The organism is Streptomyces sp. HNM0645 (assembly GCF_030056615.1).
Taxonomy (GTDB): domain Bacteria; phylum Actinomycetota; class Actinomycetes; order Streptomycetales; family Streptomycetaceae; genus Streptomyces; species Streptomyces marianii.
The window spans coordinates 1-54753 of record NZ_JASHLT010000035.1; the positions used below are offsets into that span (position 1 = coordinate 1).

A 54753-nucleotide genomic window follows, 5' to 3' on the forward strand; every position below is an offset into this window, starting at 1 on the left:
CGCGATCAACCAGCTCAACCAGCTCGGCTACACCGTCACCCTCAACCCGAGGGAGCAGCCAGCCTGACCGACGACCCCGGACACCCGGCGACCCCACGGCCACCGGGCGTCCAATGCTGCCCACACCGACCCTGACCTGCTGCTATTTACGCGTCAGATCCATGAGTGACGCGGATGACGCAGGTGACGCAGAAATCCGCACCTCGGACACACGCGGAGTCCGAGAAACCCCCGAAGCCAACGCGACTCAATCTCTGAGGACTCCATGAGCCGAACCAGTTCCGCTCAACCTGACCCCCGCGACACCCTCCGCAGCGGCTTGCCTGATCGGTACCTCACTCCCGACGACATCGCCGAGATGTTCGGCGTCCCCCTCGAAACCGTCTACCAGTGGCGCAGGAAGCGCACCGGCCCTCCCGGCTTCCGCGTTGGCAAGCACGTACGTTACGACCCCGCCGAAGTGGGGGCTTACGTCGCTCAGCTCAAGAACGTCGACCGCGTCGCGGCCTGACGCAACCTCGCACACCGTCAGGGGTGGCCGTTGAACGGCCACCCCTGATCCATGCTGAGAAGGGACTCCGCCTCCGATGGCAGGCAGCATCCAAGACCGCTGGTTCAAGAGCACGACCGACGCCAACGGCAAGACCGTCCGCGTCAAGACCGAACGCCACGGCAAAGGCATGCGCTACCGGGCCCGCTACTTCACCCCCGACGGGAAGCGGAAGGGCAAGTCCTTCCCCGACGGTCAGAAGCGCCTCGCCGAGCAGTGGCTGAGCAGTATCACGGCAGACGTGGCCCGCGGCGACTTCATCGACCCGAGCGCGTCGCGTACGACGTTCCAGGAGTACGCCGAGAAGTGGCTTGCGAGCCAGAGCGGCGACCCGAACACCCGGGCGTCGATGGACTCTCAACTCAGGCTGCACGCCTTCCCGCGCATTGGAGCGCGTCAGCTCGGGTCGTTCCAGCCGAGTCACATCCGGGAGTTCGTGACGCAGCTCGAAGCGTCCGGCATGTCCGGCGCGTACGCCCGCGTGATCTTCTCCAACGTTCGCGCCGTGCTCTCCGCAGCAGTCGAAGACGGGTGCCTGCGCCGCAATCCCTGCAACTCGCGCACGGTGACGCCTCCTGAGCTGGGGACGCGTCGTGTCGTCCCCTGGCCGCCAGAGCGCGTCTTCGCGATGCGGACCGCCATGGTTGAGCGCTTCCGGCCCATGGTCGACGTGGGTGCCGGCTGCGGCCTGCGGCAAGGCGAGATCCTGGGTCTGTCCGTGGATGACCTGGACTTCGAGAGCGGCACCCTGAACGTCGTGCAGCAACTGAAGCTGAGCCTCAGCAAGCCCGTGTTCGCGCCCCCGAAGGGCGGAAAGCTCCGTGACGTACCTCTGCCGGACCCCGTGGCGGAAGCTCTCAAAGAGCACATGGAGCGCTTCCCGCCGGTCGAGGTCACGTTGCCGTGGATGCGCGCGAACGGCCAGCCCGTAACCAAGCGGCTCATCTTCAGCGGGCCCAACGGGGGCCACGTCTGGCGCACGTCGCTGAATGAGGACCACTGGAAGCCCGCACTGGCGAAGGTCGGCGTCATCCCACAGGCCAAGAGCCGCGAGCACGCCGCCGCTCGCGAGCACGGCATGCACGCCCTGCGGCACTTCTACGCGTCCGTTCTGCTGGACGCAGGGGAGAGCATCAAGGCTCTTGCCGAGTACCTCGGTCACTCCGATCCGGGCCTGACCCTGAAGGTGTACGCGCACCTCATGCCCAGCAGTCGGGAGCGTGCCCGGAGGGCCCTCGGCCAGGCACTCCGACCGCAGGGCGCGGAGGACTGAGGGCCCAGAGTGGTCCCAGGCCGTGAAAATGCCTCCCATCCGCGCCGTATGCGCAGGTGGGAGGCATGATCATTGGGTCTACTTCTTCTTGCCCTGGTTCTTGACCGCCTCGATCGCCGCGGCTGCGGCCTCCGGGTCGAGGTACGTCCCGCCCGGGTTCACCGGCTTGAAGTCGGCGTCCAGGTCGTAGGCCAGCGGGATGCCCGTCGGGATGTTCAGGCCCGCGATATCGGCGTCGGAGACACCGTCCAGGTGCTTGACCAGGGCGCGCAGGCTGTTGCCGTGGGCGGCGACGAGGACCGTGCGGCCGGTCAACAGGTCCGGGACGATGGCGTCGTACCAGTACGGGAGCATGCGGACGACGACGTCCTTGAGGCACTCCGTACGCGGGCGCAGCTCCGGCGGGATCGTCGCGTAGCGTGCGTCGTGCGCCTGGGAGAACTCGTTGTCGTCGTCGATCGGCGGCGGCGGGACGTCGTAGGAGCGGCGCCACAGCATGAACTGCTCCTCGCCGAACTCCGCCAGGGTCTGCGCCTTGTCCTTGCCCTGCAGGGCGCCGTAGTGGCGCTCGTTCAGACGCCAGGAGCGGTGCACCGGGATCCAGTGGCGGTCCGCGGCCTCCAGCGCGAGCTGGGCGGTGCGGATGGCGCGCTTCTGGAGCGAGGTGTGCACCACGTCGGGGAGCAGACCGGCGTCCTTGACCAGCTCGCCGCCGCGGACAGCCTCCTTCTCGCCCTTCTCGGTGAGGTTGACGTCCACCCAGCCGGTGAACAGGTTCTTCGCGTTCCACTCGCTCTCGCCGTGGCGGAGGAGGATCAGCTTGTACGTCGCGTCGGCCATGGGGCCGAGCCTAATCGACGCCCGTCACGGCCGACGATTGACGTCCGGCGACAATTCGTTCGCCTTCCGAAGCGGCCCACTTGTAAGTTGCTGAATGCCACAGGGATGCTTACATCGCTCCGGGGGGACGCCCGTATGTACACAGCCGCGCTCAGACGGGCCGCGAAGGAGAGCGTCTCGGGTCTGCCCCGGGCGTTCTGGTGGCTGTGGACCAGCACCCTGGTCAACCGGCTCGGCGCCTTCGTCGCCACCTATACGGCCCTGTACCTCACGCTGGAGCGCGGCCACTCCGCCTCGTACGCCGGACTCGTCGCCGCCCTGCACGGGCTCGGCGGCGTCGTCTCGTCGCTCGGCGCCGGAGTCATGGCCGACCGGCTCGGGCGCCGGCCCACCCTGCTGATCGCCCAGACCTCGACCGCCGCCTCCGTGGCCCTGCTCGGGTTCATGGAGCACCCGGTGGCGATCGCCGCCGTCGCCGGTCTCGTCGGCATGACGAGCAACGCCTCCCGGCCTGCCGTGCAGGCGATGATGGCGGACATCGTCCGGCCCGAGGACCGGGTGCGGGCCTTCTCCCTCAACTACTGGGCGATCAACCTCGGGTTCGCCATCTCCTCCGCGGGCGCCGGACTCGTCGCCGAGTACAGCTATCTCGCCGGCTTCCTCGGCGAGGCCGCGCTCACCCTCGTCTGCGCGGTCGTCGTGTTCGTCAAGCTGCCGGAGTCCCGGCCGGAGCGCATCACCACGGCCGGGAAGGCGGAGCCCGGCACCAGCCTCGGCTCCGTGCTGCGCGACGGGCGCTACATGGGCGTCGTCGGGCTGTCCTTCCTCCTCGCCCTCATCTTCATGCAGAGCTCGGTCGCCCTGCCGGTCGCGATGGGCATGGACGGCTGGTCGCCCTCGGACTACGGCTTCGTCATCGCGCTGAACGGCGTGCTCATCGTCGCCCTCCAGATCCCGGTCACCCGGCTGATCGAGCACCGCGACCCCCGGCGCCTGCTCGTCGTCTCCGCCCTGCTCGCCGGATACGGCTTCGGCCTCACCGCGTTCGCCGGCTCGCTCGGTGTCTACGCGCTGACGGTCGTCGTGTGGACGCTCGCCGAGATCGTCAACTCCCCCACGCAGATGGGCCTGGTGGTCCGGCTCTCACCGGTGCACGGCCGCGGCCGCTACCAGGGTGTCCACACCCTCTCCTGGTCGGCGGCGGCGCTGATCGCCCCGCTGATGGCGGGTTACGTCATCGACCACTGGGGCGCCGCCTGGCTGTGGGCGTCCTGCGCGGTCATCGGCACCGTGGCGGCGCTGGGCTACTGGCTGCTGATGCGCGGACTGCCGGACGGACCCGGGACGACCGGGGAGCGGGCACCCTCCGCGGTGCCGGTACGGCCGGCCGCACCGGCACCGGCCGGACACGCGCCGACGGACTCCGCGCCGCCGACGGCCCTGGCACCGCCGACGGAACACGTGGGGGCACGGCCCTCCGGGGGAGCGGGCGGCGGGGCCGGGACCGGAACCGGGGCCGGCGGACACACGAGCACACGCTCGGGCGGGGACGCGGATGAGGGCAAGGACATGGGCAAGGAGACGGGCGGCATGACCGCGGCAGCCGCCGGGGAGGCCGGCGCCTGACGGACACGTCGGGCGGGTAGGCGATCGTGAGCAGGTCATCGCACGTGGTGCGGGGAACGGCCCGAGGCGGAGCGGTTGGGAGCGTGCAGCAGCACGGAACAGAGGGCGGATCGGCCGGGGGCCGGCCGGACTCCAGGGCCCGCCGGCCACGGCGCCACCGGCCGGCCTCGGTCCGGTGGCGCAGCAGGGGCTCACCGGGGCAGCCGTGCCTCCGGGCCCGGCCCGCGCCCGTTGGATCAGTCCGTGGCCCGTTGGGTCAGATGCGTGAACGCCTCGAGGTTCCGGGTGGATTCGCCGCGGGCCACCCGCCAGGCGTACTCCTTGCGGATGGCTCCGGCGAACCCGAGCTCCAGGAGGGAGTTGAACGCGCCGTCCGCCGCCTCCAGGACCGACCCGAGCAGCCGGTCGAGCTCGTCGGGGCCGACCGCCGACAGCGGCAGCCTGCCGACGAGGTAGACGTCACCGAGCCGGTCGACCGCATAGCTCACCCCGAACAGCTTGAGGTTGCGCTCCAGCAGCCAGCGGTGGACGCCGGCCTCGTTCTCGTCGGGGTGGCGGATGACGAAGGCGTTGACGGACAGCGTGTGCCGGCCGACACGCAGGGAGCAGGTCGTGGCGAGCTTGCGCGTGCCGGGGAGGGTGACGACGTAGGAGCCGGGCTCCGGGCACTCCCACTCAAGTTCCGCGTCCTTGAGGTACGCCTCGATGATCTGCCGAGCGTCAGCCATGGTGGGAGCGTACGCGACGGCGGTGCTCGTGCATCGCGGCCGTGTAGACCTCGGCGGTGGCCGAGGCCGCCGAGTCCCAGCCGAAGCAGCGGGCGTGCGCGGCCGCTGCCGCGCCCATCCGTTCCGTCAGACAGTGGTCGTCGACGAAGCGGCGCAGCACGCGTGCGTAGTCCGCAGGGTCGTGACCGGCCACGAGGAAGCCGGTCCTGCCGTCCCGCACGGCCACCGGAAGCCCGCCCACCGCGGCGGCGACGACGGGGGTGCCGGCCGCCTGAGCCTCTATGGCGACCAGCCCGAACGACTCGCTGTGCGAGGGCATGACCAGGACCGACGCCGCCCTGAACCAGTCCGCGAGCCGGTCCTGGGCGACCGGCGGCCGGAACTGCACCACGTCGGCGATGCCCAGCCGGGCCGCCAGCTTCTGCAGGCCCTCCGGCTTGGCCAGCCCGCTGCCGCTCGGGCCGCCCACTATCGGCACGACCATGCGGGACCGCAGCGAGGGGTCCTCGGCCAGCAGCAGCGCGACGGCCCTCAGCAGCACGTCGGGCGCCTTGAGCGGCTGGATGCGACCCGCGAACAGCGGGATCACCGCGTCCTGAGGCAGCCCCAGGCGGGCCCGCGCGGCCGAACGGCCGTCGGCCACCCGGAATCGGTCGAGGTTCACGCCGGGGTGGACGACGGCGACCTTCGCGGGGACGGCGCCGTAGTGGCGGACCAGTTCGCCGGCCTCCTCCGCGGTGTTGGCGATCAGCCGGTCGGCGGCGTCCACGATCTGCGTCTCGCCGATCACGCGGGCAGCGGGTTCGGGGGTGTCACCGTCGGCGAGCGACGCGTTCTTGACCTTGGCCATGGTGTGCATGGCGTGGACGAGAGGGACGCCCCAGCGTTCGGCGGCCAGCCAGCCGACGTGGCCGGACAGCCAGTAGTGGGAGTGGACGAGGTCGTAGTGGCCTGGCCGGTGGCCCGCCCACGCCCGCATCACACCGTGCGTGAACGCGCACAGCTGCGCCGGCAGGTCCTCCTTCGCCAGGCCCTCGTACGGACCGGCGTCCACGTGCCGGACCAGGACGCCCGGCGCCAGCTCGACGGTCCCCGGCAGGCCTCCCGTGGTGGCGCGGGTGAAGATCTCGACCTCCACGCCGATGGCCGCCAGCCGCCTGGCCAGCTCCACGATGTAGACGTTCATTCCGCCCGCGTCGCCGGTGCCCGGCTGATGCAGGGGCGAGGTGTGCACGCTGAGCATGGCCACCCGGCGCGGCCTGCGGTGGTGGCCGGGCAGCCGCAGCCGGGACGGCGCCGCCAGGGTGCCGGCGAGCCGGGACACGTACTGGCTCACGGGGACGGTCCTCTCGGCTCTGGTGCTCGGGCATGGCGAACAGAGGACAACCCGGGCCCTCCGAAGCCGGTCAACACTGGAACCGTCTCCTTCATTTCCTGCACTCCTCCCGCTTTGCCCAATCGTTGCCAAGTGCGTGCGACGGCCGAAGGCGGACGGGCGGCCCTCGGCCACACGGGAACCGGCGCTCCGAAGGGCCGCGAAGGGGACGAGCGGCGCACCGGCGCCCGGGAGAGCGGGCGAAGCGGCGCGCCGACACCCGGCCCAGGAGGGGGCGCCGCACCGACGCCCAGGAGGGGGCGAGGTACCGGCCGGCCTCGGCAGCCACACGCCCCGATCACGGGTACCCACCACCCGCGACCGGCACCGCCGTCCGCACGGAAGCCAGGAGGGGCGACGACACCTGCCGGCATCGGCGCCACTTTTCCTCCGGTTTACCCTCGTGTGCATGTCCCCGCGCTCCGTCACGCCCTCCTCCCGCCCCGTGGGCGCGGTGACGCGCGGCACCACCAATCCGAACCGGCTGCGCCGCATGGACCGCTGGATCGCCGCCGTGCACGGCCCGGCGCTGCGCCGTTCGGCGGCCGCGCCCGTCGCGGTGGACCTCGGCTACGGGGCGGCCCCCTGGACCGCGGTGGAACTGCTGCAGCGGCTTCGCGCCGCGGAACCACGTACCCGTGTCGTGGGCGTCGAGATCGAGCCTGCCCGGGTGGAGGCGGCCCGTCCGTACACGCGGGACGGGCTGAGCTTCGTGCACGGCGGCTTCGAGGTCCCGCTGCCCGGCCCCGTCCGCCCGCTGGTCATCAGGGCAGCGAACGTGCTCCGCCAGTACGGCGAGGAGCAGGTCGCCGAGGTGTGGCAGCGGCTGTGCGCCCGCCTCGCCCCCGGCGGCCTGCTGGTCGAGGGGACCTGTGACGAGATCGGCCGCCGGCACGTGTGGGTGGCGCTCGGCCCGGAGGGCCCCCGGACGGTCACCTTCGCCACCCGCCTCGGCTCGCTGGAACGCCCTTCCGACCTCGCCGAACGACTTCCCAAGGCGTTGATCCACCGCAATGTGCCGGGCGAGCCGGTCCACGCGTTCCTGCGGGACTTCGACCGGGCGTGGGCGGCCGCCGCGCCGTACGCCTCGCTCGGCGCGCGGCAGCGCTGGATCGGTGCGGTGCGTCTGCTGGCCGCGGACTGGCCGCTGACGGACGTCCGGACGGACGGGAGGCGGCGGTGGCGGCAGGGCGAAGTGACCGTCAAGTGGTCGGCACTGGCGCCCGGTTCCGTCTGAACGGGGCTCGTCTGCGTACGGGGCACTGAGGGAACGGAACTCCGGCGACGCAAGGAGCCCGGTTGACGAACAGGGCACCGCCGGAGCGGACCGTGAACCGTGAGCGGGGCATTGGCGACGGGCTGCGTGCCGTTCCTCCCGAGCGGGGCGCGGGGGCGCACGCGCCGGGTGCGAAGGCGCACCCCGGAATGCCGTGCCCGGATCGGGAACGCGGCCCGGGGTTCGTTCGTCGGAGGGGTGGAAGTGATCCACGGCTGGTCCATCCGCAGGAACAGGGGGGCGTGTGAAGGGTGACGACCAGGACTGCGGACGGGTGACAGACAGGACCGGGGCGGCCTGGCCCTGTCGCTTTGGCGCCGGTCATGGCACCATCGCGTCGAAAGCCGTAAGTTACTGACGGTAAATCATATGTAGAGGGACGAGAGTCGTCTGGCGTTGTCCGGAGGGGGACTTGTGAACCGACGCCTTTACGCCGCCGCCATCGCGGTGGTGAGCGCCGTGACGCTGCTGGCCGCGCCGGGCCAGGCCCTTGCCCTGCCCGAGCCGCCCGAACCTCCCGGCAAGAGCCTCGAAGAGGTGCGCAAGGAACTCGACGAGCTCTACCGCAAGGCCGCTTCGGCCACGGACGCGTACAACCTGGCCGAGGAGCAGGCCGACCGGCAGTCGGCGCAGATCGTGAAGCTGGCCCAGGAGATCGCCAAGGGGCAGGCCAGGATCGACGACCTCAAGGACCGGGCCGGCGCCACGGCCCGCGCCCAGTACCGGGGCGGTGGACTGCCACCCGAGGCGCAGTTGGTCCTCACCGACGACCCGCATCTCTTCCTCGACGCCGCCGGACGCATCAAGGCGGGCGGCAAGGCGACGAAGGACCTCCTCGGCGAACTGAACCGCACCCAGGCCGACTTGCGCGCCTACAGCAAGGAGGCCGGCGCCCAGTGGGCGCTGCTGGAGGCGAACCGGATCAAGAAGGAGAAGCACAAGAAGGAGATCAACAAGCAGATCGCCGCAGCCCGGCAGATAGAGGCACGGCTCCAGAAGGAGGAGCTGGCGCGACTGCGGAAGCTGGAGCAGGAGGCCGCGCACCGGGCACAGACGGCCTGGCTGGGCTCCGGCGTCCTCAAGGAGATCAACGGCCGCGCGAGCGAGCAGGGCAAGGCCGCGGTCGCGTTCGCGACGGAGCAGATCGGCAAGCCGTACGTGTGGGGCGCGGAGGGACCGGGCTCCTACGACTGCTCCGGACTGACCTCGCAGGCCTGGGCGGCCGCGGGCCGCGGCATCCCGCGCACCTCGCAGGAGCAGTGGCGGTTGTTGCCGCGCGTCGACATCAAGGAGATGCGGCCGGGCGACCTCATCATCTACCACGCGGACGCCAGCCACGTGGGAATGTACGTGGGCGACGGCGCGATCGTCCACGCGCCCCGTCCCGGGCGAAACGTGACGCTGGCGGGTGCGGGCTCGATGGCGATCCTCGGGGTCGTGCGCCCGGACAAGTGAGTGGAACCACGACAAAAGGGACGGAGTGAGCCGGGTCACGCGGGAGTTGCGTGACCCGGCTCACCTGCACCGCGTGACGTTCGTCATCAGCCCCGGAACAACTACGCCCTGATGCGCGGCATATGCCATGCACTCTTCCCGGAACGCCATTCCCCCGCACCCCCCGCTACCGCTATGGTCCCCGTCTGGTGGGACGTCGTTCGTCGACCCACTGCGCCCTCGGGGGGAGGGAAGGAAACGCACCGATGCCCGTACCCGTTCCGCGCCAGCGGACCGGCTCGTCAGTCGCCGTAGGCCCCGTCGCCGCAGCGCCCGTCACCACAGGTCCCGTCGCCGCCCACCCCGCCGCGGAGTCCGCGGGCGGAGGCGACCTCACGCTCCTCGTCATCGAGGACGACCCGGCGGGCACCTTCACCGTCCCCGAACTGCTCGGCGCCGCCGGTACGCGGGTCCGCATCCGCACCGCCCGCAACCTCACCGAGGCCGAGCGGCTCCTCACGGACGACATCCACTGCATCCTCGTGGACCTCGCGCTGCCCGGCTCCGCCCGCGACCGCGCCGAGGGTGACCAGCTCGCCGTGTTGCGGCACGTCCTGCGCATCGCGCCCAGGCACGCCGTACTGGCGCTGACCGCGGACGCCGACGCCGAGCGCGCCGCCGAGGCCGTACGGGTCGGGGCTCAGGACTTCCTGCACCGTGACGAGCTGGACGGACGGGTCCTCAGCCGGGCCATCCGCTACGCCGTGGAGCGCAAGCGCGCCGACAGCGCACAGGTGAAGCTCGCCGAGTCGCGGCTGCGGGCGCAGGAGAACGCCCGGCTCGAGCGGGGGCTGCTGCCCACGCCCCTGCTGCAGGGCAGCGATCTGCGGTTCGCGGCCCGCTACCGCCCGGGACGCTCGCGCGCCCTGCTCGGCGGTGACTTCTACGACACGGTCCGCACCCCGGACGGCACGGTCCACGCGATGATCGGCGACGTCTGCGGGCACGGCCCCGACGAGGCCGCCCTGGGCGTGGAGCTGCGCATCGCCTGGCGTGCGCTGACCTTCGCCGGGATGTGCGGCGACGAGCTGCTCTCCACGCTCCAGCAGGTGCTGGAGCACGAGCGCGAGAGCGACGAGATCTTCGCGACCCTGTGCACGGTCGACATCGCTCCGGACGGCCGGCGTGCGGGGCTGTGCCTGGCCGGGCACCCCTCCCCGCTCATCGTCCGCAGGGGCCGGCCCGCGCGGCTGCTCCCGTACGAGAACGGCGGCCCGGCCCTGGGCCTGCTGCCGCGTGCCCGCTGGCCGCGCCGGCAGGTGGAGCTGGGTGCCGCGTGGAGCCTGATGATGTACACGGACGGCCTGATCGAGGGCCGGACCGCACCAGGCGGCGACCGGCTGGGCCAGGACGGCATGGTCGACATGGTCAACCGGCAGCTCGCGGCCGGGCTCAGCGGGGAGGCGCTGCTGGAGGCCGCGGTGGCGGAGGTGCGCGAGCTCAACGGCGGCGATCTCACCGACGACGTGGCCGTGCTGCTGCTGGACCGCGACCGGGCGAACGGCTGAGGCCCGGCCGGCGGCCGGGCCTCTGGGTGCTTCGCCCCGGCGCTCCGAGCGCCGCCGGGTGCCCTGGCTGCTCCGCGCGCCGTGGGTGGCACCGCCGGGCGCTGTGGACCTGTGCGCCTCCGTGGACACGGTGAGCGCGGAGCCCTCCCAGGAGGGAGTCCGGGAGCGTGATGGAGTTGGGCGAGGGCCTGCCCTGGACAGGCCCGACCGCCCTACCGTCCGCCGTTGTAAGGGCCGTACGGCCCGTCGCTGCTGGAGCCGCCGCGCCGGCCGCCCCCGGACACCTGCTGGAGCGCGGGGCGGACATCGACCATGAAGACGATCGTCGCGATCAGCCCGGCGATCTGCAGGAACAGCATCGGGACGAACACGTTCACGGCGACCGTGACACCGAGCAGGATCAGCCAGAACATCTTCGACTGCTTGCCGGCCGCACGGTACGCGTCCTCACGGGCGAAGGCAGCGAACCCCAGCGCGACCAGAGCGAGGATGAGCATGGCCAGATTGAGCAGCCAGAGAATCGTGCCGAATCCCTCGAGCAACATGCTGTGCACCGCCTAGTGGGTTGAAACGCGTCACGACCACGGTACGGCCAGGACAAGGCCAACGTACCCGCACAACGGGCCGGGAACCTCGAAGGTGCCCGGCCCGTGGGATGTGCGCCCCGCCCGCGGCCGCGAGGCCGCGGGCGGTACCACTACTTCCCGGCCTGCGGGCTGGTGGACTTCTTCGCCACGGGCTTGCGGGGCGCGGGCTTGCGGGCGGCCGGCGGCGCCGGCTTCTTCTCCTCGGCCCGGGCCGCCGGCTTCGGGGCGGCCTGGGCCTTCGCCGCTCCGTTGGTGGTCTTCGGCGTCTCGGCCTTGGGCTTCGGCTCGGCCTTGGGCTCGACGGCGACGGCGATCTCGGCGATCTCCTCCGCGGCCTCGCCGCGCCACGACTTCACGGCCTGCTCACCGTGCTCGGCGACCTTCTCGTAGGTCTCACGGGCCCGGACCGCGTACTCCGCGGCCACGCCCACGCTGCGCAGCGCCAGGTCCTGCGCGTTCTCACCGAGCTTCTTCAGGTCGGTGTCCAGGTTCCCGAGCACCTCGGTCACCCTGGCCTGCACGCTGGCCTGGGCCTCCCGGGCCTGAGCCACCACCTTCGCCTGCACGGCCTTCGGGTCGGTCTCCCGTACGGCGTCGATGCGGGCGGGCGCCTCGGCGCGCAGCTGGTCGATCAGCGCGGGCACCTTCTTCGCCTGCTGCACGGCCAGGTCGGCCGTACCGGCCGCGAAGTAGAGGGGGGTCGGGTCGGTGAGGGTCTTGCGCAGGTCATCGGTGATGGCCATGACTGTGGTCCTCCCGGATCGCAGATTCGTCGGTTCAGACTTCGGGTGATGAGGGTTGGTCGGCACCACTTCCTGCGGCCGTGCGGGGGCCGTCCTCAGAGGTGTCCTTATCCGTATCGGCGCCGAAGCCGTTCTCCTTGCGGAACGATTCGTAGATCTGCAGAAGCACCTGCTTCTGCCGCTCGTTGATCGAGGGATCGGCCAGGATGACCGCGCGCGTCTCCAGCTCGTCCCGCTCGCGCTCGTCGAGGATCCCGGCCCGGACGTACAGCGTCTCGGCTGAGATCCGCAGCGCCTTGGCGACCTGCTGCAGCACCTCGGCGCTCGGCTTGCGCAGCCCGCGCTCGATCTGGCTCAGGTACGGATTGGACACCCCGGCGGCGTCGGCGAGCTGCCGCAGCGACAGCTGCGCGTTGCGCCGCTGCTCGCGGAGATAGTCACCGAGACTGCCGACGTTGAGGGATGCCATGGTTCCGATGGTGCGCCACCCTTGCTAACAATTGCAAGCACCCGCTTGCAAAAGTGCGCTTCCTCACCCGGACGGCCGAGTGAGCCTGAGCACGATGGTTGTCCGTTCCCGGGGAACGTTGTCCCGTCTCACGCCGCCTGCTCCGATGTCGCTGAAGCTGGACGCCCCTGAGCCGCAGTCTCACTGAATCCGCTCTGTGGCGTACTCGGCTCCCCGGTCGGCGCGTCCACGTCTCAGCGAACCTGCCTCGTTCGGGTGCATGTCTCAGCGAACCTGCCCCAGTGGCAGCGCCAGGTGCCTACGGTCTCTTGTCGTGCCGCGAGGGGAGGGCTGGCTGATGGGATATGCCGTGCTCAGGGCGGATCGGTCAGGTCGGCCGGGAGCCCGTTTCGGTCTGGAGTTCGTCGTCCCGGGCCAAGGGCAGGCGGCGGGTTCCCTCGCTGATCATTGGGACGTCCGGTTCGAGGATGTCGCGCCGGTCCGGCAGTTCCACTTCGCCAAGGGCTCCAGGAACTATCCGGGTCTGTACTGGTCAGCGACTGTGCGTAGGCACGTGGGCTACGAGTCGTGGCTGGAGCGGGATCATCTGAAGCTCTTGGACTTCGACCGACGGATTGTCGGAGTCGCCTCGCAGCCCTTCAGGATCAGCTGGGAGCAGGACGGTCTCGATCTTCGGAGCGGAGCCAACGGGTGCGCGATCCACATGAGTGAGCTGGCCCGCCCTGGTTCTCCTTCAATCTAGTCCTGCGGAGCTGCGGCAAGCACCATGTGGCAGTCCGACCAGGCAGATTGGCTCAGCAGGGGCTGGAATCGGGCGAACAGAGCGAGGAGTTCGGCCCCCCACTTCTCGCGAAAGACAGGATCAATGCGGGCAAGGTCGAGTTCGTTGGCGGCGGACAACTCGGCGAAGTCACGCCGAAGTTGCGGCTCCGGAGTGTGGAGACGACCGGTAAAGCGATTCCGGAAGGCTCCGTCGGCATCTGCGAGCGTCGCATAGGTGGCCTTCCGGTCACACGACGCGTAGAGATACACAATGGCTTCAGCCTCGACGCCGATCACCTCTGCGAGTTCGGTGCGGCTGTGCGGAGACAGCAAGGCGGTAGGGAAGCCGTCGGTGCCGTAGAAAGCGTGACACAGGCCCGCGACCTGGAGGGCGGGGCGGGCGCCCCATACGGCGAGTTGTCCCTGGACGCGCTGGAGATGGGCGACGAGAGTGCCGCCCGGATGGGCGATGTCCCCAGCACCGAGCTTGCGCAGTAGCACCATGGCCTGGTCGGCAGCGGTAGGAGAAGCAGGCACAGGGCGGTGTCCTTCCGTCGCTTGAGGTCGGCACCCGTCCGCGCCTTCGCCTGTGGTCCGGACCCTGCGAAAGCACCGGACGGGTTGCCGCCTGGGCCCTGCACTGATCATCCTGGACTCCCGTAACCCCAGTCAATCCTATGGATTTCTGGCTATACCCAAGCTATAGCTAGGGGTTATGACTTTGGAGGACCTTCGCATCTTCGTGGCCGTGTGCAGAGCGGGAAGCCTCAGCGCCGTCGCCCGGGAGCTGGACTGCACGCAGTCAGCGGTGAGCCAGCATGTGAAGCGGTTGGAGCGAGAGGCCGGTGTGAGCCTCCTGGAGCGCCAGCCACGAGGCGTCGTGCCCACACACGCGGGGCGCGTCCTGTGCGACGCCGCCTCGGACAGCATCGCCGGTCTGGATCTGGCCCTGCGGCGTCTCGGGGACCTTGTCAACGGCGACAGCGGCTCCGTGCGCGTCACCACGGGCGGAACAACCGTGCGGCACTTCATGTCCGAGGCTATCGTCGCCTTCCGGCAGCGCTACCCGAAGGTCCGTCTGGAGTTCCAGACAGAGACCTCCAGCCGCAACTGCTTCGACGCCCTCACCGCCGGCAACCTGGACCTCGCCTGGGTCACGATCGGCGGCCCAGTGCGCGGTATCGAGCAGCGCCCCGTCGTCGCCCTGCCCTGGGTACTGGCTGTCCGCGCCGACGATCCGCTCGCGGGCCAGCCCTGTGTCAACACAGCCGAATTCAGCGACATCAGCCTCATCCGACTCCCTCAGAACTCCACCTCAGGCGCCCGCCTCGACGCCGCGTTCGCCGAACTCGGTGTCCGAAGCAGCTCCGACACCAGCGTCGCCGACTGGGACACCGCCCTCCTGCTGGCGGAGCTCGGCCTAGGCCACGCCGTCGTGCCTGTCCTGCCCGGCTGGGAGGTACCCGGTGACGGTCCCCTCCGCCTCGTCCCCATCCCCGATCTGCCCCCGCTCCCGGTCGGCTGGGCCGTCCGCCGCTGGGACTCCCTCACCCCGCTCGCCCGGGTCTTCGCCGATACCGTCGCCCGCAGCTGTACGGAGAAGTCCGCCAACACACAGCCCTAGCCCGCAGCCCTACCTCTGTCCGGCGGCTCAGGGGCCTTCTCTTCCGAGAGGAAGGACAAAACGGAGCAGGTTCACTGGAAGGCGACAGGACACCGCGCGGCACGGAGCACCTTCGATGACATGCCCTCCGCCCAGCTCGTCTCACCGAACCTGCACCACCCTGGTCACAGCGTCATCCACAGCTCACTTCAGATGGGACAGGACAACGATGGTTGTCCGTTCCCGGGGAACGTGGCGAAGTCCCACCAGTTCCGGCGATGGACTTGGCGGAGTCCCACCGAGCTGGCGTCTACTGCGTTGCTGACCAGTCGGCGCTGACCTGGTCAGCAACGGAGAAGTTGGTTTCGCAGTCCGGGCACGTCGCGTGACCGAATACGTGGGTCAGCACGTGGGCTACCTCGTGGTGACCATCGGAGAGTGCGATGTCGTGGAGGCGTCGGCCGATGCCGTCCAGGTTTGCCGGGTTCGCTGGCAGCAGGGGCCTCGTCTCGACATCGTCGCCCGGGAGCGCGTAGTCCTCGCTGGTGGAGAAGAATCCTCGCTCGCCGAGGGCCTCCTTGTGGATGCCCAGGTCCTTCGCGACGTGCGCGATCGGCCGGCCCGTGGTGCGGACCTCGCGGACGGCCCGCTCGCGGAGCTCGTCCGGGTATTTGCGTGGTGCCGGCACAGCTCGTGGTTCTCCTTCGGGCCAGGATCATAAGCCTGGCTTCAGGGACTCCACGAAACGGGGTGCAGCTCAGCCCAGCCTGCCTCAGTTTGAGCGAGACAACCGACCCATCCCCGTCTCGCTCAAACCGAGGCACCCCCGGTCGGGCACTCACGCTGCCTCACCTTCAGCGAGACCGGACACGAAGCCCTCTGACGCCTCTGGCACGCGCACCGTCGCAGCGATGATGCATAGCAGCCAGAAACCAGTTGCTCAGGTTGAGTGAGACAGGTCGTCAGATGCCGTCTCACTCAGCCTGAACCACTCCAGGTCACCGCCTTGCGATGGCCCACTTCTCCTGAGACGGGACACAGGGCGGCTCTCGGCCCTGATGCCCCGCGTTCACTCCACGGCCGGACCTGACGGCCGGAAGGTCCTCCAGTACTGACGTCGCCCCTCGTCCTTCACGACGACGCCGAGACGGGCCAGTTCGTCACGGAGCTCCCGGACATCGGCGTCGGGGCCCTCATTGTCCAACGACTCCTGGCGGGCCTTGAGGATGGCGTTCGCCCCTTCCGGGAGTCCGGGAGTATCCGGGACCCAACGACGGAACTCGTCCCCGTGGGGATCGGCGTCCACCCACGCATAGCAGTGCTCGGTGAAGGCGCCGGCAAGGCGGCCGACGTCCAGGTCGCACTCCTGCCGAGTGAGTTCGCCACCGTCGTGACCGAGCAGGACGAGCTGCTTGCCGTCCTTGAACACCCTGGCGACGACGTCGTGCGGGAACCCCTGCTCACGTCCCTTGCGTGTGAGCACAACGCGATCATCCGACAGCCGGATCAGCAACTGGTCGTGCTGGGCGACAAGCCCGAGGGCCAGCCCTGCCATCGAACCCGCGGCGGACAGCACCGGTGCAGGGATCGACGCGACAACCTCGGCCGGTCCCTGCAACGGTGCCGAGGGCAGTGTCACAAGCCAGTCAGCCAGGAAGTCCACGAGGCAGCCGACGCCCGCCCCGGCCAACACGAAAACGACGTAGACGCACACGGTGTCCCAAGTCGGCTGGCCAAGCACGGTGGGTCGTCCGCCCTGCAGCCCCCGCTCGGTTCTCTTGAACATGTCCATGATCCCCCTCACTTCCTGCATCCCCGCAATAATAGACCGAGCGCTCGGTCTATTATTGGCCATCCGAAGACGGGAGAAGCCGACCAGCAGGAGGCGCGATGAGGACAGTCGATCCGGCCAGGCACCGGGCACGGCGCCGGCACATCATCAACGTCGCGGCCGAACTCTTCGCCGCCAAAGGCTTCGAACGCACCACCACGGCAGAGATCTGCAAGGCCGCCGGCATGAGCGCGGGCAACCTGTTCCACTACTTCCCGAACAAGCGCGCGATCTTCCATGCCGTCTTCGAGGACGACGAGCACGACGGCGCCACCAAGGCCGGGCGCCTCGCCGCCGCCCGCGCCGCCGACGACCCGTGGACGGCCCTCCTGGAAACCGTGGACCTTCTCGCCTCCCCTGCCACGGAGCCGCTTGTCCCCGCCCTCGTCATGGAAGCGATGGTCCAGGCTTACCGCGACCCCGAGCTCGAAGCGCTGCTGAGCCGTGACAGCGCCGAGGAGCGGTCCACAGTCACCATCCTGCTGCGGAACTCGGCCGCAGCAGGCCAAATCGACACCGCCCTGGACCCTGACGACACCGCCGCCTGGATCATGGCTCTCGTCGCTGCTCTCTACACCAGCGCCGCCACCGACCCATCGTTCAGACCGGCCGATCAGCTCCCCACCCTGCGCCTGATTCTCCAACGGTTTCTTCGGCCCGACGCCGTCTCGCGGCCGGAGCGGTGAGCAGCCGCCCCCCAAAAAAAAGCCCGATACGGCGCCGACCGCACAGGGCGATCTCGTCAGCGCAGGACGCTCAAGCAACAGGTTGACTGAGACGCTGCCCCTGCACCTGTCTCACCCGACCTGGACCACCACTGGTCACAGCGTCAGCCTGGTCCACCTCGGCCCAGACTGGTCAGCGGCGCGGCCCGCGTAGGAGGCCCCGGGGCGTGCGGGCCGGGACGGGGTCCGGTCACACGAACGTCCGGCGTCCGGCGTCGGCGTCCGGGCGGTCTGTACGGTGTCCGCTGTGTCCCGTGTACCCCTCTCCGACCTCGTCAGGCTGCGCCGGGCCCGTGACGCGATGGACCGCGACTACGCACAGCCTCTGGACGTACCGGCCCTCGCCCGCATCGCCCTCATGTCGGCGGGGCACTTCTCGCGCAGTTTCCGGGCCGCCTACGGCGAGACGCCCTACAGCTATCTCATGACCCGCCGCATCGAGCGGGCCAAGGCGCTGCTGCGGCGTGGCGACCTGTCCGTGACGGAGGTCTGCATGGAGGTCGGCTGCACCTCGCTGGGGTCCTTCAGCTCGCGGTTCACCGAGCTGGTCGGCGAGAGCCCCAGCGCCTACCGGGCCCGCGACCACGACCACGGATCGGCCATCCCGGCCTGCATCGCGAAGATCCACACCCGACCGGTCAGGAACGGAGAAGCGAGCGGCCCCGCCGGTCCGTAGCGTGACGGGCATGGACATCAAGCTTTCGCAGTGCTTCATCGCCGTCGACGACCACGACAAGGCGCTCGCCTTCTACCGCGACGCCCTCGGCCTGGAGGTGCGCAACGACGTCGGTTTCGAGGGCATGCGCTGGGTCACCGTGGGCTCGCCCTCACAGCCGGACGTGGAGATCGTCCTCGAACCGCCGCTCGCGGACCCGAACGCCACGGACGCCGACCGCCAGGCGGTGGCCGAACTGCTGGCCAAGGGCATGCTGCGCGGCGTCATCTTCCGGACCGACGACGTCGACGCCACGTTCGAGCGGATCCGCGCCGCAGGCGGCGAGGTGCTGCAGGAACCCATGGACCAGCCGTACGGCGTCCGCGACTGCGCCTTCCGCGACCCGGCCGGGAACATGCTCCGGTTCAACCAGCCGCGCGCCGAGTAGGGCCCACGTGGCCGGGGCCCGGAGGCCCGGGAGCGGCGTTCCCGGACGGTCGGGTGGGCCGGGGCGGGCCAGGGCGAACCTCGGCCGGGGCAGGGCCGGACCGGGCGTCGGTGGGGACCGGCAGGGGCGGGGCCGGCCGAGGTTCGCCCATGCCGCTGCCCGGCACCGCCCCGGACGAATCCGCCGGCGTCAGACGTTCGGGACGCTCGACAGGACGGCCATGTCCTCCTCGGTCAGCCGCAGCGCGCCCGCAGCCACGTTCTCCTCCAGATGGGCGGGATCGCCCGTGCCCGGGATCGCCAGTACGTGGGGGCCGAGTCCGAGTGTCCATGCCACGCGGATCCGGGCAGGACTCACGCCGTGGGCACGGGCGACGGTGAGGACGGGGTCGTGCTCGGTACCGGTGACCCCCGCCTCCCGGCCCCGGCCCGCGATGGCGAAGAACGGTACGTACGCGATGCCCTGTTCACCGCACGCACGGACGAACTCGAGCTCCTCGCGCCGTACCCCGATGGCACAGGCGTTCTGCACGCAGACGACCGGCGCGATCGCACGCGCCTCGGCGAGTTGGGCCGCGGAGACGTTGGAGACGCCGAGGTGGCGGACGAGTCCGGCCTCCCTGAGATCGGCCAGGGCGCCGAAGTGCTCGGCGATCGAGTCGTCCGCCTCCCTCCTCGGAACCCGGAGGTTGACCACGTCGAGATGGTCGCGCCCGAGCTGGCGGAGGTTCTCCTCCACCTGTCCGCGCAGCTGGGCGGGAGAGGCCCAGCGCCATTCACCGGACGGGTCCCTTCCGGCCCAGACCTTGGTGGCGATGACGAGGTCGTCGGCGTACGGCGCGAGCGCGGTGTTGATCAGCTCGTTGGCGGACCGCAGCGGCGAGAAGTAGAAGGCGGCCGTGTCGATGTGGTTCACACCGAGCTCGACCGCGCGGCGCAGCACGGCGACCGCCCGGTCCCGGTCGCTCGCGGTGCCGTCGGCCTTCGCCGTCAGCCGCATCGCGCCGAACCCGAGCCGGTTGACCGTGAGATCGCCAAGTGTTCGGGTGCCTGAAGCGGTCGCGTTGATCGTCTCCGGGGTCATGGGCGGAGTCTGACACACCCTCGAAGGGCCCTGTCCGGCCAGGGGACGACGACGCCGGGCAGGCAAGGCGGTGCCGGTGGCACCGCGGGCCGAAGATGTTCTCCCGGACGTCCCGACCGCCGCCGCATTCCCTTTCGCGGACCGGAAATCGGCTTTGCCCACAAGCCCGTTGGGCATTAGGTTGAGCGCGTGACTGCCGGGTCGGCCATGGGCCACGAACGAGTAGGGCACCCGGCCTCGGCGTGATGCCGAGGCGGGCGAGAGGCCCGCCTTTTCCGCATTCCGCGGCGCGTGTTGTCCACCGCCGTTCTCGGAACCGATGCACACACCGTCCGTTGCCGCACGCCCGCGCACACGTGCGTGAGCCCGGACGCGCGTCCGCCCCGGACATGCAGGCCCGCAGCCCGTACGCAGGACGCACGCACGCACCGTACCCGGACGTATCGCACCGCCCGCGCGCCGTACGCGTCGCGCCGCTCGTGCACCGCCGCGGCATCCGCGCGTGACACACCGTTCCCCGTCCGCCCCGGGCAGCCGTGACGCACCGTTCCAAGGGTGAATTCGTCGCGCCCGAAACCAGGAAGACAGAAGAAGTCACCAGCAGAAGGCAGAGAATGTCGAACGATTTCAATCAGCAGGTCATCGATGAGTTCCGAGCCAACCGCGGCCGCGTCGGAGGCCGTTTCGAGGGAGCCCGGCTGCTCCTTCTGACCACCACCGGAGCACGGTCCGGCGCCCCGCACACCACCCCTGTCGGCTACCTCCCCGACGGTGGCGAACGCGTTCTCGTCATCGCCTCCGCGGGCGGCTCGCCGAAGCACCCCGACTGGTACCACAACATCCTCGCGAACCCCCGCCTCACCGTCGAGGACGGTGTCTTCACCTACGAGGCCGGCGCCGTGGTGCTCGGGGGAGAGGAGCGCGACCGCGCCTTCGCCCGTGCCGTGGAGGCGGATCCGGGCTGGGCCGAGTACCAGGCGAAGACCGAGCGCGTGATCCCGGTCGTCGCCCTCGAGTCGGTCGAGAACGGGCCGCCGAGCACCGGCACCACGTCCATGGGCGAGGCCGTCAAGGCGGTGCATGACGCCTTCCGGCGCGAACTCGCCCTGATCCGGGCCGAGACCACCGCGTCCGGCCCCAGGCTCGGCGCCCAGCTCCGGATCAACTGCCTGACCCTCTGCCAGGGCCTGCACAACCACCACACCGGTGAGGACACCGCCCTCTTCCCCTTCCTCGCCGGACGGTACGAGGAACTCGCACCGGTCATGGACCGGCTGCGCGAGGAGCACGGGAGGATCGCGACACTCCTGGACGAACTGCGCCGCATCGTCACGGCGGACGGCACCGAGCCCGCACTCGTTCAGGCCGAAGTCGGACGGCTCGCCGAGGAGCTCGAGGCGCATCTCACCTACGAGGAGGAGCAGTTGATCCCCGTTCTCGACGCCGCGGCGCGCTGACCGCCGCGGTGGCCGGCGGCCCCGGGCGCGCGGCTCAAACACGCGCCCGGGGCGGGGCCCTGCTGCTGTCCACGAGTGATGCCCCGCAGCACATCCTCATGGCGCCCCGCCTTCGTCCGGTACGTCGTCGGCCGCGGGGTGTCCACCGCCGGTACGGCACTCGTCAACGTCGTGCTCGCCTTCGCGGTCCTCACCGCCGGCGGCGACGGGTTCTCCGTCGGTCTCGTCCTCGCCTGTTCCGTACTGACGCAGACGCTGCTCATTCCGGTCGGCGGGGTGGTGGCGGACCGGATGGACCGCAGGACGGTGGTCGTACTCGGCAACGCGGCACTCTCCGCCGCCCACGGCACCACGGGTCTGCTGCTGCTCCTGGCCCCCGAGCGGGTCGCGGTGTGGATGTTCGCCGCAGCGGCGGTGACGACGGGTGCGGCGGGCGCCGCCGTCCAGCCGGCGTTCCAGGGGCTCGTCGTGCAACTGGTGCCGCCGACGGCGCTCCAGGGCGCCAACGCGAGCCTGCGGCTGGTGGTGAACCTGGCGCGGATCGCCGTGCCCGGTCTCGGGGCGGTGCTCGCCGCGGCGTTCGGACACGGGCAGGTGCTGATCGCCGCGGCGGTGGCGTTCGGCGCGTGCTCCGCGGTGCTCGCGGGTCTGCGGGTGGTGACGCCACCACGCGCGGTCGGCGCCGTGCTCATCGGTGCCCGCGAGGGCTGGGCGGCGTTCCGCAGCCGGCCGTGGCTGTGGGGGTACACACTCGCCGGGGCCGTCGCCGTACCGCTGTGGCTCGCGGGGTACCAGCTCCTCGGGCCGCTCGTCCTCTCCGGCCGGGCGGACGGCCAGGCCCACTGGGGCTGGGCCGTGTCGGCGTTCTCCGGGTGCATGGTGCTCGGGTCGCTGATCGCACTGCGCTGGCGGCCGCGGCGGGTGATGCTCGCCTGTGTGCTGGTGCCGTTGGTCTGGCCACTGCCCCTCGCCGTGCTCGCCGCACGCCCCGAGCTCCCGTGGCTGCTCGCCTCCATGCTGGTCAGCGGCGTGAGCCTGGAACTCGCCGTGGTGTTCTACGAGACGGCCAGGCAGCAGCAGGTCCCGGAGGGACTGATCGGCCGGGTCACGGCGCTGTCGATGTTCGGTGAGACCGCGCTCGTGCCGCTCGCCTACGTGCTGGCGGGAACGGTCGCCGACCGCATCGGCTCGACGTCGGTGATGTGGGTCTGCTGTACCGGCATCCTCGCCGTCACCGTGGCGCTGCTGCCCGTACGCGAGGTGCGCCGGCTCCGGCGACTCCCGGCAGCCGGGCGGGGTGTGGGGGCGGAGGCTCCCCGGCCTTCCCTGAGCGGGACACCGGACTGAGCCGCGGACGCGGAACGCGAGTCATGCCGCCGGGGCGTCGGCACTGTTCAGATGACGGGCGAGGTGAGCGGAGCGCCCGCGTCCTGCGCCAGTATGGCCCGGGCGCCCTCTGGCAGGGCGAGGTAGAGGAACGGGTTCACGTCCCGGGACGTCCTGCGCAGGCCGAGCGAGTCGGTGGCTGCTCCGAGCGTCATCGCGTAGGAGTCCACCGCCCTGCGGACGTTGGGCGCGTGCAGGTCCGCGCCGTTCACGAGGCGGTCGAGATCCAGATAGGCGGACCGGACGACCTCGATCCACCGGTAGGTGCGCACGTCCTCCTCCCAGCCCGCGACGTGGTCCCTGCCGAGCGACCCCATCCCCAGCTCCCAGCGCCGGTACATGCGCCGGGCGATCTCGGTTCGGTGGGGCGTCAGATGGAGGTGGCGGACCAGGTCGTAGAGCGGATCGCCCACCATGGCGAGTTCCCAGTCGATGACGGTGAGCCTGCCGGGTCCGCTGCGCACCAGGTTCCACGGGTTGAGATCGCCGTGCAGCAGTACTGGACTGCGCTGGGTCACCGTGTGCCGGTCGAGGATCTCCTTGAGCCGGTCCGCTCCCGGCAGCCCCAGCGCCCGGGCCAGTTGCCGGGAGTCCGGCGGCAGGGAGGCCACCATCTCGACGAGCCGTTCGCTGAGCCGGCGGTGGAAGCAGCCGTCGTCCGGGGCGCTCCCGAGGGTTCCGGTGTCGACCGCGGCCAGTGCGACCAGTTGGTCGACGAGGTCGTCCGCCTCCTGGGGCCGCAGTCCGTGCACGGGGTGCTCCGGGGGCCGGAAGTGACCCGCCGGACCCTCGTAGGAGTGGACGGCGAACTGCTCCTCCAGCCCGCCGTAGCCGAGGGCCAGGATGCGCGGGGCGCGTACGCGGCCGCCCCGCAGGCGCTCCACGGCCAGTAGTACGGCGTGCTCGTCCAGGAGGCGCGGCTCCCTGCGGGCCGCGCCGTTCACCTTACGGCGGACGACGACCCGCGCCCCGGCGCTCTCCACGTCCACGACGGTGTTGAGGTGGCTCGTGCCCCTGAAGACCCGGTCCGCGGGCGCAGCCCCCTCGGCGCCGAGCGCTTCTGTCACGGCCGACCAGGGAAAGCAGTGCCGCTCGGGTACCCGCACGTCCGCCTGCCACAGGACCGCTGACGGTCTCTGCCTCACCCGTGCGTGGCGTACGGGGAGCCGCGCGGTGTGCCAGCGGTGCAGGATCCGCTCGATCTCCGTCTGGCCCGGCGGATCGGGCAGCCGGAGCGGACCCTGGGCGGCTTCCAGCGCGCACCGCACGGACTGCGCGGCCCGGTGGAGGTCCCTCGGCAGGTCGGCCCGTCCCAGCCCGCGGGCCGCGCGCATCACGTCCGGGAAAACGGACTGCGCCCGCTCGAAGTCGAGATAGACCCGCAGGTCCTCCATGCCCTGCGCGGCCTCGGGTCGGGTCCCGGCCATCGCCCTGCCCCAGGACTCGACGACCTCGTCCTCCTGGAAGGCGGGGTAGCGCATGCGGACGAGATGAGTGGCGAGATCGTGCAGGGGGTCCCCGTACGTCGCCAGTTCCCAGTCCACGCACACCAGCGGCGGCCCGCCGTCGTCGTAGTACCGGAGGATCACGTTGTCCCGGTGCAGATCGGTGTGGAGCAGGGTGAACGGCCGGGACGTCATGGGCGGGACGCGGTCCGCGAATCTCCGCAGGGCGTCCTCCGGCACACCGAGGGACACAAAGAGGCCGCCGAACTCGGTCCAATTGGGCTGCCGGATCTGCTCGTCAGCGAGCCGCGCCATGGTGCGCAGGAACGCCCGGCTCCCTCCGTCCCGCGGCCAGCCGGGGGGCAGCTTCGGCAGCCTCGCCGCGGGCACCGCGTACATTCCGGCCAGCAGGGGCGCGAGCGCCTCGACGAGCCGGGGGTCGACGGGCTTGCCGTACTCGCAGACGCCCGACAGCGGGACGCCCTCGACATAGGTGTGCACCGCGGCGTCGCCGACCACCGCCAGCACCTCGGGCACGTGTGGCAGCACGCCCTTCAGCGCGTCGAGGACGGGCCTCTCCCGCGGCCAGGTGCGGATGACGACCGGGAGCACCTTGGGCATCCGCCGGCGGACCGTGACCCGCTCCCCCGCCGCACGCCCGAGCAGCCGCGCCGTGTCCGCGTCCAGGACAGCGATGTGGTTGCGGTTGTGGTGGCCCCGGGTCGTCTCACCGGTGCGGGCCGCCTCACGGACGAAGCGCGCGAGCGCGCCGCCTTCCGGACCGGCGGTACGAAGGACGGCCGCAGGGGAAGTGCCCACCAGCCGCTCCTGAACAGTCACGCGAGGCGCCCACGATGACGCACACCATAGCGGGACTCCCGGCCCGGGCGGGAAGGGGCGGGGCTAACGAGCCGGACGACTCCGTTCCCAGTAGGAGTTGAACATCCGCTGCGACGCGCTCACGAACCGGGACCCCTCCGACGCGGCGTCCTCGTCCTTGGCGTAGTGGAAGAGGGTGGCCCCCAGGCCGATCACGTCGGTGATGCGGATCTCCTGGCCGTCCTCCAGCCGCACGTCTCGGTCCACCAGGTCGTAGAAGCCGTGCAGCGCCTCCTCGCCGTTCAGCAGGTACAGCTTGCCCGTGGGGTAGTGCGGCACCTGGGCCACTTGTACGTCCACCTCCGGGACGGTCCCGGCGCTCCCGTCTCCTGGCCGACTCTCCTGCTGCAGGTCGAGCAGGGTGTCGACGAGCAGGTCCGTGTAGCGGCGGCTGATGGCGCGCAGCCGCTCCAGCGGGCGGGGGTCGTTCGGGTCCGCCACGTTGCGGGGGTAGAGCGAGGGCTGCCGCAGATCGGGCAGGAGCAGGCGTACGGTGATGCATCGCGGGCTGATCTCCCCGCTCTGCACGCGCTGGGACGCGACCCCGAGATGCGAGGTCAGCGACTGGGCCGTCAGGGTGAAGACGTCCAACGCGACTTCCTCCTCCTCGAACGCTGCCTCGATGAACGGTCCGAGAGCGGCGGCTCCGGGACCGGAGTGCCGCCGGGCGGTGGACGTGTGGACCAGCTGGGTTTTGATCACCTTGGTGCCGCTGCCCCTGCGGGACTCGATCCACCCCTCGTGGGTGATCTCGCGCAGCGCCTTCTGGACGGTGTCGCGCGAGACACCCAGGCGGTCGGCGAGTTCGCGCTGCGTGGGGTAGCGGCCGCCGACGTGGTACGTGCTTCCGTCGGTCAGCTCCGCGCGCAGCGTGTCCGCGACGCGCTGGACCAGGTCGGCGCCTTCGCCGGTCTCCTTGCTCCCCACGCCGCGAAGCTACCCCCTTCCGGCCGCACCGCATACCGCTTTCGGTCAAATTGGCCGGGCAATGCACCTGCGAGTTAAGGGATCTGACGGAGCGGGGACCAGCTGGTCAAACAAGCCGTCCAATTGGACTGGTTGGATTGACCGGGCGATCCGCCCGTTCGGAGGGAACTCATGGCTCGCCTCCTGCAACCGCTGGTCGAGCTGCTGGCACAGCAGCTCCTCGGGGCTCCGGGACTGCTCGTGTCGGTCCTCGCCCTGACCGCCAGAGAGGAAAGGCGCAACTGTGCGGTTCTGGGGTGCGTCGTGTGCGTGCTCCTGCTGCTCTAGGTGTACTGCCCAGGGACGTTGGTCAACCCGGTGACGGGCGGTTTCCCGCCGGGCGCCGTGTGTCCCGCGGTGCTCGCCGCCCCCGCCGCACGATCGCCAGCACCGGTTCCAGTGATTCCACGACCACCGTCGCGCCGGCCGCGCGGAGTCGTTGCGCGCGGCCGGCGTCCCGGGCGTAGCCGAGGAAGCTGACACCCGCGGCGCGTGCCGCGATCAGGTCCGAGGGGGTGTCGCCGATCATGAGGGAGGTCGCGGGCCTGGCGCCCAGGGAGCCGAGGGCGCGCAGCACACAGTCCGGGTCGGGCTTGAGCTGGGCGAGGTCCGGGGTGCGGCCGTGGATGTGGGGGGCGAAGCACTCGCGCAGACCGCGCCCGGTGAGGTACTCCTCTGCCGCACGGGGCGAGTTGTTCGTGGCGACGGCCAGCCCGTCCGCGACCGCGCTCCAGGTGCGTATGAGGGGATCCGCGTAGGCGGTGGGCCAGGCGCTCCTGGTGGCGAGCAGTTCCTGGCGGGTGAGCTCCCGCTCCAGCCCTTCGACGACACCGCTGCCCGGATGCTGCATGCCCACCGTCCGCAGTATCTCGTGGGGATCGGCGGCGGTGCGCTGCTCGTCCATGAGCCGCACCTGGCCGCCGTGCCGGTCGAGCCAGCCGATCAGGCTCTCCGCGACCCCGGAGGCCCGGTGGCGGGCGAAGAGGCGACAGATGGGGCCGTCGAAGTCGAAGAGGACGTGGTCGGCCCCGTTGATCAGATCCTCGATGGTCTCTGCCACGTGCGCCGCCTGTTCGTCGAGTGCCGCATCAGTAGTCACGAAGAGAGTGTCAGGTTCATGGCGATGGTGTTCCAGAGCGCGTCGAACCACCGGCTCGACTGTTCCACGAAAGCGGCATCCCGGGGCCCGTTGCCGGCGTTGAACGGGAAGAGGAGCGACTGCGTGCCGAGGGTGTCGTACATCTCCACGGTGGTCGCGTCGATCTCCTCCTCCCGCCTGGTCACGGTGTAGTACGCGAAGAGGGCCTCGGTGCCGTTGAGCACGTAGAGCTTCACCGGCGGGGTGAACGGCAGCGCGCGGAAGGCGACCGTGACGTCGATGCCGTGGGAGACGCGCAACGCCTGGAGGTTGTGGCGCAGCACCATGCCCTGGGCGTTGCGCTGCGCGAGCCAGCGCTGGTGGATCAGGTCGTCCTCGTCCGTGTCGGCGACGGACGTCGGGAAGGCGAGGTCGATGTTGCGGTCGGGCAGCAGCAGCCGCACCTCGACCGACTCGGGCCGGATCCGCCCCTCGTGGATCAGCCGCAGCGGTTCCGCCAGGGCCAGCATGAGCGTCTCGGCCGTGAGGCACAGGGCGTCTATGCGGACCTCCGGCACCGAGAACGCCTTCGCCAACTGCGGCGCCAGGGCGACCATCGTGGGCTGGGGCCGGACGTCCTCGCCGTCGCCCGAGTCGTGCGGGCGCTCGGCGATCCGCGCCGGGGCACCCCGCGTGACATGGGTGAGGAGGCCGTCGTCCCGGAGGAGCCTGAGAGCCTGCCGTACGGTGCCGCGCTCCACGCCGAACTCCTGGGCGAGCTGGAACTGCGTGGGCATGTGATCGCCGGGCCGGAGCGCACCGCTGTCGATCCGGCCGCGCAGTACATCGGCGATGTCGTGATGTGTCGGCTTTCTTCCGTTCACCGCGCCGTTCTCGTGGTTCACAACTCGACGCTACAACTCTTACGGAGTTATGGGGAGTTGCCGAACATGCGTTAGTCGATATTACCAAGTGGGGACAACTTCAATTGAGTTGGCACCAACTTGCAAGACATGGTCGAAGTGAGGCCGCATCGTCCCGAGTTGGCCGATCTTCGACGACCGCGCTCCTCCCCGACCCCAAGGAGGGACCCGCCATGCCGCTCATCGCCTTCGCCCTCGAGGAGTTCGTCCAGTGGCGGTTCGGCCTCATGGGCGTGATCGGCCTGGGACTGCTCAGCTTCGGTCTGCGCGCCAGGAACGCCGCGTGCACCGGCGTGGGCAGCGTCGTGCTGGCACTGCTGCTGCACTCCGCCTCGGTGTGAAGCCGGCGGGCGGCCCCGCCGCCCGTCCGGCCTCCCCTGCCGCTCCGCCCCGGCACACGCCGCGCCCGCACCCACACCGGGTCGGGCTCGTCCGGATCCGGTCCGGCGCTCAGAACATGTCCGGGCACCATGCCCGCCGCCGTGCCCGGAACACCGCGTCCGCCAGGGCCGCCACGCCCGCGCGCTCCTCCGTCACCCGCCCCAGCGCCATCAGCCGCAGCAGCGACTCGTCGCCCAGATACAGCGACCCCAACGCCCCCAGGTCCATGGAGAGATCGGCCGGCAGCTCGGTCGGGCAACACCGCGCCGCGCCTCCGGGCGCCACGTCCAGCCGGAACCGGCCGCCCTCCAGGCCCAGCGGGTCGTGCACGTCCAGCACCAGCGTGCCGGGGGTGTCGTACGTACGCGCCTCCAGCGCCCGTGCGACGTCCAGCAGCCGCACCCACAGGAAGTCCGCGCAGGTGACGGTCCGGGCGGCGCGCGGATCGGGCAGCAGCAGGGGAAGCAGGTCGTCGGGGGCCCGTCGCCCCGTCCTCACCGTGGTGACCCAGTCCACCGAGCACACGAACCGCCACAGGGCCCGCTCGGCCGCGGGCGACACCGCGATCAGCTTCTCGACCGCCAGCGTCGTGTCCGGCTGTCCGGCGTCGGACCAGCCGGAGGCCTCGGCCCGGTAGACCACCAGGCCCTCCACCTCACTGGCCGCCGAGCGGTACACCGCGTAGAACGGCTCCTTCCAGGGCTCGGGCCCCGCCTGGGCCGTGCCCGTGTTCACCCGCCACCAGCGCTCGTCGCGGTCCGTCGCCCCGGCCCGGCCGGCACGGAAGCGGTCGTACAGCTCGGGACCGAGCTTGCGGACCTCCTCGCCGTCGGCCAGATCGATCCGGCCGCCGTCCTCGGGGCCCGACCAGCGTGGGTCGAGCCCGGTGCGTGCCACGTCGACGCTCCACTCCGTGAACCAGGCCGCGGGACCGAAGCCGTACCGACCGTAGATCGGGAACTCGGCCGCGATCAGCGTCGACACGATCTCCCCACGCTCCTTCGCGGCCGCGAGATCCGCCGTGATCATCCTGGTGAGCAGGCCACGCCGGCGGTGCGTCGGCGAGACGGTGACGTTCGAGACGGCGTTCGCCGGTACGGCGGCGCCGCCCGGGACCGTGAGCTGCTGGGTGTAGGAACGGTACGTCGCGACACAGCGTCCCGCCTCGAAGGCACCCTGCACCCGAGGCAGATCGAAGTGCGGCAACCAGTCGGCGGCCCGTTCCTCGCTCACCACCGGGGGCTGCAGGAACCCGGTCCTGCAGGCGCGCAGCCAGTCGGCGATCTCGGGCTCGGTGACGGGGCGCACTTCGGGGCTCATGACACCCACGCTATGCCGCCCCGTCCCGCTCGTCACAGGGATTACGGGCGCCGTCCGCAGGCCCCGGCCCTCTCCGGCGGACGGATCGGCCAGGGGCCCGCCCGGGCCGGTGGCCCGGCCTCCCGACACGGCCGGAACACCGCCCGCACCGCACCCGGGTGGAGCGGCGAGTGGCGGACGGGGACGGGGCCGGGGCGACTGTCGTGACTCCACCCACCGCTGAAGCGGCGGGCTTCCTGCGTCGGTGGCCAAGCACCGTCGCAGAGGACCAGCCCGGCCCTGATGGGCGGCAGCCTCCCGGGACGGGACCCGGACGGCTCGAGCACCGACGGCACGTGCTCGAACGGCGTTTCGCGTGAGCGGCGTTCAGATGAGCAGGTCGTCCACCTGAGCCTCGCCCTCACGGTACCTGCGGGCGATCTCCGCGCTGCAGTCGTCCGCGGTGCGCTGCAACTGCTGCCGCTGCCCGGAGACTTCCTGCTCGTAGTCGGCGAGCCGCCCCATCGCCGCGCGCAGTTCGTCGTCCGTACGCGCGTCCAGGTCGGACAGCTCGACCTCGGAGAGCATCTCCGCGGCCAGCAGCCGGTACTCCTCGCCGCGCGGCACGGACAGGGTGACGTGCCGGGCCGAACTGCCGCGCCGCGACGGCGGGTCGGCGAGGATCCGCGAGAGCCGGTCGACCACGGCGGCGTCCGGGCCGGCGGTCGCGGCGGGGAGCAGCGGCGACGGCGGTGCCGAACGCCGGGACAGCTCCGCGCGCAGGATGTCGATCCGGCCCTGCAGCAGCCGCCGCACATAGCTCAGATCGGCCTCGTCCCGCTGGGACTCCTTGCGAAGGGCCCGCAGCTCCGGCAGCCGCAGGGCGGCGAGATCGCGCGCACCGGAGCCGGGACAGCTGTCGGCGGTGCGCTGCGCGGGCGGGCGGGCGGTGCCGGCCCCCGAGCAGGCACCGCGGGTCATCTGTACGGGGCCGGACGACTGCCCGGCGCCAGGTGTGCTCATGCGTGAATCAGTCCCCTCGACCGGTGCATGAGGTCTCCCCGGGCCCGGAGGGCCGAGGGGATGCACCGACTCCGTGCATCGTGCCATCACGAACGGTGCCCATGCAGGCGGTCTGCACCCGTTCAGCCCCCGATAGGTTGGTCTGTATGCGTGCAGTGGTGCAGAGGGTCGACGGCGCGAGCGTCGTCGTGGCCGGTGAGACCGTGGGCGAGATCGTCGGCGAGGGGCTGTGCGTCCTGGTGGGGGTGACCCACGAGGACACGCCCGGGAAAGCGGCGCAGCTCGCCCGGAAGCTCTGGTCGGTGCGGATCCTCGAAGGTGAGAAGTCCTGCTCGGACGTGAACGCCCCCTTGCTGGTGATCTCCCAGTTCACCCTCTACGGGGACGCCCGGAAGGGCCGCCGCCCCACCTGGAACGCCGCGGCGCCCGGCGAGGTCGCCGAGCCGCTCGTGGACGAGGTGGTGGCGCGGCTGCGGGAGCTGGGCGCGCGGGTGGAGACGGGACGGTTCGGGGCGCAGATGAGGGTCTCGCTCACGAACGACGGCCCGTTCACGGTGCTGCTGGAGGTGTAGTGAGGGGGTGCACAGGGGCGCCGCCGCCCGCAGGGGCCGGGGGCGGCCCCGGAGGGGCCCTACGGCTCGACCACGACCTCCTGGGCTGCGGCCGTGCTCCCGGCCAGCAGCTCCGCGTCCACCGGTACGCTCCGCTTCACCAGGGCGAGGGCGATCGGCCCCAGCTCGTGGTGACGGGCCGAGGTCGTGACGAAGCCGAGCTGGCGGCCCTCCTCACCGTCGGCGGCCAGCCGCACCGGCGTGCCGTGTCCCGGCAGATGCACCTCGCTGCCGTCGAGGTGCAGGAACACCAGCCGGCGCGGCGGCTTCCCCAGGTTGTGGACGCGCGCCACGGTCTCCTGCCCCCGGTAGCAGCCCTTCTGCAGATGCACGGCGGGTCCGATCAGCCCGACCTCGTGCGGGATGGTGCGGTGGTCGGTCTCGAAGCCCAGCCGCGGCCGGTGCGCCTCCACGCGCAGGGCCTCGTACGCCAGGACGCCGATCGCCGGGCCGTTGGCCGCCGCGTACGACTCCAGTTCGGCACGGGGCAGGAACAGGTCGCGGCCCTGCGGGGTCTCCCGTACGACCACGCCCTCCGGGACCTCCGCGATCGAGCCGGCGGGCAGATGCACGACCGCGAACTCGTCCGTACGGTCCGCGACGTCCACCTGGTAGAAGAACTTCATCGACTCCAGGTACGCGAGGAGCGCCTCCTGGGTCCCCGGTTCGACGTGCGCCCACACCGTCTCGCCGTCGTCCACGAGGTACAGCGCATGTTCGATGTGGCCGTGCGCGGAGAGGATCAGGGCCTCGGTGGCCTCCCCGGCGGGGAGCTCGCTGACGTGCTGGGTGAGCAGCAGATGCAGCCAGCCGAGCCGGTCCTTCCCGGAGACGGTGATCACGCCGCGGTGCGAGAGGTCGACGAGACCGGTGCCGTCGGCGAGGGCACGCTGCTCACGGAACAGGTCGCCGTAGTGGGCGGCGACACCCTCGTCGCGTCCCTCGGCGGGAACGGCGCCGGGCAGGGACAGCAGAGGGCTGGTCGTTGAACGTCGCTGCATGGACCCAAGCCTACGACTGGTCGCCGGCGGCCTTTCCCGCGCACTTCCCGCACTGGCCGAAGATCGCGAAATGCTTCATGTCGGTGCTGAATCCGAACTTCTCGCGCAGCTCGGCGGTGAACCCGGCGGCCACGTCGACGTCCGCCTCGATCACGTCCCCGCAGTCGCGGCAGACCAGGTGGAGGTGGTGGTGCCGGTCGGCGAGATGGTAGGTGGGGGCGCCGTGCCCGAGATGGGCGTGCGAGACCAGACCCAGCTCCTCCAGAAGCTCCAGGGTCCGGTAGACCGTCGAGATGTTCACCCCGGACGCGGTCTTGCGCACCTCGACGAGGATGTCGTCGGGCGTCGCGTGCTCCAGCGCGTCGACCGCTTCGAGGACGAGCTGGCGCTGGGGGGTCAGCCGGTAACCTCGCTGCCGCAGATCGCTCTTCCAGTCGGTGCTCACCACGGGTCCAGTGTAAGGACTGTCCCGCAATCCCCGGCGGGGTCGCGGAGGAACGGCGATCCGTCCGCGCCCCTTGTCTTCCGCCGGAGCCGCGGGGCGTGCGCGGAGGGCCACCCGTGCCGCCGCTCACGCGGGGCGCCCGGCGCTCGCGGGAGTCGCCGAAGGGGGCGGGACGTCACTTGAAGAAGGCGATGCCGTCGTCCGGCAGGTCACCGAGGTCCTTGGCCCATGCCTCGACCTGCTCGGGCGTGACGACCTTCTTCAGGTGCGCCGACATGTACGGCCGCAGCGGCACATCGGGGGTGGACTTCTCGCCGACCCACATCAGGTCGCCCTTGACATAGCCGTAGAGCCGCTTGCCTCCGGAGTACTGCGGGGAGGCCGCGGTGCGCGCGACGGCGTCGGTGGCCAGGTCGATCTGCGGCTTCTTGTCCGCGAGGTCGCCGTACCAGATCTCCACGACGCCCTGGTCGCGGACCATGACGACCTCGACCTTCCGGTCCTTGTCGATCCTCCAGTAGCCGGACTCGCTCTCCAGGGGGCGGACCTTCCTGCCTTCGGAGTCCAGCACCCAGCTGTGGGAGACGTACTCGACGAAGTCCCGGCCGTCATGGCTGAAGGTCACGGACTGGCCGAAATTGCACTTCTCCGAGCCGGGGAAGTCGGACACACCCGCGCCCTCCCAGGTGCCGAGGAGAAACGCGAGCGGCACGAGGTCGGGGTTGAGGTCGGAAGGGATCTCGATCATGGCTGGCTCTGTCGGTCAGTGGGATACGGGACTAGCGCTGGCCCTGGTACAGCTTCTTCACGGCCAGGCCGGTGAAGGCGAGCACGCCGACACACACCAGGACCAGCAGAAGTTCGAAGAAAACAATCACGGGTGCTCCTCGGGTGAGCGCGAAGGCAGATCGGGCCGCACCCCAGCTTAGTGGGCGGGGGCCCGGCCCTCTCCGCGAGGTCATACGAAGCACCGCATCCCGCCGGGCCTCTCGTCCTCGTCGGCCGTGTCCTTGTCCCCGGCCCGCTTCTCCACCTCGAGCAGGCTGCAGGCCGAGTTCCGGTGACCGATGATCTCCGGCCCCTTGCGGAGTTCGAGCATCCTCGCGAGACGGGTCTGCCTCTCCGGGCCGTTCTCCGCTCCCGGCCCCGCGGCCCGGGCGGCCTGCCGCGCCGGGTCGCCGGGCGCGTCCACCGGCGGTTCCGCTTCCGTCTCCGGTGCGGCAGGCTCCGACTGTGTTCTGTGCAGTTCCCAGAGGGTCCCCCACGAGACCTGCAGGCGCGGATTCCGTTTGTCCGCGCTCACACAACTGAACCGCGCCCCCGATCATGGGTTGTGGCCGCGCCGATTACAGTTCGGCATATGGCGAAGAAGCTCGTGATCAAGGTGACCGCCGGGGCCGACGCCCCCGAACGCTGCTCGCAGGCCTTCACGGTCGCCGCCGTCGCCGTGGCCAGCGGGGTGGAGGTCTCGCTCTGGCTGACGGGAGAGTCGTCGTGGTTCGCCCTGCCGGGCCGGGCCGGGGAGTTCGAGCTGCCGCACGCGGCACCGCTGCCGGACCTGATCGACTCGATCCTGGCGGCGGGGCGGATCACCCTCTGCACGCAGTGCGCAGCGCGGCGCGAGATCACCGAGAAGGACGTGATCGAGGGCGTCCGGATCGCGGGCGCGCAGGTCTTCGTCAGCGAGGCGATGGCCGACGGCGCACAGGCGCTCGTCTACTGAAGGTGCCGGGCGCCCGGGATCGGGCAGCGGTCACGAGCGGGATCGGGCAACAGGCATCAGGCGGGCTCGATCCCGCGCGTCACGGGCGCGGGCCCGAGCCCGGCTTCCTCTTCCCGTCCAGTTCGTCCCACCACTCGTCGGACTGCGGGTCTCCGGACGGGTCGTCCCACCAGCGGTCCTCGGGGCCGCGCCGGTTCGCCACCACCGCCGCGAGCGGAGGGATCACCATGGCGACGACGCACATGCCGACGGCTACCGGCACCGACCAGAGGCGTACGAAGGCCCAGGCGGACACGAAGAGGACGAGGCATCCGCCCATGAGCAGGAAGTAGGCGTGACGGCGCCGCGCGTACATGCCTCCAGCGTAGGTCGCACCGCCCATGACGGCACGAAGGACCGCACCACGTCCAGGAAAGCGTCCAACCCCCTGGGGTGCGGCCCTTCGGCCGGTTCGGTCGTCTGCCGTCAGACGGCGATGGCCACCTCGGAGAGGCCACCCGTCTGCGCGACGACCGTGCGGTCCGCCGTGGCGCCCGGGACGAGGGCGCGTACGGTCCACGTCCCCTCGGCCGCGTAGAAGCGGAACTGTCCGGTCGCCGAGGTGGGGACCTCGGCGGTGAACTCGCCGGTCGAGTCCAGCAGACGCACGTAGCCGGTCACCGGCTCGCCGTCGCGGGTCACCTGACCCTGGATGGTGGTCTCACCGGGCTTGATCGTCGAGGCGTCGGGGCCGCCGGCCTTCGCTCCACACATGCTTTTCTGTCCTTACGGTCGAGGGGTCCGGAGGTCCGGGGCTTACTTGTTCGCGCCGAGCTCGATCGGCACGCCGACGAGGGAGCCGTACTCGGTCCACGAGCCGTCGTAGTTCTTGACGTTCTCCACACCGAGCAGCTCGTGCAGGACGAACCAGGTCAGCGCGGAGCGCTCACCGATGCGGCAGTAGGCGATGGTGTCCTTCGCCAGGTCGACCTGCTCCTCGGCGTAGAGGGCCTTGAGCTCGTCGTCCGACTTGAAGGTGCCGTCGTCGTTGGCGTTCTTCGACCACGGGATGTTGCGGGCGCTCGGCACGTGGCCGGGGCGCTGCGACTGCTCCTGCGGCAGGTGGGCCGGGGCGAGCAGCTTGCCGCTGAACTCGTCGGGCGAACGGACGTCGACCAGGTTCTGGCTGCCGATGGCGGCGACGACGTCGTCGCGGAAGGCGCGGATGGCCGTGTCCTGGGCCTTGGCCCGGTACTCGGTGGCCGGGCGCTGCGGGACCTCGGAGCCGTCGACGAGGTCACGGGAGTCGAGCTCCCACTTCTTGCGGCCGCCGTCGAGGAGCTTCACGTCCTGGTGGCCGTAGAGCTTGAAGTACCAGTACGCGTAGGAGGCGAACCAGTTGTTGTTGCCGCCGTAGAGGACGACCGTGTCGTCGTTCGCGATCCCCTTCTCGGACAGCAGCTTCTCGAAGCCGGCCTGGTCCACGAAGTCACGGCGGACCGGGTCCTGGAGGTCCTTCTGCCAGTCGATCCGGACGGCGTTCTTGATGTGGTTCTTGTCGTAGGCCGAGGTGTCCTCGTCGACCTCGACGACGACGACCTTCGGGTCGTCCAGGCGGGCCTCGACCCAGTCGGCGTCTACCAGGACGTCGCTGCGGCTCATGCTGTTTCTCCTCCGGGGCAGTGTGCGGCGGGTGGTGCGCTGGGGTGTCGCGCGGGGGATGTGCGGGTGCGCCGCAAGGGCGTCAGGCACAAGGGTTGGCCCTGATCCGTGGCAGGTCAGAGGGCCCGGGGAATACGGAAGTCGACGCTTCCGCTCAGATGGCGCGACAGAGCATGGCGGCGACACGGCACAGGTCGACTGCCCGCCGCTTCGTGAGATCCGCCTGTCGCTTCATGGGTCCGATCGTAGGGACGAGTCGGCGGCCGTGTCACCGGCGTGTCGCATTCTGAGACGCGATCGTCCGAAAGGTGGAATGACTGGCCACCGCCGAGGCCCCCCGCGCCACCGCCGGGTCCCGCCGCCGGGACGGCTTCTGCGGACCGGACACGGCCGTCTCAGCATCCGGCCATGCCGCGCATCGGGGCGCGGCACCAGGACCGGCGGCAGCCCGGCAGGCCACCGGTTCACGACCAGGGGGCGATGCACGTAACCACCACGGCGCGGGCAGGGACCGGCGCGCACGGCTGCGCCGCCACGGACCCCGGTATGCGAGCCCACCGCCCCGGCGACCCGCCCGCCGAGCGCCGGCGCCGGTACGGGCTCGGCGGGGCCTCGGCTCGGTGCGCCGGGAGGCCGAGAGGCCGAGAGGCCGAGCGAAGGCCGCCGGTACCCGGCACCGGGGGCGGCGGGGCGGCGGCTCAGCCGGCCAGCGGAACGTTCCTGCCCGAGACGGTGATGACGAGGCCGTTCTCGTCCGCCTGCACCTTCTCCAGCTTCATCCCCTGCGGCAGCCCGCTGATCCTCCGGTCGAAGTCGGTCTTCGCCCGGATCAGGTCCTCGAGCCTCGGTATGCCCTCCCCGGGCACCCTGTCGGCCCGCACCCGGATCGTGTCGCCGTCGACGAGGCTGACGGTGGAGACCACGCTGCGGGAGATCGTGCGGCCGAGGATGCCGACCGAGCCGGTGACCTTCACCTTGCCGTCCCCGCCGTAGGCCAGCGTGACGTCCTCGTCCGCCGCCCCGGCGAGATCGGCGTACGAGATACGGGCCGTGCCGGTCGCGGTCGTCGCCGTCGCGCTGGAGAAGTCCGCGCCGAGCCGCACGTCGTGCAGGGCGGCCGACATCTCGGTGATGACCACCCGGCGCCCGTTGGCACCGGCCTCGATGCCCCGGACGGTGACGTCCACGCGCTCGAGCTCCTTCCCGGCGACCTGGGTCAGGAACGGGAAGCCGGCGATCGACACCTCCGTCGTCCCGGACAGGCCCTGGCGCGCCTTGAGCTTCTCGGCGGCCTCCGACTCGGCGTAGTTGAGCAGCAGCCGGTCGGCGGCGACGAAGAGCCCGCCGAGGATCACCGCGGTGATCAGCAGTATTCGCAGTGCGCGCACGCCTGGTTCCCCCACCCCTGTCGCGGCCGCCCCGGACGGAGGCGGACTGAATGATCGACGTCCCGGGGCACGCCAATGGTTCCCGCCCGGACCGGACCAGGCCTCACCCGAGCGCGCGGCCCAGCAGGTGGACGATCGGCGCCGCGGCGGTGAGCGGCAGCGCGACACCGGCCGTCATGTGCACGAAGCGGGACGGGTAGTCGTAGCTCGCCACCCGCAGGCCGACGAGCGCGCAGACCCCCGCGCCGAGGGCCGGGAGCGCGGCCTCCGCGCCCGCCCCGGTGACCGCGCCGGCCGCGATCCCCGCGCCCGCGGCGGCCAGCAGGGCCACGGCCACCGAGGCGGCTCCGGGAAGCGGGAGCGCCCGGGCCAGGGCCGCGACGGCGACCGCCGCGCCGCCGGCCGCGACCGCGTCCGGGGCGGCGGCGAGGAACCCGGCCGCCACGATCGTCAGCGCCGCGGAGGCGATCGTCGCCATGAGCCCGTACATCCGCTCGTCCGGGGCCGCGTGGCTGCGCAGCTGCAGCACGAGTGTGAGGAGCACCCACACGCCGAGGGTGCCGACGAGCGCGGCCGGGGCGTGCTCCCGGCCCGCGGCCAGCAGCACGGCGTCGGCGACGAGACCGCCGGCGAAAGCGAGCGCGATGCCCTGGCGGGCGGGCCACATGCCGTTCAGCCGGAACCAGCCGGCCGCGGTGAGGCCCTGCAGCGCGATCAGCGGAACCAGCAGCAGGTACGGCGAGACGCCGGCGGTCGCCGCGAGCAGCAGGCCGGTGAGGGCCGTGAGACCGGCGGGCCGCATCCCGGGCGGGATGATCGGCGACCGGCCTTCGGCGCGGGCGCGCTGGGCGTCGGTGACGCGGGCGTTGCCCAGGGTGGTGGGGGTGCCGTAGGCGGGCTCGGCACCGCCGGGGGGAACGGGAGCGGCCGGCGGTTCGGCGGCCGGTCCGTACGAGGCCCCCTGCGGCCCGTAGGCCACGGGTGCGCCCGGGACCGGGGCCACGGCGGGGCCAGCGGCAGGCGCGGCCGGCGTCTCCGGTGGCAGCGGGTACGCCCCCGGCGCCGCGCCGACCGGCGGCAGGTACGCGGTCTCCGCGGCGGCCTGCGGGTACTGGGCGCTGTGCGGGTACGGGGCGTGCTGCCCGGGTTCGGCCACCGGCTGGTACTGGGTGTCCCAGGTCTGCCCCTCCCACGTCTGGGTGACGTGGGGGTCCGGAGGGTTCTGCCCGTAGGGGTCGTGCGCGCCGTACGGATACTGCTGATCGCTGCTCATGTTGTGCGGTTCACCCTCCTGCGAACGGCGGGAGCACCTCGACCGTGCCGCCCTCGGCCAGCCGTACGGTCTCATGCCCGCGGGTCCCGACGGGCGCGCCGTCGACGAGGAAGGAACACCGCTGGAGTACGCGGACGAGCTCGCCCGGGTGCCTCTCGCGGGCGGCGTCCAGCGCCTCGGCCAGGTTCTCCGCGGCGTACGGCTCCTCGGCCACACCGGCGGCGGCCTTGGCCGCGGCCCAGTAGCGGATGGTCCCCGCTGCCATCGCGGTACTCCTCTCTCCGTCTCGTCGACTGTCCATCATGGGCTATGCGCGGACGAGCCAGTCCGCGAGGCGCCCCAGGAGCGCTTCGTCGGCCGCGTTCTCCGCGTGCCCCATGCCCGGTTCCAGCCACAGCTCGGACGGTCCGGCCGCGGCCAGCATCCGGGGGTGGTCCAGCGGGAAGTACGGGTCGCGGTCGCCGTGGACGATCAGCAGCGGGGTCGGCGCGACCAGCGGCACGGCCTCCACCGGGGAAAGCGGCACCGGGTCCCAGTCCTCGGGATGGATCCGAGTACGCAGACCGTGGCGCCCGACGAACCGGCCCACCGGCCGGGTGACCACCCAGTGGAGCCTGCGCATCGGCGCGGTCCCCCGGTAGTACCAGCGGGCCGGCGCGCTCACGGCCGCGACGGCGTCGGTACGACCGGCGGGGGCGTCGGTCGCGAGCCACGGCTCGTCGGCGTCGCCGTACGGCCACGCCCGCGCCCCACGCGTGCCGAACCCGTCGCCGGTGTCCGAAGCGGCGCGCTCCCCCGCCCGTCCGGCGAAGGCCGCCCCGTACAGCGCCGCGTGCCGCAGCACCACCGAGCCGCCCATCGAGAAGCCGACCGTGACGACGCGCCGGTGCCCCAGGGACCGCGCCCAGGCGACCGCCGCCGCCAGGTCCAGCACCTCGCGGTCACCGACGGTCGAGTGCCCACCGGACCGGCCGTGCCCGCGGAAGGAGAAGGTGACGACCGCCGCCCGGCGAGCGAGGACACGAGCCGCCCGGCGCACCGCCGGGCGGTCGACCGAACCGGTGAAGCCGTGCGCCACGACGATCGCCGTGCCGCCGTCCGCGGCCGTGGGAACGCTCCCCGACTGCCTGCGGAGCCGGCCCGTGCAGGGCTCGTGGAGGGCCTCCACGAGGACCCCGTCGGAGGTCCTCAGCGTTGCGCGCAGGGGACCCGGGGTGATCGAGGAAACATCCACACTGTGAAATCGGCCCTCCGACACGGATGTCATGTGGGCTATTCTGCTTGGCAGAGGATCCGGGCGACGCCGCCCCCGGATCCTTTTGTGTTTTCAGGCCGTTGTTACAGACAGGTGAACGAAACGATCGCGGAACCCGGGGCGCGGGCGCCGCGGCCGGGCAAGAAGCAGTTGCCGCATACTCCCCCGCGGCCTTCGGGCGTGGAAGGAACCCCTCTCGCAGGGACGAGGAGGAACCGACGTTATGGGCGAGCGAACCGTGCACGACCGAGAAACGACGACCCGGGCAGGGGAGACGGCCGGGGCAGGTGGGGCGCGATGAGTTCTCTGCTGCTCCTGACCAACGCCCTCCAGCCGTCCACGGAGGTGCTTCCCGCCCTCGGCCTGCTGCTGCACAACGTACGCGTGGCCCCGGCGGAGGGCCCGGCCCTCGTCGACACCCCGGGCGCCGACGTGATCCTGGTCGACGGCCGGCGCGACCTCCCCCAGGTGCGCAGTCTCTGCCAGCTGCTCCGCTCCACCGGGCCCGGCTGCCCGCTCGTGCTCGTCGTCACGGAGGGCGGTCTGGCGGCCGTCACCGCCGACTGGGGCATCGACGACGTACTGCTGGACACGGCCGGCCCCGCCGAGGTGGAGGCCCGGCTCCGGCTGGCGATGGGACGCCAGCAGCTCACCGCCGACGACTCCCCCATGGAGATCCGCAACGGCGACCTGTCGGTGGACGAGGCGACGTACAGCGCGAAGCTGAAGGGCCGGGTCCTGGACCTGACCTTCAAGGAGTTCGAACTGCTGAAGTACCTGGCCCAGCACCCCGGCCGGGTCTTCACCCGAGCCCAGTTGCTCCAGGAGGTCTGGGGCTACGACTACTTCGGCGGCACGCGCACGGTCGACGTCCACGTACGGCGGCTGCGCGCCAAACTCGGCCCCGAGCACGAGTCCCTGATCGGCACCGTGCGCAACGTGGGCTACCGCTTCGTCACGCCGGAGAAGGCCGAGCGCGCGACGGACGAGACGGCCGCGGCCAAGGCGAAGAAGGCGTCCGCCGGGTCCGCCACGTCCGCCGCCCCCGCGCCGGACGTGGCCGAGAACGCCGAGGCCGCCGTACGCCCTGCCCAGAGGTAGGTCACCACGCGTAGACTGCGCGCGTGGCCAAGGTGACGCGGGACGACGTGGCGCGACTGGCGGGTACTTCGACCGCTGTCGTCAGCTACGTCATCAACAACGGACCCCGGCCGGTCGCCCCGGCCACGCGCGAGCGCGTACTCGCCGCGATCAAGGAGCTGGGCTACCGACCCGACCGGGTCGCACAGGCGATGGCCTCACGGCGCACCGACCTCATAGGCATGATCGTGCCGGACGCCCGCCAGCCGTTCTTCGCGGAGATGGCCCACGCGGTGGAGCGGGCCGCGGCCGACCGCGGAAAGATGGTCCTGGTCGGCAACTCGGACTACCGCGACGAGCGCGAGGTCCACTATCTGCGGGCCTTCCTCGGTATGCGGGTCGCCGGGCTGATCCTGGTGAGCCAGGGCCCGAGCGAGCGGGCCGCCGCGGAGATCGAGGCCTGGGACGCCCGGGTGGTGCTGCTCCACGAGCGCCCCGAGGCGATCGACGACGTCGCCGTCGTCACGGACGACATCGGCGGCGCGCAGCTCGCGACCCGGCACCTGCTGGAGCACGGGCACCCCTACGTGGCGTGCCTCGGCGGGCTCGAGGAGACCCCGGCGGTGGGCGACCCGGTTGCGGACCACGTCGAGGGCTGGCGGCGGGCGATGCTGGAGTCCGGGCGGTCCACGGAGGGTCGCCTGTTCTCGGCGCCGTACAACCGCTACGACGCCTATCGCGTGGCCCTGGACCTCCTGTCCGGACCCGACCGGCCGTCGGCGATCTTCTGCGCGACGGACGACCAGGCGATCGGTGTGCTGCGGGCGGCCCGTGAGCTGCGGATCGACGTGCCAGGCGAGCTGGCGGTGGCGGGCTTCGACGACGTCAAGGAAGCGGCGCTGACCGATCCCCCGCTGACGACGATCGCCTCCGATCGGCCGGCGATGGCACGCGCGGCGGTCGACCTGGTGCTGGACGACGGGCTGCGGGTGGTCGGATCGCGACGGGAGCGGGTCAGGCAGTTCCCTTCGGCGCTGATCGTGCGCCGTTCCTGCGGCTGCGGCGGCTGATCTCCGGACCCGGCGACGCGCCGAGGGCGGCCCGGTGGTCCGGACACGCGGGTCCTCGCACGTTCCGGCCGGGGCTGGGGCGCCCGGTCGCGACGACGAGGCGGACCCCGGCCGCCACTCCACCTCGCGACCCTCCCACCTCACGGTTCCCCCTTATATGGGGCATACAGGCTTCTGTCGGGCTTCTCAGGGCGCCCTCAGCGCACTCTCATGTACGGGCCCGAGAGTCGGCACCATGACGGACCACTACCGCAACGGCGACGACGGCACCCACCCCACCCACGCGTACCCCCCGTACCGGTACGCGGGCTCCGGCGAGGGGGCGTACCCGCCGCCGCCCCCGCACGCTCCGGCGGCGCCCGCCCCCGCCCCCGCCCACCGGGCTCGCGCCAGGCGGCCCGTCGCGCTGATCGCGGCCGTGGCGATCGTGGCCGCGGCCGTCGGCGGCGGGGCGGCGACGCTCGTGGAACGGCTCACGGCGGGGAGCGCGCCCGGCACGTCCAGCGGTGTCAACGGAACGACGGTGTCCCAGAGCAGCAAGGGCACCGTCGCCGGTGTCGCGCAGGCCGTCTCCCCCAGCATCGTGGAGATCAACGCCTCGACCGGCTCCGGCGAGTCCACCGGCTCGGGAGTGATCGTCTCCGCGGACGGCGAGATCGTGACCAACAACCACGTGATCGCGGGCGCGGACACCGTCAAGGTCCGGCTCAGCGACGGCAGGGCGTACACCGCGGACGTCGTCGGCACCGACCCCGACAAGGACCTCGCACTGGTCGCGCTGCGGGGCGCCAAGGGTCTGAAGGCGGCCGCCCTCGGCGACTCCGGCGCCGTGAAGGTCGGCGACGAGGTCGTCGCGATCGGTTCCCCCGAGGGCCTCACAGGCACCGTGACCAGCGGTATCGTCTCGGCCCTCGACCGGGACGTGACCGTCGCCAAGAGCGAGGGGCAGGGGCGGGGGCGGCAGGACCCGCGGGGGAACTGGCCCTTCGAATTCGGCGGCCGGGAGTTCAACGGGGACACCGGCGACTCCAAGACCACCTACAAGGCCATCCAGACCGACGCCTCCCTCAACCCCGGCAACTCCGGCGGCGCGCTGATCAACATGAACGGCGAGATCATCGGAATCAACTCTGCCATGTACGCGCCGAGTTCGGCGTCCGGCTCGACCGCGGGCAGCGTGGGGCTCGGGTTCGCCATCCCCATCGACACCGTCAAGGCGGACCTGGAAAGCCTCCGCTCCGGCGGCGAGTCCTGAGCACGTGCGAGGCTGGGGCCATGACCTCCACACCGGATGACGGCGGACGCATCCTCGTCGTCGACGACGAGCCCGCAGTACGCGACGCCCTCCAGCGCAGCCTCGCTTTCGAGGGGTACGCCACCGAGGTCGCGGTCGACGGCGCCGACGCGCTGGCCAAGGTGGAGTCGTACCGGCCGGACCTGGTCGTCCTGGACATCCAGATGCCCCGCATGGACGGACTGACCGCCGCGCGCAGGCTGCGCTCCGCCGGCTCCACGCTGCCGATCCTGATGCTGACCGCCCGGGACACCGTCGGCGACCGCGTCACCGGACTCGACGCCGGGGCCGACGACTACCTGGTGAAGCCGTTCGAGCTGGACGAACTGCTCGCACGGATCAGGGCACTGCTGCGGCGCAGCTCGTACGCGGCCGCCGGGACCGGCGCGGAGTCCGGCGAGGTGCTGTCGTTCGCCGATCTCCGGATGGACCTGGCCACCCGCGAGGTCACCCGAGGCCCGCGCCGGGTCGAGCTGACCCGCACCGAGTTCACCCTGCTGGAGCTGTTCCTGGCTCACCCGAGGCAGGTGCTGACCCGTGAGCAGATCCTGAAGACCGTCTGGGGCTTCGACTTCGAGCCGAGCTCCAACTCGCTGGACGTCTACGTCATGTACCTGCGCCGCAAGACCGAGGCGGCCGGAGAGCCGCGCCTGGTCCACACCGTCCGCGGAGTGGGCTACGCCCTGCGGGAGGGGTCCCCGGAGTGATCCGCAGATTCCGTGCCCTCCCGCTGCGGTCGCGGCTCGCGCTGCTGACGGCCACGGCCGTGGCGGCCGCGGTGGCGGCGGTCGCCGTCGCCTGCTGGCTGCTGGCACGGGCGCAGCTGCGCGACGAGCTCGACACCTCGCTGCGGAACACGGGCGCGCCTCCCGACTCGATCGCGACCGCCCTGGCGGCGTGCCGCGCCCCGGACCGCGCACAGACCACCGAGCGCAAGGCGTTCGCGTACATCCAGGTCATCGGTCCCGACGGTACGCGCTGTGTCACGCCGTACTCGGAGCCGGTGAAGGTGAAGCCCGCGGACATCGCGGTCGCCCGGGGTCTCAAGCAGGACGTCCTGCACGGCAGCACCACGGACGACGGAGACGAAGTGCGGGTGCACACGCTCAACGACGCGCCGAACGGCCGTAGGCAGGTCACCGTCATGGTCGCCCGGCCTCTCCACGAGATCGACACCGCGCTGAACCGGCTCGCCATCCTCCTCACCTCCCTCGCCGGCGCCGGCGTCGTCGCCGCCGGAGCCGCCGGGCTGTGGGTCGCCCGCACCGGTCTGAAGCCCGTCGACCGGCTCACCGACGCCGTCGAGCACGTGGCCCGCACCGAGGACCTGACCGTGCGGATCCCGGTGGAGGGCGAGGACGAGATCGCCCGGCTGTCGCGCTCCTTCAACCAGATGACCGCCGCGCTGGCCTCCTCCCGCGACCGGCAGGCCCAGCTCATCGCGGACGCCGGACACGAGCTGCGCACCCCGCTGACCTCGCTGCGGACGAACATCGACCTGCTGGTCCGCAGCGAGCGGACCGGCCGGGCCCTGCCGCCCGACGACCGCGCGGCGCTGCTGGCCTCCGTGAAGGCGCAGATGTCCGAGCTGGCCGCGCTGATCGGCGATCTGCAGGAGCTCTCCCGGCCGGACAGCGCGGCGCCCGGCCCGGTCCGGGTCGTCGCGCTGCACGAGACCGCCCGGACCGCGCTGGAGCGCGCCCGGCTGCGCGGCCCCGAGCTGAGGTTCGCGGCCGAGCTGCGGCCCTGGTACGTACGGGCCGAGCCCGCGGCACTGGAACGGGCCGTCGTCAACGTGCTGGACAACGCGGTGAAGTTCTCGCCGCCTCGCGGAGTGGTCGAGGTGGGGTTGGACCGCGGAGTGCTGACGGTGCGCGACCACGGACCCGGGGTGCCGCCGGAGGAACTCCCGTACGTCTTCGAACGGTTCTGGCGTTCCCCGTCCGCCCGCGCGCTGCCCGGCTCCGGCCTGGGGCTGTCGATCGTGGCCAGGACCGTGCGACAGGCGGGCGGCGAGGTGGAACTGCGTCCGGCGGAGGGCGGCGGCACCGTGGCGGTGATCCGTCTGCCGGGGGCGCCCACAGCGCCGCCGGAGGCGCCGTCAGTTGTGCCGGATGAGCGAGTCGACCAGCCCTGACCGGGTGTCGGGGAAGTCGAGCACGACGATTCCGAGCCCCTTCCAGCCGCTCGCCGTGCCGTCCAGGAAGCGGTGGACGCGCGGGTTGAGGTCGTCCGAGTTCCACCTCGGCGGAAGATACGCCGAGGTGCTGACGAAGTTGACGAACAGCTTGCCGGGCTGCTCCACGGCCTTGCGCAGATGGGCCTCGACCTCGGGGTACTTGTCCCAGGGCGGGGCGTTCCAGTCGTCCTGGGTGTCGAAGACCCCGCCGTCCCACCACTTCAGACCGGGCAGCCCGCCGTTGTCGGCGATCAGGACGACCTTGCCGCGGGCCCGGCCGAGGGGTGGGAGGGCGTCGCCGATGTGGAACAGCGAGCGCCAGCCCCGTACGTCGAGGTAGTTGTCGAAGATGGCGCGGAAGGAGGCGTCGCTCACCCCCGAGTACTCCTGCTTCACCCGCATCAGGACGGTCTCCGAGGGGTGCGCGTGGAGGAAGTGGTGGCAGGCGACGAGGACGTCGCCGAACATCATGTTCTGGTACGAGGGCCCGTGGTGGATGGCGAACGAGCCGTCGATGGCCCGGCAGCGTACGTCCAGGAAGCGGATCCCCGAGTCCAGTTGCTGGGCGATGGTGGTGTTCTGGCATTCCGACCAGGGTCCGCCGAAGCGTGCGCCGGAGTCGTGGGTGCCGGGGATGGTCAGCGTCCGCAGCGCCCTGGCGTCGTCGAAACCGGCCATCCAGTCCTGCGGGCCGAGTGCCCGCCGCGGCGCGGCCGCCGCCGGGCCCGGTGCGCCGATGAGGACGGACGCGGAGGCCACCGCCGCGCCCGTGAGGAAACCACGTCTGGTCAGGGACATGCTCGCCGTCTCCTTCGTCGGCCTCCGCGATGTGGGGGGTCGCGGTCGGCAACCGGATGATTGCAGACATGCCCATGACAGAAAATGAGTCGGACGGAAGCCCCTGAAAGAACCGAGGGGCGGCGGACCGGTGGTCCACCGCCCCTCGGCATGCGCCGGGTCAGCCGGTCACCTGACGACCGTGATCCGGCCCGTGGCCGGCGGCGCCAGCGGGGCGCTCGGGCTGGAGTGCGCGGCGAAGTAGGCGTTGAGCAGGTCCAGGTCGGACGCGCCCACCAGCTTGTTCTTGTGCTCCTTCAGCACGGCGAAACCGTCGCCGCCGCCCGCGAGGAACTCGTTCATCGCTACGCGGTAGGTCCTCGCCGGGTCGATCGCCTCACCGTTCAGCTTCACGGAGCCCGTCACGATCCGGTCGGCACCGGTCCTCGTCATGTCCAGGGTGTAGGTGAAGCCCTCCGACACCTGCAGGATCTTCGGCGCGGCCTGGTTGGGGCCGCTGACCTGCTGCTGCAGTGCGGTGATCAGCTGGGCACCGGTGAGGTCGACCGCCGTCATCATGTTGGTGAACGGCTGCACGGTGAAGGCCTCGCCGTAGGTCACGACGCCGTCGCCCTCGCCACCGGACGCCTTGTGGACCAGGCCGGCACGGATGCCGCCCGGGTTCATCAACGCGAGCTGCGCGCCGCCCTTGTCAGCCGGAGCCATGCCCTCCAGCTGGGCGTCCGCGATCAGGTTGCCGGCCGGACGCTCGGGCGAGTCGGCGGGGTTCTCGATGTCCGCGGAGATGTAGCCGACGGGCCTGTTGGCGATCGGTGCGGCCAGCGTGTTCCAGCGGTCGATGAGCCGGGTCATGTCCGCGGCCTTGGGCACGTCACGGGTGACGACATGGTTGGCGGACGCCACGGACGTGCGCACGATGTCGCGGGTGCGGCGGTCGTACGTGAGCGTCGTGTCGGTGTAGAGCTTGCCGAACGAGGCCGCCGAGGTGACCGTGCGCGGCTTGCCGGACGGGTCCGGGATCGTGCACGCGTACGCCTGGTGGGTGTGGCCGGTGACCAGGGCGTCGACCTGGGGGCTGACCTTCTTGGCGATGTCGACGATCGGGCCGGAGATGCCGTCACCCGGACCGGGGCTGTCGCAGTCGTAGTTGTACGAGCCGGAGGCCGGGGCGCCGCCCTCGTGCAGCAGGGCGACGATCGACTTCACGCCCTTGCGCTCCAGCACCTTGGTGTACTTGTTGATCGTCTCGATCTCGTCGCCGAACTTCAGGCCCTTGATGCCCTCGGCGCTGACGATGTCCGGGGTGCCCTCCAGGGTGACGCCGATGAAGCCGATCTTCACCCCGTTCTTCTCCCAGACGAAGTACGGGTCCAGGACCGGGCGGCCGGACTTCTCGTTGGTGACGTTGGCCGCGAGGTACGGGAAGCGCGCCCCGCGGAAGGTCTTCGGCCTGCCGTCGGCCTTCTTCTCGTAGCAGCCCTCGACGGGGTGGCAGCCGCCGTTCTGCAGCCGGGCGAGCTCCTTGGCCCCCTCGTCGAACTCGTGGTTGCCGACGGAGGTCACATCGAGCTTCAGCTTGTTGAGCGCCTCGATGGTCGGCTCGTCGTGGAAGAGACCGGAGAGCATCGGCGAGGCGCCGACCATGTCGCCAGCCGCGGCCGTGATCGAGTACCTGTTGCCCTTGCGGGCCTCGCGCAGATGGGTGGCGAGGTATTCGGCGCCGCCCGCGTCGATGGTGCGGGTGGTGCCGTCCTCGTTGGTGTGGGTGACCCGGCCCGCCGAGCCTGCGGGCGGCTGCAGGTTGCCGTGCAGGTCGTTGAAGGACAGCAGCTGGACGTCGACGGTGCGGCCGTAACCGTGCCCGTGGCCGTGGCCGTGTCCCTTGTCGCGCTCGTGAGCCCCGGCGGGCATCGCGGCGACCAGTGCGCCGACGGTGGTCAGTCCGGCGGCGGCCGCGAGTACGCGGCGGCGCTTCTGGTGCGATGTCGCTGGCATCTGTCCCCTTGTCAGTTCAGCGTGAAACGACTGTCCTCAGCCGGGCAGCCTAGAGTCAACGCGCGTAGCGCAACAGGGGGTAGCGGGTTACGAGCTGGTATCCGATCGGGTTCGGCCCGGCGCCGTACCCTCGTCGTATGACTGACGCAGCTCCCGCAGCCATCGAGCCCGGCCGGCAGATCAAGACCCTCGACGAGCTCACCCCCGAGCTGGCCGACGACGTGCTCGGCCTGCTGTCCGTCGCCGCCCGCGCCGACGGAGTACAGGCCGTCTCCGAACAGGGCCGGCTGTATCTGCGCCACGGCCGGCGCGAGGGGGTACGGCACTTCGTGCTCACCGTCGCCGGGGACCTCCGCGGGTACGCCCAACTGGAGGGAACGGACCCGGTGGAGGCCCCCGCGGCCGAGCTGGTCGTCCACCCGGCGCACCGCGGCCGCGGCCACGGCCGGGCCCTCGGCAACGCGCTGCTCGGCGCGTCCGGCAAGCGGCTGCGGATGTGGGCGCACGGCGGCAAGTCCGCGGCCCGCCATCTCGCCCAGGTGCTCGGTCTGACCCTGTTCCGTGAACTGCGCCAGCTGCGGCGCCCGTTGAGCCCGCTCGACATTGCGGAACCGCCCCTTCCGAAAGGTGTGACGGTCCGCACCTTCGTCCCCGGCCAGGACGACGCCGCCTGGCTCGCGGTCAACGCCTCGGCCTTCGCCCACCACCCCGAGCAGGGCTCGATCACCCAGCGCGACCTCGACGACCGCAAGGAGGAGGCCTGGTTCGACCCGAAGGGCTTCTTCCTCGCCGAACGCGGGGGCGAGATCGTCGGCTTCCACTGGACGAAGCTCCACGCCGAGGACCAGCTCGGCGAGGTGTACGTGCTGGGCATCCGCCCCGACGCCCAGGGCACCGGCCTCGGCAAGGCCCTGACGGCGGTCGGACTGCGCCATCTCGCGGCACAGGGCGTGCCGACGGCCATGCTGTACGTCGACGCGGACAACCCCGCGGCCCTGCGGGTGTACGAGCGGCTCGGGTTCACCACGCACGAGGTGGACCTGATGTACCGCACGGAGACCTGAGCGGCACTCGCCGCGCGGAGACCGGCACGTCCGCACGGAGGCGGAAGCAGGGGGCGGTTGACACCGCCCCCTCTCTCGCACCCACCTTTCACTACTTGATTAGTGAAAGGGTGGTGAACGTGCTCGACTACCGGATCGACCGGCGCAGCGGCATCGCCACCTACCTCCAGATCGTCCAGCAGACGAGGCAGGCCCTGCGACTCGGCCTGCTCCGGCCCGGCGACCGGCTGCCGACGGCCCGTGAAGTGGTGGAAGCGACCGCCATCAACCCGAACACGGTGCTGAAGGCCTACCGGGAGCTGGAGCGCGACGGCCTGGTCGAAGCCCGCCGCGGGCTCGGCACGTTCGTCCGCCGGACGCTCGGCGCCGCGGGCGCCGACACCCCCTGCGCGGCGAACTCGCCGACTGGGCGGCGCGCGCCCGCGCGGCGGGACTGGACCGCGAGGACGTGGCCGCGCTCTTCACCGCGGTACTGGACGAGCACTTCACGCATCCCCAGGGGGACGACACATGACCGACACCGCCATCGAGGCGACCGGACCCGGCAGGAGCTTCCGGCGCCGATGGGCCCTGCGCCACTGCTCCTTCCGGCTTCCCGCGGGCCGTATCTGCGCCCTCGTGGGCCCAAACGGAGCGGGCAAGTCCACACTGCCGGCGCTCGCGGCGGGCCTGCTTCGTCCGACCGAGGGCAGCGTCCGCATCCTCGGCACCGACCCCGCGGCCGCTCGTGAACGGCTCGCCTACGTCGGCCAGGACAAGCCGCTGTTCCCCCAGCTCACCATCGCCGAGACCCTGCGCTTGGGCCGTGAGCTCAACCCCGGCCGCTGGGACGACGGCGCCGCCGCGCGGATCGTCGACGCCGGTGAACTCGACCCGGCCGCCCACGTCCGTACGCTCTCCGGCGGCCAGCGCACCTGAGCTCCGCCGCCGGCGCGATCGCCTGGCTGCCTCTCCCGGTGGCGTTCTACGCGGGTACCGCCCTCTTCGGCTCGGAGCTGGAACGCGGTACGGCCGGGCTCGCGCCTGGACCCGGTCCGTCCCCCCGGCCCGCTGGCTCGCTGGCCCGGCGCGCTGCTGGCCGCTGGACGCAGGACGCACGGTGCTGTCCCTGCTCTACCGGTGGGCCCGGCGCGCGGGGCCCGGGAATCTGATCGGCGACCGCTGGTACTACACGGACGTCTTCCTGACCCTGGGCCCTTCGGTCCTCGCGTACGGACCGCTCGCCCTCGCGGCCAGCGCGCTCGCGGGCCTGCTGCAGCGGCGCGCCCTCCCCGCCGGGGCCCTCGCCCTCGGGTTCACCGGCTTCGTATGGCTGGCCTTCGACGGCCTGAGAGACCGCCTGTGGCCGACGGCGCAGATCGTGTGGAGGAAGTCGCGGGGTGAGCTCGGCAACGGTGCCTGGCAGATCGAGTACGGCCTGGTGACCCCCGCCGGGGAGCGCGTCCCGGAGTGCTGGACCCGGACGGGGACGTCCGCCTACTGTCCTCCCGGGATCCGCGAGTGGTACGCCGTCTACCACCCGCCCGCCCACTTCTGGCCGATCCAGCTCGTCGAGCCGGGCATCGTGCCGGCACTCGCGGCCGTGGCCAGGTACGCGGCGTTCGCCGTGCTGCGTCGGCGGCACGGCTGACAACTCGCCGCCCGCGCGCCCGTGGTGGACGGGGGTCACCACCACCGCTCGGGCGGTGGCACGACACACGAGATGCCCGGCGGGTATCCCGTACGTCATGTTCTCGTTACCGGCCATTCAGCGACCCTTGCAACCCTCACGGAATGCAGCCCGCTGTGCCCCCCGCCCCGCGGAACGGGCGTTCCCACCCCACCAGGCCCCGCTCCGGCGCGACCGGTCACCCCTTTGCGCGGAACAATGGGTCCATGAGCCAGCAGCCCGCCGAGGTACCGGTCCAGAACGCCCAGCCGTCCGTCGGATCCATCGCCGCGCACCGCCCCCACACGGTGTCGGGCGCGGTATCCGACCTGGAGCCCGACATCGACGCCGACCTCGACGCCTACGAGGCCCAACCCGAGGACGCGGAGCTGCCCCAGGGACGCTTCCTGGACCGCGAGCGCAGCTGGCTAGCGTTCAACGAACGGGTCCTGGAACTCGCCGAGGACCCCGCCACACCGCTCCTCGAACGGGCGAACTTCCTGGCGATCTTCGCCTCGAACCTGGACGAGTTCTTCATGGTCCGGGTGGCCGGACTGAAGCGCCGCATCGCGACCGGCGTCGCCACCCGCTCGGCCTCCGGACTGCAGCCCCGCGAGGTCCTGGAGCTGATCTGGAACCGCTCCCGCGAGCTCATGGCCCGGCACGCCGCCTGCTTCCAGCAGGACGTCGCCCCGGCCCTCGCCGACGAGGGCATCCACCTCATCCGCTGGCCCGAGCTCACGGAGAAGGAGCAGGCCCGCCTGTTCACCCTCTTCCGCCAGCAGATCTTCCCGGTGCTCACTCCGCTGGCCGTGGACCCCGCGCACCCCTTCCCCTACATCTCGGGCCTGTCGCTGAACCTCGCCGTGGTCGTCCGCAACCCGGTCAGCGGCCACCGCCACTTCGCCCGGGTGAAGGTGCCGCCGCTGCTGTCCCGCTTCCTGGAGGCCTCGCCCCAGCGGTACGTGCCGCTTGAGGACGTCATCGCGGCCCACCTGGAGGAGCTGTTCCCCGGCATGGAGGTGCTCGCGCACCACATGTTCCGGGTGACCAGGAACGAGGACCTCGAGGTCGAGGAGGACGACGCCGAGAACCTCCTCCAGGCCCTGGAGAAGGAGCTGCTGCGCCGCCGCTTCGGCCCGCCGGTCCGGCTGGAGGTCGAGGAGTCCATCGACCCGTACGTGCTGGACCTGCTCGTCCGGGAGCTGAAGATCTCCGAATCCGAGGTCTACCCGCTGCCCGGCCCGCTGGATCTGACGGGCCTGTTCGGGATCGTCTCGCTCGACCGGCCCGAGCTGAAGTACCCGAAGTTCATCGCCGGCACCCACCGCGACCTCGCCGAGGTCGAGTCGGCGTCGGCGCCCGACATCTTCGCCGCGCTGCGGGAGCGGGACGTACTCCTGCACCACCCGTACGACTCCTTCTCCACCTCCGTCCAGGCGTTCCTGGAGCAGGCGGCGGCCGACCCGGACGTCCTCGCGATCAAGCAGACGCTGTACCGGACCTCAGGCAAGTCGCCGATCGTGGACGCCCTGATCGACGCCGCCGAGTCCGGCAAGCAGGTCCTCGTCCTCGTGGAGATCAAGGCCCGCTTCGACGAGCAGGCCAACATCAAGTGGGCCCGGAAGCTGGAGGAGGCGGGCTGCCACGTGGTCTACGGCCTCGTCGGCCTGAAGACCCACTGCAAGCTGTCGCTCGTGGTGCGCCAGGAGGGCGACGTCCTGCGCCGCTACTCGCACGTCGGCACCGGCAACTACCACCCCAAGACCGCCCGGCTGTACGAGGACCTCGGTCTGCTCACCGCGGACCCGCAGGTCGGCGCCGACCTCTCCGACCTGTTCAACCGGCTCTCCGGGTACTCGCGCCGCGAGACGTACCGCCGGCTGCTCGTCGCCCCGAAGTCGCTGCGCGACGGACTCGTCGCCCGGATCAACAAGGAGATCGTCCACCACCGGGCCGGCCGCCCCGCGTACGTCCGCATCAAGGTCAACTCGATGGTCGACGAGGCCGTCATCGACGCCCTGTACCGCGCGTCCCGGGCCGGTGTCCCGGTCGACGTGTGGGTCCGCGGGATCTGCGCGATCCGGCCGGACGTCCCGGGCCTGTCCGAGAACATACGGGTCCGTTCCGTCCTCGGCCGTTTCCTCGAGCACTCCCGGATCTTCGCCTTCGGCAACGGCGGCGAACCCGAGGTGTGGTTCGGCAGCGCCGACATGATGCACCGCAACCTCGACCGCCGTATCGAGGCACTCGTCCGGGTCACCGACCCGGCCCACCGCGCGGCCCTGACCCGGCTGCTGGAGACCGGAATGTCCGACTCCATCTCGTCCTGGCACCTCGGCCCGGACGGCGAGTGGAGCCGTCATGCCACGGACGCGGACGGGCAGCCACTGCGGCACATCCAGGAGATGCTCATAGACGCCCGGAGGCGCCGGCGTGCACAACCATGACCTTCCCCTGGCGCCGCGGGGGGCCGGCGCCGACCAGGTCCTGGCCGGATATCTGCAGGAACAGGCCGGCGACTTCCTCCGCAGTCTGCGGCTGCACGGCGAAAGCGGTGCGGACACGCAGGGAGCGGCGGAGGCCGCCAGGGCCCTGCGGCGGGCGGCACGCCGCATCCGCGGCACGCTCCACACCTTCCGTTCCCTGCTGGACCAGGCCTGGGCGGACCAGCTGCGCACCGAGCTCGCCTGGCTGTCCGGCGTCCTCGCCGAGGAACACGCCTGTACGGCACGGCTGACCCGGCTGCTCGAGGCCCTGGCCCGACTCTCGGGCACCCAGCCGGTCCCGACCGCCCGGGCCGCGGACGGCGACGCCCGGGCGGTCGCGCCGGCGGACGGCGCTCCCGCGGTCCCCGCCGAACGGCCACCCGTGACCGAACGGCCCGTCCGCGGCGCCCTCACCGTGGGCGGCGCCCGCGCCGGGGCACTGCTGGAGCGGCAGCTGACGCTCGGCCGCACCCGGGCCCACTCCGCCGCCCTCCAGGCACTCGGCTCCTCACGGTTCCACGCGGTCGCGGACGCCGTCGCCCTGCTCGCCTCCGAGGTACCGCTGGCCCCCGCCGGGGCGCCCGGCGCCGCCCTCGCGACGCACGCGGAGGTCGCCGAGCGCAGGCTGCTCGACGCGGTCACCGCGCTGCCGCTGACCCGCGCGGCCCACCCGTACAACGCGGAAGCCCTGGTCCACGGCCTCGCCACCGCCTCCGCCGGCGAGGCGCAGGACGCTCCCTGGCACCAGGTGCGGCACCTGCTGCGGCTCCACCGCTACGCCCAGGAGGTGCTGTATGCGAAAGACGGCACCGGCCCCGGTCGGCGGCTCACCGCCGCGGGCCGCACCCTCGACCGGCACCACGACGCCGCCGAGGCGGCCGCGGCCGCCGCCTCGGCGGCCCGCACGCCCCGCATCGCGCCTGCCACCGCGTACGCCCTCGGCGTGCTCCACGCCGACCAGCGCCACGAGGTCGAGGCCGCCCGCTTCGCCTTCCAGCGGACATGGCGGGAATCGCCTCCCGGACCGGACGGACCCCGGGACGAGCACGCGCTGGCCACGCCATGAGCACCGCCCCCGACGGCACCGTCCTCGCGGCCGGCTGCGTCCTGTGGCGCCGCTCCCCGCAGACGGCGGGAGGAATAGAGATCTGCCTGGTCCACCGCCCCAGGTACGACGACTGGTCGCACCCGAAGGGCAAGCTCAAGCAGGGCGAGCCGGCACTTGAGGGGGCCCTGCGCGAGGTCCGCGAGGAGACCGGACACCAGGGGGTGCCGGGCCCGGTCCTGCCGACGGTCCGCTATCTCGTCGCCGGCCGCCCCAAGCAGGTCAGCTACTGGGCCGCCGAAGCCCCCTCGCCGGGTGACTTCACCCCCGGCCACGAGGTC

At 71.6% G+C, this 54753-nt stretch carries 56 protein-coding genes and 2 pseudogenes (1 of these 58 only partly in view); 28 read left to right on the top strand and 30 right to left on the bottom strand.

Annotated elements, in window-relative coordinates; all coding sequences use genetic code 11:
• Positions 1 to 265: 265 nt before the first annotated feature.
• On the top strand, positions 266 to 511 hold the full coding sequence (locus QMZ92_RS23065) for a helix-turn-helix transcriptional regulator (protein WP_283299331.1): 246 nt from the start codon (positions 266 to 268) through the stop codon (positions 509 to 511).
• Between the two features lie 76 nt (positions 512 to 587).
• Positions 588 to 1823 carry a tyrosine-type recombinase/integrase gene (locus QMZ92_RS23070; RefSeq protein WP_283299333.1) on the top strand — a complete coding sequence of 412 codons (1236 nt, stop codon included), beginning with the start codon at positions 588 to 590 and terminating at the stop codon, positions 1821 to 1823.
• A gap of 78 nt (positions 1824 to 1901) precedes the next feature.
• On the opposite strand, the gene QMZ92_RS23075 is transcribed toward QMZ92_RS23070, so the two are convergent.
• Positions 1902 to 2663 carry a phosphoglyceromutase gene (locus QMZ92_RS23075; protein WP_283299334.1) on the bottom strand — a complete coding sequence of 254 codons (762 nt, stop codon included), beginning with the start codon at positions 2661 to 2663 and terminating at the stop codon, positions 1902 to 1904.
• Positions 2664 to 2798: 135 nt separating this feature from the next.
• Here QMZ92_RS23075 and QMZ92_RS23080 point away from each other — a divergent pair, with 135 nt between their 5' ends.
• Complete coding sequence (locus tag QMZ92_RS23080; RefSeq protein WP_283299335.1) at positions 2799 to 4289, top strand: MDR family MFS transporter; 1491 nt, start codon at positions 2799 to 2801, stop codon at positions 4287 to 4289.
• A gap of 236 nt (positions 4290 to 4525) precedes the next feature.
• On the opposite strand, the gene QMZ92_RS23085 is transcribed toward QMZ92_RS23080, so the two are convergent.
• Together QMZ92_RS23085 and mshA are read right to left on the bottom strand one after the other, a co-directional pair.
• Entirely contained in the window at positions 4526 to 5017 is a 492-nt protein-coding gene (locus QMZ92_RS23085) for a type III secretion system chaperone family protein (protein WP_283299336.1), read from the bottom strand.
• Positions 5010 to 6353, bottom strand: a complete 1344-nt coding sequence (gene mshA, locus QMZ92_RS23090; RefSeq protein WP_283299337.1) for a D-inositol-3-phosphate glycosyltransferase — start codon at positions 6351 to 6353, stop codon at positions 5010 to 5012. Before mshA ends, QMZ92_RS23085 begins: the two co-directional genes overlap by 8 nt.
• A gap of 448 nt (positions 6354 to 6801) precedes the next feature.
• Between mshA and QMZ92_RS23095 the strand changes: the two genes are divergently transcribed.
• The 3 genes from QMZ92_RS23095 to QMZ92_RS23105 all read left to right on the top strand — a co-directional run bounded on the left by QMZ92_RS23095 (position 6802) and on the right by QMZ92_RS23105 (position 10670).
• Positions 6802 to 7629 carry a class I SAM-dependent methyltransferase gene (locus QMZ92_RS23095; protein WP_283299338.1) on the top strand — a complete coding sequence of 276 codons (828 nt, stop codon included), beginning with the start codon at positions 6802 to 6804 and terminating at the stop codon, positions 7627 to 7629.
• Between the two features lie 453 nt (positions 7630 to 8082).
• Positions 8083 to 9123, top strand: coding sequence for a C40 family peptidase (locus QMZ92_RS23100; protein ID WP_283299339.1), 1041 nt, complete (start codon positions 8083 to 8085; stop codon positions 9121 to 9123).
• 245 nt (positions 9124 to 9368) lie between these two features.
• On the top strand, positions 9369 to 10670 hold the full coding sequence (locus QMZ92_RS23105; RefSeq protein ID WP_283299340.1) for a PP2C family protein-serine/threonine phosphatase: 1302 nt from the start codon (positions 9369 to 9371) through the stop codon (positions 10668 to 10670).
• Between the two features lie 212 nt (positions 10671 to 10882).
• On the opposite strand, the gene QMZ92_RS23110 is transcribed toward QMZ92_RS23105, so the two are convergent.
• From QMZ92_RS23110 to QMZ92_RS23130, 4 genes are all read right to left on the bottom strand, one after another.
• Complete coding sequence (locus QMZ92_RS23110; protein ID WP_138054490.1) at positions 10883 to 11215, bottom strand: DUF2516 family protein; 333 nt, start codon at positions 11213 to 11215, stop codon at positions 10883 to 10885.
• A gap of 152 nt (positions 11216 to 11367) precedes the next feature.
• Positions 11368 to 12000: a hypothetical protein gene (locus tag QMZ92_RS23115; protein WP_283299341.1), complete on the bottom strand. Its 633-nt coding sequence runs from the start codon at positions 11998 to 12000 to the stop codon at positions 11368 to 11370.
• 34 nt (positions 12001 to 12034) lie between these two features.
• Complete coding sequence (locus tag QMZ92_RS23120) at positions 12035 to 12469, bottom strand: helix-turn-helix domain-containing protein (protein WP_138054488.1); 435 nt, start codon at positions 12467 to 12469, stop codon at positions 12035 to 12037.
• A 738-nt stretch (positions 12470 to 13207) separates the two neighbouring features.
• Positions 13208 to 13735: a DUF6817 domain-containing protein gene (locus tag QMZ92_RS23130; RefSeq protein ID WP_283299397.1), complete on the bottom strand. Its 528-nt coding sequence runs from the start codon at positions 13733 to 13735 to the stop codon at positions 13208 to 13210.
• A 211-nt stretch (positions 13736 to 13946) separates the two neighbouring features.
• Between QMZ92_RS23130 and QMZ92_RS23135 the strand changes: the two genes are divergently transcribed.
• Positions 13947 to 14855 carry a LysR family transcriptional regulator gene (locus QMZ92_RS23135; RefSeq protein ID WP_283299342.1) on the top strand — a complete coding sequence of 303 codons (909 nt, stop codon included), beginning with the start codon at positions 13947 to 13949 and terminating at the stop codon, positions 14853 to 14855.
• 289 nt (positions 14856 to 15144) lie between these two features.
• Here the strand turns inward: QMZ92_RS23135 and QMZ92_RS23140 are convergent, their stop codons facing one another.
• Entirely contained in the window at positions 15145 to 15522 is a 378-nt protein-coding gene (locus QMZ92_RS23140) for a transposase (RefSeq protein WP_283299343.1), read from the bottom strand.
• A gap of 381 nt (positions 15523 to 15903) precedes the next feature.
• Positions 15904 to 16647, bottom strand: a complete 744-nt coding sequence (locus tag QMZ92_RS23145) for a YqeB family protein (RefSeq protein WP_283299344.1) — start codon at positions 16645 to 16647, stop codon at positions 15904 to 15906.
• Positions 16648 to 16724: 77 nt separating this feature from the next.
• Between QMZ92_RS23145 and QMZ92_RS23150 the strand changes: the two genes are divergently transcribed.
• From QMZ92_RS23150 to QMZ92_RS23160, 3 genes are all read left to right on the top strand, one after another.
• The gene (locus tag QMZ92_RS23150; protein WP_283299345.1) at positions 16725 to 17351 is read left to right on the top strand and encodes a TetR/AcrR family transcriptional regulator; all 627 of its coding nucleotides are present in this window, start codon (positions 16725 to 16727) and stop codon (positions 17349 to 17351) included.
• 340 nt (positions 17352 to 17691) lie between these two features.
• Positions 17692 to 18066 carry a helix-turn-helix transcriptional regulator gene (locus QMZ92_RS23155; RefSeq protein WP_138057615.1) on the top strand — a complete coding sequence of 125 codons (375 nt, stop codon included), beginning with the start codon at positions 17692 to 17694 and terminating at the stop codon, positions 18064 to 18066.
• A gap of 10 nt (positions 18067 to 18076) precedes the next feature.
• The gene (locus QMZ92_RS23160) at positions 18077 to 18493 is read left to right on the top strand and encodes a VOC family protein (protein WP_283299346.1); all 417 of its coding nucleotides are present in this window, start codon (positions 18077 to 18079) and stop codon (positions 18491 to 18493) included.
• Between the two features lie 189 nt (positions 18494 to 18682).
• Here the strand turns inward: QMZ92_RS23160 and QMZ92_RS23165 are convergent, their stop codons facing one another.
• The gene (locus QMZ92_RS23165; protein WP_283299347.1) at positions 18683 to 19576 is read right to left on the bottom strand and encodes an aldo/keto reductase; all 894 of its coding nucleotides are present in this window, start codon (positions 19574 to 19576) and stop codon (positions 18683 to 18685) included.
• 614 nt (positions 19577 to 20190) lie between these two features.
• On the opposite strand from QMZ92_RS23165, the gene QMZ92_RS23170 reads away from it, so the two are divergent.
• Together QMZ92_RS23170 and QMZ92_RS23175 are read left to right on the top strand one after the other, a co-directional pair.
• Positions 20191 to 21033: a nitroreductase/quinone reductase family protein gene (locus QMZ92_RS23170; RefSeq protein WP_283299348.1), complete on the top strand. Its 843-nt coding sequence runs from the start codon at positions 20191 to 20193 to the stop codon at positions 21031 to 21033.
• 78 nt (positions 21034 to 21111) lie between these two features.
• Positions 21112 to 22380, top strand: a complete 1269-nt coding sequence (locus QMZ92_RS23175) for an MFS transporter (protein ID WP_283299349.1) — start codon at positions 21112 to 21114, stop codon at positions 22378 to 22380.
• 47 nt (positions 22381 to 22427) lie between these two features.
• On the opposite strand, the gene QMZ92_RS23180 is transcribed toward QMZ92_RS23175, so the two are convergent.
• On the bottom strand, positions 22428 to 24683 hold the full coding sequence (locus QMZ92_RS23180) for a phosphotransferase family protein (RefSeq protein WP_283299350.1): 2256 nt from the start codon (positions 24681 to 24683) through the stop codon (positions 22428 to 22430).
• Positions 24684 to 24767: 84 nt separating this feature from the next.
• Positions 24768 to 25670 (bottom strand): winged helix-turn-helix domain-containing protein, encoded by a 903-nt coding sequence (locus tag QMZ92_RS23185; RefSeq protein ID WP_283299351.1) that lies wholly within the window; start codon positions 25668 to 25670, stop codon positions 24768 to 24770.
• Positions 25671 to 25841: 171 nt separating this feature from the next.
• On the opposite strand from QMZ92_RS23185, the gene QMZ92_RS23190 reads away from it, so the two are divergent.
• A complete protein-coding gene (locus tag QMZ92_RS23190) occupies positions 25842 to 25997 on the top strand; it encodes a hypothetical protein (RefSeq protein WP_283299352.1) in 156 nt (51 codons plus the stop codon).
• A 22-nt stretch (positions 25998 to 26019) separates the two neighbouring features.
• Here the strand turns inward: QMZ92_RS23190 and QMZ92_RS23195 are convergent, their stop codons facing one another.
• Positions 26020 to 26808, bottom strand: coding sequence for an HAD family hydrolase (locus tag QMZ92_RS23195; RefSeq protein ID WP_283299353.1), 789 nt, complete (start codon positions 26806 to 26808; stop codon positions 26020 to 26022).
• Positions 26805 to 27692, bottom strand: a complete 888-nt coding sequence (locus QMZ92_RS23200; protein WP_283299354.1) for a winged helix-turn-helix domain-containing protein — start codon at positions 27690 to 27692, stop codon at positions 26805 to 26807. Before QMZ92_RS23200 ends, QMZ92_RS23195 begins: the two co-directional genes overlap by 4 nt.
• A gap of 191 nt (positions 27693 to 27883) precedes the next feature.
• Here QMZ92_RS23200 and QMZ92_RS23205 point away from each other — a divergent pair, with 191 nt between their 5' ends.
• Positions 27884 to 28051 carry a hypothetical protein gene (locus QMZ92_RS23205; protein ID WP_167746140.1) on the top strand — a complete coding sequence of 56 codons (168 nt, stop codon included), beginning with the start codon at positions 27884 to 27886 and terminating at the stop codon, positions 28049 to 28051.
• A gap of 109 nt (positions 28052 to 28160) precedes the next feature.
• On the opposite strand, the gene QMZ92_RS23210 is transcribed toward QMZ92_RS23205, so the two are convergent.
• Positions 28161 to 29411 carry a GNAT family N-acetyltransferase gene (locus QMZ92_RS23210; protein ID WP_283299355.1) on the bottom strand — a complete coding sequence of 417 codons (1251 nt, stop codon included), beginning with the start codon at positions 29409 to 29411 and terminating at the stop codon, positions 28161 to 28163.
• Positions 29412 to 29777: 366 nt separating this feature from the next.
• Positions 29778 to 30413, bottom strand: coding sequence for an RsiG family protein (locus tag QMZ92_RS23215; protein ID WP_283299356.1), 636 nt, complete (start codon positions 30411 to 30413; stop codon positions 29778 to 29780).
• Between the two features lie 146 nt (positions 30414 to 30559).
• Between QMZ92_RS23215 and dtd the strand changes: the two genes are divergently transcribed.
• Entirely contained in the window at positions 30560 to 30985 is a 426-nt protein-coding gene (dtd, locus tag QMZ92_RS23220) for a D-aminoacyl-tRNA deacylase (protein ID WP_283299357.1), read from the top strand.
• Positions 30986 to 31044: 59 nt separating this feature from the next.
• Here the strand turns inward: dtd and ygfZ are convergent, their stop codons facing one another.
• The 4 genes from ygfZ to QMZ92_RS23240 all read right to left on the bottom strand — a co-directional run bounded on the left by ygfZ (position 31045) and on the right by QMZ92_RS23240 (position 33662).
• Positions 31045 to 32025 (bottom strand): CAF17-like 4Fe-4S cluster assembly/insertion protein YgfZ, encoded by a 981-nt coding sequence (gene ygfZ / locus QMZ92_RS23225; RefSeq protein WP_283299358.1) that lies wholly within the window; start codon positions 32023 to 32025, stop codon positions 31045 to 31047.
• A 10-nt stretch (positions 32026 to 32035) separates the two neighbouring features.
• A complete protein-coding gene (locus QMZ92_RS23230; protein WP_283299359.1) occupies positions 32036 to 32473 on the bottom strand; it encodes a Fur family transcriptional regulator in 438 nt (145 codons plus the stop codon).
• A 172-nt stretch (positions 32474 to 32645) separates the two neighbouring features.
• The gene (locus tag QMZ92_RS23235) at positions 32646 to 33218 is read right to left on the bottom strand and encodes a heme-binding beta-barrel domain-containing protein (RefSeq protein WP_283299360.1); all 573 of its coding nucleotides are present in this window, start codon (positions 33216 to 33218) and stop codon (positions 32646 to 32648) included.
• 210 nt (positions 33219 to 33428) lie between these two features.
• The gene (locus tag QMZ92_RS23240) at positions 33429 to 33662 is read right to left on the bottom strand and encodes a hypothetical protein (protein ID WP_283299361.1); all 234 of its coding nucleotides are present in this window, start codon (positions 33660 to 33662) and stop codon (positions 33429 to 33431) included.
• Positions 33663 to 33830: 168 nt separating this feature from the next.
• Here QMZ92_RS23240 and QMZ92_RS23245 point away from each other — a divergent pair, with 168 nt between their 5' ends.
• Entirely contained in the window at positions 33831 to 34193 is a 363-nt protein-coding gene (locus tag QMZ92_RS23245; protein ID WP_283299362.1) for a DsrE family protein, read from the top strand.
• Positions 34194 to 34272: 79 nt separating this feature from the next.
• On the opposite strand, the gene QMZ92_RS23250 is transcribed toward QMZ92_RS23245, so the two are convergent.
• The 8 genes from QMZ92_RS23250 to QMZ92_RS23280 all read right to left on the bottom strand — a co-directional run bounded on the left by QMZ92_RS23250 (position 34273) and on the right by QMZ92_RS23280 (position 39762).
• Positions 34273 to 34548, bottom strand: coding sequence for a DUF3099 domain-containing protein (locus QMZ92_RS23250; protein WP_093661261.1), 276 nt, complete (start codon positions 34546 to 34548; stop codon positions 34273 to 34275).
• A 110-nt stretch (positions 34549 to 34658) separates the two neighbouring features.
• Complete coding sequence (locus QMZ92_RS23255; protein WP_017945923.1) at positions 34659 to 34946, bottom strand: DUF1416 domain-containing protein; 288 nt, start codon at positions 34944 to 34946, stop codon at positions 34659 to 34661.
• 42 nt (positions 34947 to 34988) lie between these two features.
• Positions 34989 to 35834 (bottom strand): sulfurtransferase, encoded by an 846-nt coding sequence (locus QMZ92_RS23260; RefSeq protein ID WP_283299363.1) that lies wholly within the window; start codon positions 35832 to 35834, stop codon positions 34989 to 34991.
• A gap of 154 nt (positions 35835 to 35988) precedes the next feature.
• On the bottom strand, positions 35989 to 36069 hold the full coding sequence (locus QMZ92_RS36470; protein ID WP_352103060.1) for a putative leader peptide: 81 nt from the start codon (positions 36067 to 36069) through the stop codon (positions 35989 to 35991).
• 463 nt (positions 36070 to 36532) lie between these two features.
• A complete protein-coding gene (locus tag QMZ92_RS23265; RefSeq protein ID WP_283299364.1) occupies positions 36533 to 37222 on the bottom strand; it encodes an LmeA family phospholipid-binding protein in 690 nt (229 codons plus the stop codon).
• Between the two features lie 103 nt (positions 37223 to 37325).
• The gene (locus QMZ92_RS23270) at positions 37326 to 38495 is read right to left on the bottom strand and encodes a hypothetical protein (protein ID WP_283299365.1); all 1170 of its coding nucleotides are present in this window, start codon (positions 38493 to 38495) and stop codon (positions 37326 to 37328) included.
• 10 nt (positions 38496 to 38505) lie between these two features.
• Positions 38506 to 38760: a MoaD/ThiS family protein gene (locus tag QMZ92_RS23275; RefSeq protein WP_138054465.1), complete on the bottom strand. Its 255-nt coding sequence runs from the start codon at positions 38758 to 38760 to the stop codon at positions 38506 to 38508.
• Between the two features lie 42 nt (positions 38761 to 38802).
• Entirely contained in the window at positions 38803 to 39762 is a 960-nt protein-coding gene (locus QMZ92_RS23280; RefSeq protein WP_283299366.1) for an alpha/beta hydrolase, read from the bottom strand.
• A 285-nt stretch (positions 39763 to 40047) separates the two neighbouring features.
• Here QMZ92_RS23280 and QMZ92_RS23285 point away from each other — a divergent pair, with 285 nt between their 5' ends.
• The 5 genes from QMZ92_RS23285 (at position 40048) to QMZ92_RS23305 (ending at position 45331) form a co-directional block, all read left to right on the top strand.
• Entirely contained in the window at positions 40048 to 40851 is an 804-nt protein-coding gene (locus tag QMZ92_RS23285; protein WP_283299368.1) for a winged helix-turn-helix transcriptional regulator, read from the top strand.
• 23 nt (positions 40852 to 40874) lie between these two features.
• A complete protein-coding gene (locus QMZ92_RS23290) occupies positions 40875 to 41900 on the top strand; it encodes a LacI family DNA-binding transcriptional regulator (RefSeq protein ID WP_283299369.1) in 1026 nt (341 codons plus the stop codon).
• A gap of 235 nt (positions 41901 to 42135) precedes the next feature.
• On the top strand, positions 42136 to 43155 hold the full coding sequence (locus QMZ92_RS23295; RefSeq protein WP_283299370.1) for a S1C family serine protease: 1020 nt from the start codon (positions 42136 to 42138) through the stop codon (positions 43153 to 43155).
• A gap of 20 nt (positions 43156 to 43175) precedes the next feature.
• A complete protein-coding gene (locus tag QMZ92_RS23300) occupies positions 43176 to 43901 on the top strand; it encodes a response regulator transcription factor (RefSeq protein ID WP_283299371.1) in 726 nt (241 codons plus the stop codon).
• Positions 43898 to 45331 carry a sensor histidine kinase gene (locus tag QMZ92_RS23305; RefSeq protein WP_283299372.1) on the top strand — a complete coding sequence of 478 codons (1434 nt, stop codon included), beginning with the start codon at positions 43898 to 43900 and terminating at the stop codon, positions 45329 to 45331. The genes QMZ92_RS23300 and QMZ92_RS23305 overlap by 4 nt, the downstream gene beginning before the upstream one ends.
• On the opposite strand, the gene QMZ92_RS23310 is transcribed toward QMZ92_RS23305, so the two are convergent.
• Both QMZ92_RS23310 and QMZ92_RS23315 read right to left on the bottom strand, forming a co-directional pair.
• The gene (locus QMZ92_RS23310; protein ID WP_283299373.1) at positions 45296 to 46171 is read right to left on the bottom strand and encodes a phosphatidylinositol-specific phospholipase C; all 876 of its coding nucleotides are present in this window, start codon (positions 46169 to 46171) and stop codon (positions 45296 to 45298) included. The two genes, QMZ92_RS23305 and QMZ92_RS23310, sit on opposite strands and share 36 nt — an antisense overlap.
• Before the next feature lie 168 nt (positions 46172 to 46339).
• Positions 46340 to 48166, bottom strand: a complete 1827-nt coding sequence (locus tag QMZ92_RS23315) for a bifunctional metallophosphatase/5'-nucleotidase (protein WP_283299374.1) — start codon at positions 48164 to 48166, stop codon at positions 46340 to 46342.
• Between the two features lie 137 nt (positions 48167 to 48303).
• Here QMZ92_RS23315 and mshD point away from each other — a divergent pair, with 137 nt between their 5' ends.
• The 7 genes and pseudogenes from mshD to QMZ92_RS23350 all read left to right on the top strand — a co-directional run.
• Positions 48304 to 49230 (top strand): mycothiol synthase, encoded by a 927-nt coding sequence (mshD, locus tag QMZ92_RS23320; RefSeq protein WP_283299375.1) that lies wholly within the window; start codon positions 48304 to 48306, stop codon positions 49228 to 49230.
• A 119-nt stretch (positions 49231 to 49349) separates the two neighbouring features.
• A pseudogene (locus QMZ92_RS23325) lies at positions 49350 to 49744 on the top strand (GntR family transcriptional regulator).
• Positions 49741 to 50145 (top strand): annotated as a pseudogene (locus tag QMZ92_RS23330) (ATP-binding cassette domain-containing protein); the annotation flags it as partial. The pseudogenes QMZ92_RS23325 and QMZ92_RS23330, both read left to right, overlap by 4 nt.
• Positions 50093 to 50860, top strand: a complete 768-nt coding sequence (locus QMZ92_RS23335) for an ABC-2 membrane transporter-related protein (protein ID WP_502962119.1) — start codon at positions 50093 to 50095, stop codon at positions 50858 to 50860. The pseudogene QMZ92_RS23330 and the gene QMZ92_RS23335, both read left to right, overlap by 53 nt.
• A gap of 245 nt (positions 50861 to 51105) precedes the next feature.
• A complete protein-coding gene (locus QMZ92_RS23340) occupies positions 51106 to 53328 on the top strand; it encodes an RNA degradosome polyphosphate kinase (protein WP_283299377.1) in 2223 nt (740 codons plus the stop codon).
• The gene (locus QMZ92_RS23345) at positions 53315 to 54433 is read left to right on the top strand and encodes a CHAD domain-containing protein (protein WP_283299378.1); all 1119 of its coding nucleotides are present in this window, start codon (positions 53315 to 53317) and stop codon (positions 54431 to 54433) included. Before QMZ92_RS23340 ends, QMZ92_RS23345 begins: the two co-directional genes overlap by 14 nt.
• Positions 54430 to 54753, top strand: the 5' portion of a protein-coding gene (locus QMZ92_RS23350; RefSeq protein ID WP_283299379.1) for an NUDIX hydrolase. The gene runs 105 nt beyond the window's last position; the window shows 324 of its 429 coding nt (coding positions 1–324); its start codon is at positions 54430 to 54432; its stop codon lies off the right edge, out of view. Before QMZ92_RS23345 ends, QMZ92_RS23350 begins: the two co-directional genes overlap by 4 nt.

What these genes read in the sequence shown, in the direction of transcription:
- QMZ92_RS23130 (WP_283299397.1), bottom strand. Translation starts at nt 13,735, where the DNA reads ATGGTGCTACTGCGCAAGCTCGGTGCTGGGGACATCGCCCATCCGGGC.
- QMZ92_RS23145 (WP_283299344.1), bottom strand. Translation starts at nt 16,647, where the DNA reads ATGCAGGAAGTGAGGGGGATCATGGACATGTTCAAGAGAACCGAGCGG.
- QMZ92_RS23255 (WP_017945923.1), bottom strand. Translation starts at nt 34,946, where the DNA reads ATGTGTGGAGCGAAGGCCGGCGGCCCCGACGCCTCGACGATCAAGCCC.
- QMZ92_RS23075 (WP_283299334.1), bottom strand. Translation starts at nt 2,663, where the DNA reads ATGGCCGACGCGACGTACAAGCTGATCCTCCTCCGCCACGGCGAGAGC.
- QMZ92_RS23260 (WP_283299363.1), bottom strand. Translation starts at nt 35,834, where the DNA reads ATGAGCCGCAGCGACGTCCTGGTAGACGCCGACTGGGTCGAGGCCCGC.
- QMZ92_RS23070 (WP_283299333.1), top strand. Translation starts at nt 588, where the DNA reads ATGGCAGGCAGCATCCAAGACCGCTGGTTCAAGAGCACGACCGACGCC.
- QMZ92_RS23300 (WP_283299371.1), top strand. Translation starts at nt 43,176, where the DNA reads ATGACCTCCACACCGGATGACGGCGGACGCATCCTCGTCGTCGACGAC.
- QMZ92_RS23150 (WP_283299345.1), top strand. Translation starts at nt 16,725, where the DNA reads ATGAGGACAGTCGATCCGGCCAGGCACCGGGCACGGCGCCGGCACATC.
- QMZ92_RS23190 (WP_283299352.1), top strand. Translation starts at nt 25,842, where the DNA reads ATGGCTCGCCTCCTGCAACCGCTGGTCGAGCTGCTGGCACAGCAGCTC.
- QMZ92_RS23135 (WP_283299342.1), top strand. Translation starts at nt 13,947, where the DNA reads ATGACTTTGGAGGACCTTCGCATCTTCGTGGCCGTGTGCAGAGCGGGA.
- QMZ92_RS23085 (WP_283299336.1), bottom strand. Translation starts at nt 5,017, where the DNA reads ATGGCTGACGCTCGGCAGATCATCGAGGCGTACCTCAAGGACGCGGAA.
- QMZ92_RS23065 (WP_283299331.1), top strand. Translation starts at nt 266, where the DNA reads ATGAGCCGAACCAGTTCCGCTCAACCTGACCCCCGCGACACCCTCCGC.
- QMZ92_RS23205 (WP_167746140.1), top strand. Translation starts at nt 27,884, where the DNA reads ATGCCGCTCATCGCCTTCGCCCTCGAGGAGTTCGTCCAGTGGCGGTTC.
- QMZ92_RS23245 (WP_283299362.1), top strand. Translation starts at nt 33,831, where the DNA reads ATGGCGAAGAAGCTCGTGATCAAGGTGACCGCCGGGGCCGACGCCCCC.
- QMZ92_RS36470 (WP_352103060.1), bottom strand. Translation starts at nt 36,069, where the DNA reads ATGAAGCGACAGGCGGATCTCACGAAGCGGCGGGCAGTCGACCTGTGC.
- QMZ92_RS23110 (WP_138054490.1), bottom strand. Translation starts at nt 11,215, where the DNA reads ATGTTGCTCGAGGGATTCGGCACGATTCTCTGGCTGCTCAATCTGGCC.
- QMZ92_RS23295 (WP_283299370.1), top strand. Translation starts at nt 42,136, where the DNA reads ATGACGGACCACTACCGCAACGGCGACGACGGCACCCACCCCACCCAC.
- QMZ92_RS23310 (WP_283299373.1), bottom strand. Translation starts at nt 46,171, where the DNA reads ATGTCCCTGACCAGACGTGGTTTCCTCACGGGCGCGGCGGTGGCCTCC.
- QMZ92_RS23315 (WP_283299374.1), bottom strand. Translation starts at nt 48,166, where the DNA reads ATGCCAGCGACATCGCACCAGAAGCGCCGCCGCGTACTCGCGGCCGCC.
- QMZ92_RS23250 (WP_093661261.1), bottom strand. Translation starts at nt 34,548, where the DNA reads ATGTACGCGCGGCGCCGTCACGCCTACTTCCTGCTCATGGGCGGATGC.
- QMZ92_RS23235 (WP_283299360.1), bottom strand. Translation starts at nt 33,218, where the DNA reads ATGATCGAGATCCCTTCCGACCTCAACCCCGACCTCGTGCCGCTCGCG.
- QMZ92_RS23170 (WP_283299348.1), top strand. Translation starts at nt 20,191, where the DNA reads ATGTCGAACGATTTCAATCAGCAGGTCATCGATGAGTTCCGAGCCAAC.
- dtd (WP_283299357.1), top strand. Translation starts at nt 30,560, where the DNA reads ATGCGTGCAGTGGTGCAGAGGGTCGACGGCGCGAGCGTCGTCGTGGCC.
- QMZ92_RS23160 (WP_283299346.1), top strand. Translation starts at nt 18,077, where the DNA reads ATGGACATCAAGCTTTCGCAGTGCTTCATCGCCGTCGACGACCACGAC.
- QMZ92_RS23270 (WP_283299365.1), bottom strand. Translation starts at nt 38,495, where the DNA reads ATGAGCAGCGATCAGCAGTATCCGTACGGCGCGCACGACCCCTACGGG.
- QMZ92_RS23275 (WP_138054465.1), bottom strand. Translation starts at nt 38,760, where the DNA reads ATGGCAGCGGGGACCATCCGCTACTGGGCCGCGGCCAAGGCCGCCGCC.
- QMZ92_RS23340 (WP_283299377.1), top strand. Translation starts at nt 51,106, where the DNA reads ATGAGCCAGCAGCCCGCCGAGGTACCGGTCCAGAACGCCCAGCCGTCC.
- QMZ92_RS23280 (WP_283299366.1), bottom strand. Translation starts at nt 39,762, where the DNA reads ATGACATCCGTGTCGGAGGGCCGATTTCACAGTGTGGATGTTTCCTCG.
- QMZ92_RS23105 (WP_283299340.1), top strand. Translation starts at nt 9,369, where the DNA reads ATGCCCGTACCCGTTCCGCGCCAGCGGACCGGCTCGTCAGTCGCCGTA.
- QMZ92_RS23215 (WP_283299356.1), bottom strand. Translation starts at nt 30,413, where the DNA reads ATGAGCACACCTGGCGCCGGGCAGTCGTCCGGCCCCGTACAGATGACC.
- QMZ92_RS23095 (WP_283299338.1), top strand. Translation starts at nt 6,802, where the DNA reads ATGTCCCCGCGCTCCGTCACGCCCTCCTCCCGCCCCGTGGGCGCGGTG.
- QMZ92_RS23080 (WP_283299335.1), top strand. Translation starts at nt 2,799, where the DNA reads ATGTACACAGCCGCGCTCAGACGGGCCGCGAAGGAGAGCGTCTCGGGT.
- QMZ92_RS23155 (WP_138057615.1), top strand. Translation starts at nt 17,692, where the DNA reads ATGGACCGCGACTACGCACAGCCTCTGGACGTACCGGCCCTCGCCCGC.
- QMZ92_RS23120 (WP_138054488.1), bottom strand. Translation starts at nt 12,469, where the DNA reads ATGGCATCCCTCAACGTCGGCAGTCTCGGTGACTATCTCCGCGAGCAG.
- ygfZ (WP_283299358.1), bottom strand. Translation starts at nt 32,025, where the DNA reads ATGCAGCGACGTTCAACGACCAGCCCTCTGCTGTCCCTGCCCGGCGCC.
- mshD (WP_283299375.1), top strand. Translation starts at nt 48,304, where the DNA reads ATGACTGACGCAGCTCCCGCAGCCATCGAGCCCGGCCGGCAGATCAAG.
- QMZ92_RS23285 (WP_283299368.1), top strand. Translation starts at nt 40,048, where the DNA reads ATGAGTTCTCTGCTGCTCCTGACCAACGCCCTCCAGCCGTCCACGGAG.
- QMZ92_RS23165 (WP_283299347.1), bottom strand. Translation starts at nt 19,576, where the DNA reads ATGACCCCGGAGACGATCAACGCGACCGCTTCAGGCACCCGAACACTT.
- QMZ92_RS23175 (WP_283299349.1), top strand. Translation starts at nt 21,112, where the DNA reads ATGCCCCGCAGCACATCCTCATGGCGCCCCGCCTTCGTCCGGTACGTC.
- QMZ92_RS23210 (WP_283299355.1), bottom strand. Translation starts at nt 29,411, where the DNA reads ATGAGCCCCGAAGTGCGCCCCGTCACCGAGCCCGAGATCGCCGACTGG.
- QMZ92_RS23115 (WP_283299341.1), bottom strand. Translation starts at nt 12,000, where the DNA reads ATGGCCATCACCGATGACCTGCGCAAGACCCTCACCGACCCGACCCCC.